General features: G+C 39.2%; 51 protein-coding genes (2 of these 51 running past the window's edge). 37 read left to right on the plus strand and 14 right to left on the minus strand.

Annotated elements, in window-relative coordinates; translation table 11 throughout:
- A protein-coding gene (locus RIC88_RS13630; protein WP_350218101.1) for a winged helix-turn-helix transcriptional regulator crosses the window boundary here: on the minus strand, window positions 1–897 show its 5' portion. The gene continues 84 nt to the left of window position 1, outside the view; only the first 897 of its 981 coding nucleotides appear in the window; the start codon lies at window positions 895–897; its stop codon lies beyond the left edge, outside the window.
- 70 nt (window positions 898–967) lie between these two features.
- Window positions 968–2,242, minus strand: a complete 1,275-nt coding sequence (locus RIC88_RS13635) for a hypothetical protein (RefSeq protein WP_350218102.1) — start codon at window positions 2,240–2,242, stop codon at window positions 968–970.
- Between the two features lie 152 nt (window positions 2,243–2,394).
- Here RIC88_RS13635 and RIC88_RS13640 point away from each other — a divergent pair, with 152 nt between their 5' ends.
- The 10 genes from RIC88_RS13640 to RIC88_RS13685 all read left to right on the plus strand — a co-directional run bounded on the left by RIC88_RS13640 (window position 2,395) and on the right by RIC88_RS13685 (window position 10,046).
- A complete protein-coding gene (locus RIC88_RS13640) occupies window positions 2,395–3,231 on the plus strand; it encodes a DUF3667 domain-containing protein (RefSeq protein ID WP_350218103.1) in 837 nt (278 codons plus the stop codon).
- Window positions 3,232–3,234: 3 nt separating this feature from the next.
- On the plus strand, window positions 3,235–3,588 hold the full coding sequence (locus RIC88_RS13645) for an arsenate reductase family protein (protein WP_350218104.1): 354 nt from the start codon (window positions 3,235–3,237) through the stop codon (window positions 3,586–3,588).
- A 31-nt stretch (window positions 3,589–3,619) separates the two neighbouring features.
- A complete protein-coding gene (locus RIC88_RS13650; RefSeq protein WP_350218105.1) occupies window positions 3,620–4,195 on the plus strand; it encodes a dioxygenase family protein in 576 nt (191 codons plus the stop codon).
- A gap of 167 nt (window positions 4,196–4,362) precedes the next feature.
- A complete protein-coding gene (locus RIC88_RS13655) occupies window positions 4,363–5,205 on the plus strand; it encodes a hypothetical protein (protein WP_350218106.1) in 843 nt (280 codons plus the stop codon).
- Between the two features lie 58 nt (window positions 5,206–5,263).
- Window positions 5,264–6,232: a helix-turn-helix transcriptional regulator gene (locus RIC88_RS13660; RefSeq protein WP_350218107.1), complete on the plus strand. Its 969-nt coding sequence runs from the start codon at window positions 5,264–5,266 to the stop codon at window positions 6,230–6,232.
- A gap of 4 nt (window positions 6,233–6,236) precedes the next feature.
- Window positions 6,237–6,725, plus strand: a complete 489-nt coding sequence (locus tag RIC88_RS13665) for a YybH family protein (protein ID WP_350218108.1) — start codon at window positions 6,237–6,239, stop codon at window positions 6,723–6,725.
- An 85-nt stretch (window positions 6,726–6,810) separates the two neighbouring features.
- On the plus strand, window positions 6,811–7,437 hold the full coding sequence (locus tag RIC88_RS13670; RefSeq protein WP_350218109.1) for a GyrI-like domain-containing protein: 627 nt from the start codon (window positions 6,811–6,813) through the stop codon (window positions 7,435–7,437).
- A 7-nt stretch (window positions 7,438–7,444) separates the two neighbouring features.
- Window positions 7,445–7,813 carry a VOC family protein gene (locus RIC88_RS13675; RefSeq protein ID WP_350218110.1) on the plus strand — a complete coding sequence of 123 codons (369 nt, stop codon included), beginning with the start codon at window positions 7,445–7,447 and terminating at the stop codon, window positions 7,811–7,813.
- Complete coding sequence (locus RIC88_RS13680; RefSeq protein ID WP_350218111.1) at window positions 7,810–8,169, plus strand: DUF1801 domain-containing protein; 360 nt, start codon at window positions 7,810–7,812, stop codon at window positions 8,167–8,169. Before RIC88_RS13675 ends, RIC88_RS13680 begins: the two co-directional genes overlap by 4 nt.
- Window positions 8,170–8,297: 128 nt before the next feature.
- Complete coding sequence (locus tag RIC88_RS13685; protein ID WP_350218112.1) at window positions 8,298–10,046, plus strand: tetratricopeptide repeat protein; 1,749 nt, start codon at window positions 8,298–8,300, stop codon at window positions 10,044–10,046.
- A gap of 3 nt (window positions 10,047–10,049) precedes the next feature.
- On the opposite strand, the gene lpdA is transcribed toward RIC88_RS13685, so the two are convergent.
- The 3 genes from lpdA to RIC88_RS13700 are packed head-to-tail and all read right to left on the minus strand — an operon-like array spanning window position 10,050 to window position 15,802.
- On the minus strand, window positions 10,050–11,444 hold the full coding sequence (lpdA, locus tag RIC88_RS13690) for a dihydrolipoyl dehydrogenase (RefSeq protein WP_350218113.1): 1,395 nt from the start codon (window positions 11,442–11,444) through the stop codon (window positions 10,050–10,052).
- 39 nt (window positions 11,445–11,483) lie between these two features.
- Entirely contained in the window at window positions 11,484–13,043 is a 1,560-nt protein-coding gene (odhB, locus tag RIC88_RS13695; RefSeq protein ID WP_350218114.1) for a 2-oxoglutarate dehydrogenase complex dihydrolipoyllysine-residue succinyltransferase, read from the minus strand.
- A gap of 44 nt (window positions 13,044–13,087) precedes the next feature.
- The gene (locus RIC88_RS13700; RefSeq protein WP_350218115.1) at window positions 13,088–15,802 is read right to left on the minus strand and encodes a 2-oxoglutarate dehydrogenase E1 component; all 2,715 of its coding nucleotides are present in this window, start codon (window positions 15,800–15,802) and stop codon (window positions 13,088–13,090) included.
- Window positions 15,803–16,102: 300 nt separating this feature from the next.
- On the opposite strand from RIC88_RS13700, the gene RIC88_RS13705 reads away from it, so the two are divergent.
- The 11 genes from RIC88_RS13705 to RIC88_RS13755 all read left to right on the plus strand — a co-directional run bounded on the left by RIC88_RS13705 (window position 16,103) and on the right by RIC88_RS13755 (window position 27,577).
- Window positions 16,103–16,810: a 30S ribosomal protein S16 gene (locus RIC88_RS13705; RefSeq protein ID WP_350218116.1), complete on the plus strand. Its 708-nt coding sequence runs from the start codon at window positions 16,103–16,105 to the stop codon at window positions 16,808–16,810.
- 6 nt (window positions 16,811–16,816) lie between these two features.
- Window positions 16,817–17,362, plus strand: a complete 546-nt coding sequence (gene rimM / locus RIC88_RS13710; protein WP_350218117.1) for a ribosome maturation factor RimM — start codon at window positions 16,817–16,819, stop codon at window positions 17,360–17,362.
- A 79-nt stretch (window positions 17,363–17,441) separates the two neighbouring features.
- Window positions 17,442–18,116 carry a tRNA (guanosine(37)-N1)-methyltransferase TrmD gene (gene trmD, locus RIC88_RS13715; RefSeq protein ID WP_350218118.1) on the plus strand — a complete coding sequence of 225 codons (675 nt, stop codon included), beginning with the start codon at window positions 17,442–17,444 and terminating at the stop codon, window positions 18,114–18,116.
- A gap of 241 nt (window positions 18,117–18,357) precedes the next feature.
- Window positions 18,358–18,654 (plus strand): hypothetical protein, encoded by a 297-nt coding sequence (locus RIC88_RS13720; protein WP_350218119.1) that lies wholly within the window; start codon window positions 18,358–18,360, stop codon window positions 18,652–18,654.
- A gap of 29 nt (window positions 18,655–18,683) precedes the next feature.
- Window positions 18,684–20,300 carry a tetratricopeptide repeat-containing sensor histidine kinase gene (locus RIC88_RS13725; protein WP_350218120.1) on the plus strand — a complete coding sequence of 539 codons (1,617 nt, stop codon included), beginning with the start codon at window positions 18,684–18,686 and terminating at the stop codon, window positions 20,298–20,300.
- A complete protein-coding gene (locus tag RIC88_RS13730; protein WP_350218121.1) occupies window positions 20,297–20,914 on the plus strand; it encodes a response regulator in 618 nt (205 codons plus the stop codon). The genes RIC88_RS13725 and RIC88_RS13730 overlap by 4 nt, the downstream gene beginning before the upstream one ends.
- A 75-nt stretch (window positions 20,915–20,989) precedes the next feature.
- Window positions 20,990–21,355, plus strand: coding sequence for a 50S ribosomal protein L19 (gene rplS / locus RIC88_RS13735; protein ID WP_350218122.1), 366 nt, complete (start codon window positions 20,990–20,992; stop codon window positions 21,353–21,355).
- A gap of 327 nt (window positions 21,356–21,682) precedes the next feature.
- Window positions 21,683–22,453: a diaminopimelate epimerase gene (gene dapF / locus RIC88_RS13740; RefSeq protein WP_350218123.1), complete on the plus strand. Its 771-nt coding sequence runs from the start codon at window positions 21,683–21,685 to the stop codon at window positions 22,451–22,453.
- Window positions 22,454–22,561: 108 nt separating this feature from the next.
- Window positions 22,562–25,915 carry a preprotein translocase subunit SecA gene (gene secA / locus RIC88_RS13745; RefSeq protein ID WP_350218124.1) on the plus strand — a complete coding sequence of 1,118 codons (3,354 nt, stop codon included), beginning with the start codon at window positions 22,562–22,564 and terminating at the stop codon, window positions 25,913–25,915.
- Entirely contained in the window at window positions 25,897–26,394 is a 498-nt protein-coding gene (locus RIC88_RS13750; protein ID WP_350218125.1) for an SPOR domain-containing protein, read from the plus strand. Before secA ends, RIC88_RS13750 begins: the two co-directional genes overlap by 19 nt.
- Complete coding sequence (locus tag RIC88_RS13755; protein ID WP_350218126.1) at window positions 26,387–27,577, plus strand: M20 metallopeptidase family protein; 1,191 nt, start codon at window positions 26,387–26,389, stop codon at window positions 27,575–27,577. The genes RIC88_RS13750 and RIC88_RS13755 overlap by 8 nt, the downstream gene beginning before the upstream one ends.
- Here the strand turns inward: RIC88_RS13755 and RIC88_RS13760 are convergent, their stop codons facing one another.
- Window positions 27,578–28,747: a porin gene (locus RIC88_RS13760; RefSeq protein ID WP_350218127.1), complete on the minus strand. Its 1,170-nt coding sequence runs from the start codon at window positions 28,745–28,747 to the stop codon at window positions 27,578–27,580.
- A 226-nt stretch (window positions 28,748–28,973) separates the two neighbouring features.
- Between RIC88_RS13760 and RIC88_RS13765 the strand changes: the two genes are divergently transcribed.
- The 4 genes from RIC88_RS13765 to RIC88_RS13780 are packed head-to-tail and all read left to right on the plus strand — an operon-like array spanning window position 28,974 to window position 32,590.
- On the plus strand, window positions 28,974–30,689 hold the full coding sequence (locus RIC88_RS13765) for a Na/Pi cotransporter family protein (RefSeq protein WP_350218128.1): 1,716 nt from the start codon (window positions 28,974–28,976) through the stop codon (window positions 30,687–30,689).
- A gap of 4 nt (window positions 30,690–30,693) precedes the next feature.
- Complete coding sequence (locus RIC88_RS13770; protein WP_350218129.1) at window positions 30,694–31,860, plus strand: Na/Pi symporter; 1,167 nt, start codon at window positions 30,694–30,696, stop codon at window positions 31,858–31,860.
- 21 nt (window positions 31,861–31,881) lie between these two features.
- Window positions 31,882–32,241 (plus strand): phage holin family protein, encoded by a 360-nt coding sequence (locus tag RIC88_RS13775; protein ID WP_350218130.1) that lies wholly within the window; start codon window positions 31,882–31,884, stop codon window positions 32,239–32,241.
- Entirely contained in the window at window positions 32,219–32,590 is a 372-nt protein-coding gene (locus tag RIC88_RS13780; RefSeq protein WP_350218131.1) for a hypothetical protein, read from the plus strand. The genes RIC88_RS13775 and RIC88_RS13780 overlap by 23 nt, the downstream gene beginning before the upstream one ends.
- Here RIC88_RS13780 and RIC88_RS13785 read toward each other — a convergent pair.
- Both RIC88_RS13785 and RIC88_RS13790 read right to left on the minus strand, forming a co-directional pair.
- Window positions 32,587–33,501: an AraC family transcriptional regulator gene (locus RIC88_RS13785; RefSeq protein WP_350218132.1), complete on the minus strand. Its 915-nt coding sequence runs from the start codon at window positions 33,499–33,501 to the stop codon at window positions 32,587–32,589. The genes RIC88_RS13780 and RIC88_RS13785 overlap by 4 nt on opposite strands.
- 114 nt (window positions 33,502–33,615) lie before the next feature.
- Window positions 33,616–34,755 carry an acyl-CoA dehydrogenase gene (locus tag RIC88_RS13790; RefSeq protein ID WP_350218133.1) on the minus strand — a complete coding sequence of 380 codons (1,140 nt, stop codon included), beginning with the start codon at window positions 34,753–34,755 and terminating at the stop codon, window positions 33,616–33,618.
- 188 nt (window positions 34,756–34,943) lie between these two features.
- Here RIC88_RS13790 and RIC88_RS13795 point away from each other — a divergent pair, with 188 nt between their 5' ends.
- Entirely contained in the window at window positions 34,944–35,864 is a 921-nt protein-coding gene (locus RIC88_RS13795) for a hypothetical protein (protein WP_350218134.1), read from the plus strand.
- Window positions 35,865–36,151: 287 nt separating this feature from the next.
- Here RIC88_RS13795 and RIC88_RS13800 read toward each other — a convergent pair whose 3' ends face one another.
- The 4 genes from RIC88_RS13800 to panC all read right to left on the minus strand — a co-directional run bounded on the left by RIC88_RS13800 (window position 36,152) and on the right by panC (window position 39,171).
- Window positions 36,152–36,844: a zinc metallopeptidase gene (locus tag RIC88_RS13800; protein WP_350218135.1), complete on the minus strand. Its 693-nt coding sequence runs from the start codon at window positions 36,842–36,844 to the stop codon at window positions 36,152–36,154.
- A gap of 126 nt (window positions 36,845–36,970) precedes the next feature.
- On the minus strand, window positions 36,971–37,957 hold the full coding sequence (locus RIC88_RS13805; RefSeq protein WP_350218136.1) for a lysylphosphatidylglycerol synthase transmembrane domain-containing protein: 987 nt from the start codon (window positions 37,955–37,957) through the stop codon (window positions 36,971–36,973).
- A 5-nt stretch (window positions 37,958–37,962) separates the two neighbouring features.
- Window positions 37,963–38,313, minus strand: a complete 351-nt coding sequence (panD, locus tag RIC88_RS13810) for an aspartate 1-decarboxylase (protein WP_350218137.1) — start codon at window positions 38,311–38,313, stop codon at window positions 37,963–37,965.
- 3 nt (window positions 38,314–38,316) lie between these two features.
- Window positions 38,317–39,171, minus strand: a complete 855-nt coding sequence (panC, locus tag RIC88_RS13815) for a pantoate--beta-alanine ligase (RefSeq protein WP_350218138.1) — start codon at window positions 39,169–39,171, stop codon at window positions 38,317–38,319.
- Window positions 39,172–39,284: 113 nt separating this feature from the next.
- Here panC and RIC88_RS13820 point away from each other — a divergent pair, with 113 nt between their 5' ends.
- From RIC88_RS13820 to RIC88_RS13865, 10 genes are all read left to right on the plus strand, one after another.
- Entirely contained in the window at window positions 39,285–40,094 is an 810-nt protein-coding gene (locus RIC88_RS13820; protein WP_350218139.1) for a glycogen/starch synthase, read from the plus strand.
- Window positions 40,087–41,463, plus strand: a complete 1,377-nt coding sequence (locus RIC88_RS13825) for a hypothetical protein (RefSeq protein ID WP_350218140.1) — start codon at window positions 40,087–40,089, stop codon at window positions 41,461–41,463. Before RIC88_RS13820 ends, RIC88_RS13825 begins: the two co-directional genes overlap by 8 nt.
- Window positions 41,464–41,482: 19 nt before the next feature.
- On the plus strand, window positions 41,483–43,321 hold the full coding sequence (glmS, locus tag RIC88_RS13830; RefSeq protein ID WP_350218141.1) for a glutamine--fructose-6-phosphate transaminase (isomerizing): 1,839 nt from the start codon (window positions 41,483–41,485) through the stop codon (window positions 43,319–43,321).
- A gap of 262 nt (window positions 43,322–43,583) precedes the next feature.
- The gene (locus RIC88_RS13835) at window positions 43,584–44,426 is read left to right on the plus strand and encodes a TnsA endonuclease N-terminal domain-containing protein (protein WP_350218142.1); all 843 of its coding nucleotides are present in this window, start codon (window positions 43,584–43,586) and stop codon (window positions 44,424–44,426) included.
- Complete coding sequence (locus RIC88_RS13840; protein WP_350218143.1) at window positions 44,389–46,485, plus strand: TnsB C-terminal domain-containing protein; 2,097 nt, start codon at window positions 44,389–44,391, stop codon at window positions 46,483–46,485. Before RIC88_RS13835 ends, RIC88_RS13840 begins: the two co-directional genes overlap by 38 nt.
- Window positions 46,475–48,007, plus strand: a complete 1,533-nt coding sequence (locus RIC88_RS13845) for an AAA family ATPase (RefSeq protein WP_350218144.1) — start codon at window positions 46,475–46,477, stop codon at window positions 48,005–48,007. The genes RIC88_RS13840 and RIC88_RS13845 overlap by 11 nt, the downstream gene beginning before the upstream one ends.
- A gap of 4 nt (window positions 48,008–48,011) precedes the next feature.
- Window positions 48,012–49,829: a TnsD family Tn7-like transposition protein gene (locus tag RIC88_RS13850; protein ID WP_350218145.1), complete on the plus strand. Its 1,818-nt coding sequence runs from the start codon at window positions 48,012–48,014 to the stop codon at window positions 49,827–49,829.
- Between the two features lie 7 nt (window positions 49,830–49,836).
- Complete coding sequence (locus RIC88_RS13855) at window positions 49,837–51,408, plus strand: Tn7-like element transposition protein TnsE (protein ID WP_350218146.1); 1,572 nt, start codon at window positions 49,837–49,839, stop codon at window positions 51,406–51,408.
- Between the two features lie 187 nt (window positions 51,409–51,595).
- Complete coding sequence (locus RIC88_RS13860) at window positions 51,596–51,745, plus strand: hypothetical protein (protein WP_350218147.1); 150 nt, start codon at window positions 51,596–51,598, stop codon at window positions 51,743–51,745.
- A 171-nt stretch (window positions 51,746–51,916) separates the two neighbouring features.
- On the plus strand, window positions 51,917–55,066 hold the full coding sequence (locus RIC88_RS13865; protein ID WP_350218148.1) for a metallophosphoesterase: 3,150 nt from the start codon (window positions 51,917–51,919) through the stop codon (window positions 55,064–55,066).
- 157 nt (window positions 55,067–55,223) lie between these two features.
- Here RIC88_RS13865 and RIC88_RS13870 read toward each other — a convergent pair whose 3' ends face one another.
- Complete coding sequence (locus RIC88_RS13870) at window positions 55,224–55,442, minus strand: hypothetical protein (protein WP_350218149.1); 219 nt, start codon at window positions 55,440–55,442, stop codon at window positions 55,224–55,226.
- Window positions 55,443–55,764: 322 nt separating this feature from the next.
- On the opposite strand from RIC88_RS13870, the gene RIC88_RS13875 reads away from it, so the two are divergent.
- Window positions 55,765–56,004 (plus strand): helix-turn-helix domain-containing protein, encoded by a 240-nt coding sequence (locus RIC88_RS13875; protein WP_350218150.1) that lies wholly within the window; start codon window positions 55,765–55,767, stop codon window positions 56,002–56,004.
- Between the two features lie 55 nt (window positions 56,005–56,059).
- On the opposite strand, the gene RIC88_RS13880 is transcribed toward RIC88_RS13875, so the two are convergent.
- Window positions 56,060–57,671 carry part of the coding region annotated (locus RIC88_RS13880; RefSeq protein WP_350218151.1) for an efflux RND transporter permease subunit on the minus strand (this coding region is incomplete at its 5' end). Its footprint extends 381 nt past the window's final position, so 1,612 of the 1,993 annotated nt are shown.

A 57,671-nucleotide genomic window follows, 5' to 3' on the forward strand; every position in this document is an offset into this window, starting at 1 on the left:
GATTTTCTTAGCTATTTGATTCATTGTTGCCCCAGATCCCATCGCGTCATCCAGCAGTAGCACATGATTAAATCTTCTTTGTTCAGTCACTGCAAACGTGTTTTCCGCATTTCTGATCCGCTCATTAATCTTTGATAACGATTTTTGTGGTACAGGTATCAACCCACTTGTTTTATGCAGGCTAATTATTGGTAAGGAGATTTGGAGTTGTTCCCGAAGAAATTTCATAATCTGCACTTCCCTTCGAATTGTAGGCGGAACGAATCCAACAGCATCAATTCCATAATTATTAATAAAAGAGTGGACTCGTTCCTTTATCTCATCAACAATAATTTTCATAAGGAATTTGTTCTGGCCCTGCTTAGCATAATGTAGCAGCACCCCTAATCGGGTTTTTCCAAATCGCTCAATAGCATAGAAATCTAAATAATAAACATTTTGCAGCCATATCTTTTCAAAACCCTCAGTATTTAAAAGCTTATCCGTTCCATCAATAACCTCTTTAGAACTAAAATATTTTAAGTATTTCTTCCGGGTGAAAATATACTCATCCATGGTTTTAAGAACCGGCAGATTTCGTTGACTGCACCAATATGAAAAGCCTTCCAGTCCCGCTTTCATCTCTCCAATCTCCGTAATCAACAGAAAATGATTCTTCAGGAATTTAGCATCTGCTTCTGATATGGTTACTTTATCAGGCTGTTTAAGATGTGTGGTTTTAAGCTTATATATCGTTTTAGGCGGTCGACCAAATTTCTCAACCTTACCTTCTTCGAGAAGCTGCTTAATCGCATGGTGGACCATCTGGCGAGAAGCATCTACCTTATTTGTGATTTCTTTGACACTTAGTTCACCATGCTGTTCAAATAGCTCAAGAATTTGATTTTTATAAATCATTTTACAGTTTACAGTAAATTGTCAAATATACAATATTTACATAAACACTGCTTTCATACCCTTGCAATAATTATTTAATGGTGCTGGCAGTATTAGGGTTACTCAATAGCTCTTTAAAAACTTCCCATCTCTTCTCTGGCTGATCCGCCGTACCGCCTTGCGATTCTATATAACTAGCCACCAGATGCTTGCCGAGGTTATAATTGATCACATAGCTGCGGTATTGGTCAAAGAATCGTGTGCGTTGTAGCGCTCGCTCGCGCTCACTTAATTGATATTTTACCATCCAGTCCGCTGCTTCTTCCCTACTGATCTCACCATTGAGATACATTCGGGCCGCTTCATTTCCGGCGTAGCTTAGTTTGCCAATGAGACCCTGCACCTCATAAAACTTATCGGCCATGGAAGCATCCAGTCCGGCAAGCGGAAACAGCACTTCTTTTTCATATTGCATGCGCTCCTCACCCGGAAATGCCACATCGATACCATAATTGGCACTACCTTCAGCAATGAGTGATTGTGGGGAGAAAAGCGGATACACTGAGTATTCCTTCCATCCTTTATTGTTTACCAGGTTTTGCTCCAACAACGCATTGAATACATGATGCCCGGGGTAGCCTTCGTGACAGGCCAGGTCAATCGCACGACTGATTTTGATGGGCAGATCAGTATTAATCTGAATAAGGCTTTGACTATTACCCTGATAGTAATTGTAGCCCGACCAGCTCTTATCTGTCACATATTCCAGTACAAAATTTTCATTTTCCGGTAGGTCATACCGTGCCATGGTTCTGGTTCTGGCTTCCGCTATGGCTGTTTGAAAAACCGTATCGAGTCTCTCTCTTGGAATGTTGAATTGATTTACAAACTCATTGTACCGATCGGCAAGTTCACCTTCTCCGGGAACAGCGTTTTCCAGATCCATCAATAAACTATCGAAGTAAGACTCAGAATAAGTTGGTGGCTTAGCATCATATAAGAGCCTGGCTTCTTCATCGAAGGAATACACCTTTCCATTCATCATTTCCACTTTGGTTCTGGCTGCAATCAATTGCTTCACCAGCATGAACTTGCGATCTTTATCACCTTCTACTGACTGGATTTGACTAATCAGATTGTTGGCTCGTGTGATAAAATCATCATCAGGTAAGGAATCCGGTTTTGCTTCAGGTCTCCACTCTTCAGGTCCGTAATAGGCATCTACAAAATCAGAATCGTGCTGCCCGATCTCCAACATGAGCCTGACATATTGCTCTGCAATTCCATCCATGGTTGGTGGTTCTTCTGGTGGAGTACACGCAATAAATATGACTAAAGAGAGAATCCAAATACTGGTTTTTTTCATGATTAATTCAAATTAGGTTGTCTCGTAATTTACTTAATTGGAAGATTATTAAATCATTCTTGAAAAGTTAAAGATTTCTCGCTCAGCTCGAAATGACACTAAAAAACAATTCATTCCTTGTCATCTCGACCGAAGGGAGAGATATTTACTTTATGCCCTCACCTGGATCAACTCGTAATTGCAAAACCTGCGGAAATAAATTTAATGGCAACTATTGCAATCATTGTGGCGAAAAGATCATAAATCAAAATGACCGAACGCTGAAACACTTTTTTGGTGAGCTAATAAACGCCTTCACATTTGCAGATAACAAACTTTGGCGAACACTCAAGGTAATTATCCAAAAACCGGGATTCCTTTCAAAAGAATTTGCTGATGGCCGGCGTAAGCCTTACATGAAACCAGTTTCCATTTTCTTTTTAGCTAACCTCATTTATTTTCTATTTCCGCTAATCAATACATTCACAACGCCACTTAGCATTCAAAGAAATTCATTTCACTACAGCCCACTGGTTGTAGAGTGGGTGGATGAAGTGATTGATCAAAGAAATGTTTCTTTTGAAGAATATAAAGCAGTCTACGACACAAAAACAACAGAACTCTCGAAGCTACTCTTGGTTGTTTTTGCATACATGCTAGCGATTCTTTTTTGGCCCATTCATCTCGGAAGCAAGCGTAAATATTTTGCGGATCATTTAACGATAAGTCTTGAAGCAATGACCTTCACTTTACTCATTGTTATTCAACTATTTGGCTTTTTTGCTGTTGTTTTGAGACAATTTGACATCATAAATCTGGGGACAAACTTTTACTCAACAAGCTTTGCCTGTTTAGCACTTACCTATTTTTTTTATTTCATGGAACGCAAATTCTATAGCTTCAAACCATGGAGGGCTTTAATAAATACGATCCTTTGCATATGTGCGGTCTTGGTTTGTTTAGTTAGCTATAGAGCGCTTCTGTTTTTCATCACTTTTTGGTCTATTTGAGATATGAAAAAAGTCTATTATCTATCTACCTGCACTACCTGCAAGCGCATCATGGGTGATCTAGGAGAGCTGATCTCTGATTTTGATATGCAAGACATCAAAACCGATCAAATGACCTTCGATCAGATCGATGAGATGAAAAAGAGAGCCGGTTCTTATGAGTCGCTTTTTTCCAGAAAAGCCATGAAGTATCGATCGATGGGATTGGGTGACAAGAATCTATCAGAGGCTGACTATCGTCAATTGATTCAGGAAGAATACACCTTCCTAAAACGACCGGTATTTATTGTTGCCGATCAGATTTTTGTTGGCAACAGTAAAAAAGTGATTGAATCTTTAAAAAACCATTTGAGTTAAACCTGATTATGAATGGGGCGTATAACCCTTCATGCCCAAATACCTCATTCTCCTTTTCTTGATTGCCTGTGGTCCAGATCGAAGTATAAACTCAATTTCATCTCTCGAAACCAAAATTTTAGAAAATTACAAAAATCTATCAACTGCTCATCGGTTGCAGATTGGCAGTCCGGACGAACCGGGAGAAAAATTAGCATTATGCCTGACATTTGTCGGAAAGGTGTCAGGCGCTCCACTCCCAAATCAAAAAGTGCATTTTTACCATACTGACAACAATGGGGAATATCGTCCATCAATTTCCAACAATGAATCCACTGCTAGATTGAATGGTTCTGCAATTACAGATGCTGAAGGCAGGATATTCGTCCAAACCATCCTACCCGGTGACTATGGAAGCTCTTCTGACAACCGACACATTCACACAACTGTTTTCGGAGCGAAACCGGAAGCATATGATATTCATTTTAAGCAATTCACGGGTTTCATGGGAACCAGATTTGCAGATAGGAGCGATCAGCATTTTCAAGCTGATTTGAAACGTAATAACGATGGATCACTGATCGCCTTTTTATCGATAGAAGTGAAACGCCCATATACTGAGAATTAGGATTCATCACTAAAACACCATTTATCCGACAAATTCATTAAAGTATTACTTTAAGTAAAAGCGTCTAGAAGACACTAGGAGTATTGCTTATATTGAAATGAGCGTAATTAAGGGGGTTTTCGTGCCTTTTTGACATCTAAGTTTGTATTGTACCAAATTGAATGGGTATGGCACTAATTACACTACTACTTATTTTAGGATTCCCACTTACTAATGAAGAGGGAGGGAACGAATCAAGAAAAAGTCGCGCAGAGAAGGGACTTGACATTATGGAATCAGCCTTCGATCGATTTCATATCAATTATGAAATGAGCCGGGTTCACAACTTTGGCTATTACAAAGAAACCGTTTCTAAACGTCAGAATGACATTTATGAGGCCGAAGGAATTGTAGACATCTACATTCCATGCAATCTTAATAAGCGATTAGAGGCAATGATTAGCCCTATTAAGACACGCAAGAAAATTTACAGAAAGGTTGATGAGGATAAGCTGATAGAAGGACATGCCGCAGAAATGGCCCGTTCATCCATCTGGCGAGGTAACTCTTTCCTGAATGAAAAAGAGCGCTCTCAATATCAATACATGCAAGTCGGAGACACCCTCTTCAATGACCGAGATAGCTACATCATCTCGTTTACCCCACTTAAAAAGTTCGGAAAAACGAAAGGAACCCTTTTTGTTGATAAAGAAAGCCTGGCGATTGTCCATATGGAATACAGCCCGATTTTCGATACCAATAAATCAATATGGAAATCCATCAAGTGGACTGAGGATTTTGAGTTTAAGGAAGGCGCATTTGTGCTTACTGAAGTCAAATTCAAAGGAATAACCTATGATGGCTATATCTACAACTCTCTTCTGAAAATGGATCGTTTGGAGGTGGTGAGCGAAATTCCTGAGCATGAGCTCTTTTTACCAATGGGAGCGTCTTTATTTGGAAATGCCCAGGAATTGGATGAAGAAACATTTTGGGATGGATTCACATTCCTCAAACCCAAAAGTGAATAAACACTAATCTTTATCAGTCATTCGAGTATAAAAAGGGGAAATTGGATAATTTTCTCCTATGAACCGAATTGACCGACTCAACGCACTCCTCATCCACTTGCAAGGAAAACCTCGAGTCACTTTGAACGAACTTGAGGATAGATTTGAAATAGGCAGACGGACTGTTTTTCGGGATATCCGCTCACTTATCGATGCTGGAGTGCCTATCGGTGGTGATGCCGGTGAAGGATATTTCATTGTCGAAGGTTATCATTTACCCCCTGTAGTTTTCAATAAGGAAGAAGCTGCTGCAATACTGATGGGTGCGAAGTTTGTAGAGGGAAACGCCGATGTTTATACTATTCAGGAATACGAAAAAGCCATGTATAAAATCAAGGCGGTGCTCAAGTATTCTGACAAAGAATTTCTGGAAAATCTGGATGAGCGGATAGCGATCCGGCCCAGCCCTACCCCTCGCCAGCCTGTCGATTCCCATATCGCTGAAATCCAGCAGGCGATAGCAACCAACAGGTTAATATCCATGACTTACTATTCCCAATACAATGACACTACAACTTCGCGGGAAGTAGAACCATTAGGAATGGTTTTTTACTCCCAAAGGTGGCATCTGATAGCTTTCTGCCGGTTGCGTCAAGATCTGAGAGACTTCCGTACCGATCGGATTAAGAAAGTCAATGTATTACCTGAAACCATAGACCCGGCACAACACCCCAACTACCTTGATTTTCTAAATGAAGCTTTAATTGGCACGGATGCGAAAGCGGCAACTATTAAGTGTACAGCGAAAGCGGCAAGGTTTATGGGTGAGCAAAAATATTATCAGGGGTTTGTAGAGGAAAGTAAATTAGAAGACGGCCATTATGAAATGAAATTCGTTACTCCATACTATGATTACTTTGCCCGATGGCTAATGATGTATGGTGATGAGATTGAAATCCTTTCTCCTTCCGAATTACAAGGAATAGCAGCCACTTTTGCTAAAGAGCTTTTAGAACATCATAGCGCACCTTTTCTAGCTAAAACATAAAATCATGAAAGCAATAAATACGATCCTCCTCTTTTTAATATGCATTTCAGTAGTTGCTCAAACAGCACAGCAGGAAATTGACGATCAAATATGGAAACCCTTTACCAAAGCATGGGAAACCAATGACGGTGAAGCTTTCAATGCCATCCACTCGGATGATGTATGGCGAATCAACCCCGGAAGGCTACTTGTTGGGGATGAATACAAATCCAGAAACACTGAAAACATGCAAGGGCAGAACAGAGAGCGTATCATCGAGTTTACGTTCGAAACACGTACAAGTAATGGAAACAATGCGTACGAGGTTGGATATTATCGCATCACCGATAATTCACAGGAAGAACCAAGGTATTTTCTTGGCCGATTCCACGTGGCAATGAAAAAAATCGATGGTGTGTGGAAGATCATTCAGGATTGGGATACCGGAGAGATCAATGGTGTTGAAATCACGGCAGAGAGTCTGAGAAATAGGGATTTTATTCATTTTGAATAATTTTCCAAAATATCCATTTTAGAGTGACATAGGGTTGTCACTATGGCTTATTTCTTTGTTTTCATAATCTTAAACTCACACAATTATGGAAGCAACAATCGAAAAATTAGACCTACAAAAAGCTGATCCAAACTATTACAAAGTAACTGCTAAACCAGAGATCAGAGATTTGGATCCATACTACTATCTCACGGTTGAAGGAAGAGGTCACCCTGAATCTGAGCCGGTATGGAATGCAGTAGGCCAGCTATATGCGGTAGCATATGGAGTTAAATTTACCTGTAAGGCAGAAGACATGGATTTCAAGGTACCTAAGATGGAAGGTTTTTGGTGGATTGACGGAGGACCTGGAGCACAGAAAAACTTCACTAAAACACCAAAAGAAGAGTGGAACTGGAAGTTTCTTATCCGTATGCCGGATTTCGTTGAGGGAGATCACTTTTATCGGGCTGTTCAAAAAGTTAAAGCGAAAACACCTGAGCTTCTTGATAATGATGAAGTTAAGTTTGAGCTTATAAATGAGGGTAAATGCGTTCAAATCCTTCATATTGGAAGCTATGATGCGGAGGAACCCACCATCATGAAAATGATTGATTTTATGCAGAAGAATGGATTGGAAATGAATGGGCATCACCATGAGATTTATCTTAGTGATCCAAGAAAAACGCCAACTGAAAAGTTAAGAACTATTATCAGGTACGCTGTAAAGTAAACGAACTATGAATATACTAGGATTACGAACTACAATCTATCATGTACCGGATCTGGATGAAGCAAAGGAATGGTACACAAAAGTTTTTGGGGTTTCTCCATACTTTGATGAAGAGTTCTATGTTGGATTTAATGTGGCTGGGTACGAGCTGGGGCTAGTTCCCGATGCTACTCCTTCCGACAAAAAATCGGATAACATTGAATCATTCTGGGGAGTGGAGAATGTAGAAAGTGAACATCAAAGATTTATAGAGTTGGGCGCTACAGAACATGTTGCTCCTACAAATGTTGGAGGAGAAATAGTCGTCTCTAACCTCAAAGATCCCTGGGGAAATGTCATTGGATTAATATATAACCCAGACTTTAAACTGCCTTGAGCTCAATAATAAATTTTATTTCAGGACTCGATGGTCAACAAAAGGCCATCGTTTCTTATTTACATCAACGATTAGCTGAGCATCATGGATTGGTTCAGCATATTAAATATGAAATTCCTATGTACTATCGGAAAAGCTGGGTTTGCTACTTAAATCCGATTAAAAATGAAGGAATAGAGCTTGCCTTCCTGAATGGGCATAAGCTTTCAAATGATCAGGGAATTTTAGATAGAAAAAAACGTAAGATGGTTGCTGGAATCGACCTTTATCATGTTTCCAAAATTCCGGAACGTCAAATAGATGAAATCGTACAAGAAGCTATCATATTAGATGATTTGGCTAAATCAAAACGATAAGCAAATTACTTATCAATTTTATAGGTGAATCCACCTAATTCTTACGGTTCTTAAGAGAAGATTAGGCTTATAGTTCCGATTTTTGTTAACCCTCATTTATCTTTCAAGATAGACTATTAATAAACCTGTTGGAAATCTCACCTACTGTTTCTGTTACCAGCATTCAGGCCCTATTAGATGATGCTTATAAAAAGCGAGTGAATGACCTCAAAACGAGCATCAAACTTGCAGAAGAAGCATTACAGTTGAGCAAAGAGCTTGACGATAAAGCATGCATTGGAAAATCGCTATCTCAGCTTTCACTTTTCCACATGATTATCGGTGATTTCGATTTGTCTATCAATATGGCCAATGAAGCGATTGAAAATCTGGAAGCCGTTAACGATGAAAAAGGAATAGCTGACGCTAAATACACCATCGCAGGCGCTTTATATAAAACAGATGATTACAATCTAGGCCTTACATATCTTCTTGGCTGTCTAGCTACCTATAAGAAGCTAGAAGATTACCATAACAAGGCACGCGTTGAAAAATCCATGGGCACCATTTACGAGTTTTTCGGAGATGTGGATAGTGCTGTCAAAATTTATCAAGCTTCGATAGAGTCAGGGGAAAAAGCAAAAGATCTCAACCTGCAATCTAATGCCTTCAACCCCCTGTCAGGAATCTACCTAAACCAGGGAAAGGTCAAGCAAGCCATGGAGCTAATTGAGAAATCGATTGCCTTTAAGAAGAAAACGGATGATGTCAGAGGGCTCGCTTTCGCACTTTATGGACGGGGTAAGGTCTATACCCATACGAAAGAATTTGATAAAGCTGAAGCTGATTTCATGGAGTCTGAGCGAATCCATCAAGAGATGGGTGAAAAGCTGGGCCTGGCCATGTGCTATCACAAAAGAGGAGCACTTTACATAAAGATGGGACGGCTTGATGAAGCAGAAGAAATTCTGGTGAAAGCACTGGAGTACAGCAATAAAAACAGAATCATTTTAATCAAATTCCGGGCTAATCTTTTGCTGCATGACATTGCCAAAAAGAGAGGAGATCATGAGCTGGCACTAAAATACCTTCAGCAGTATATTGATGAAAAAGAAAGTGTCATTAACGACCGGACTGCCAAGGTGATCGAAAGCTATGACGTCATCAACAAAATGCATTTGCTGGAACAGGATGCCCGTGTTCAGAAAGAAAAAGCGGACATCATCGAGCAGAAAAAGATTGAGCTTGATTCATTTTTTTATCGCATCTCCCATGATTTAAAAGGCCCTATTACCTCACTCATGAGTTTGAACTATGTAGCAAAGCTCGAAGTGGAAGATGAAACAGCACTAAAGTTTATTGATGACTATGAAAAACAGGCCAATCGACTGAACACCATTTTGGATGGTTTGATCAACTTAACCAAAATGTCTTTTAATGAGGATGCGAAGCAGGAAATTGATTTTGAGAAAATTATCTACGACTGCATTGCTTCCTACAAGTTTCTCTCCAACTATGAGCGGGTAGAATTCAAAATTGATGTTGAACCGACCATTAAATATGAAGCAGAGTGGGCACTTGTCAACACCATCATTCAAAACCTCATCGAGAACGGCATCAAGTATGCCCGGGTTGAAGAAAACAAGCCATACATAGCGATCAAAGTAGCAGAAAAGGATGGCAACATTGTAGTTGAAGCTTCAGACAATGGTATCGGAATGGATGAAGAAACAGTCTCTAAAATATTCAGCATGTTCTTCCGTGTGAACCGTAAAATTGAGGGAACAGGCCTGGGCCTTCATATTTTGAAACGAGCTGCTGAAAGACTCGACGGTGAAGTAACTGTGGAAAGTAAGTTAGGGGAAGGCTCAACTTTCAAAATCACCCTCCCCAAATAATTTTTACATATGAATAGGTCTGTTCTCAGTAGCTGCAAGTGCCGCTTCTTTGAATGCCTCCATGTAGGTTGGATGTGCATGAGACATCCGGGCGATATCCTCCGCTGAGGCACGGTATTCCATTGCAGTCACACCAGCTGCAATCATATCCGCTGCACGTGCTCCAATGATGTGAACTCCTAACACTTCGTCAGTTTCCTTGTCTGCTAAGATTTTCACCAGACCTTCAGTATCCATACTTGCACGGGCTCGTCCTAATGCTTTGTACGGGAACTTTCCGGTCTTATATTTTCTCCCCTGCTCTTTCAATTGCTCCTCAGTATACCCTACTGATGCAACCTCCGGCCAGGTGTAAACTACCCCGGGAATTAGATTATAATTAATGTGTGGCTTTTGACCAGCAATCGACTCAGCAACAAAAACCCCCTCTTCCTCCGCTTTGTGAGCAAGCATTGCACCTTTTACTACATCTCCAATCGCATAGATATTGTCTACATTGGTTCGCAGGTGATCATCTACTTCAACTCGTCCCTTATCATCCATCTTCACTCCGGCTTTATCTAACCCAAGCTTATCTGTATAAGGTCGTCTACCAATTGAAACCAGGCAATAATCCCCTTGTATTTCAACGCTCTCACCTTTTTTGGTCTCCGCTTTCACTGTTACATTTTTCCCTTTTTTCTCCACGCCGGTCACTTTATGGCCCAGATAAAAATCAAATCCAAGGCCTTTCAACGATTTCTGAAGCTCTTTGCCCATCGTAGAGTCCATTGTCGGAATTAAGCTATCCAGATATTCAACGACCGATACTTTCGCCCCAAGTCGCGCATATACAGAACCTAGCTCAACACCTATCACTCCTCCCCCAATTACAATCATGTGCTTGGGCACTTCTTTCAGTTCCAATGCCTCAGTACTCGTGATCACACGTTCTTTATCCAGCTCAATGAATGGTAAGTTGGCCGGTTTGGAACCGGTCGCAATAATGACTTTTTCAGCAGTGATTTTTTGCTTTTTCTTCCCGTCTATCTGGATGGTATTCTTATCAACGAAGCTTCCCATTCCGTGAAAAACATCGATTTTATTCTTGCTCATCAGGTAATCAATGCCTTCCACATTCTGCTTCACCACATCTGCTTTGCGACCAATCATTTGTTTCAGATTCACCTTAGGCTTATTGATATCAATGCCATGCTCTTTGAAAGTATGTTCTGCCGCATGAAAATGCTCCGACGAATCCAGTAATGCTTTAGATGGTATACATCCCACATTCAAACATGTACCTCCTAACGTGTCATACTTTTCGATGATAGCCGTCTTCATTCCAAGTTGGGCACAACGAATGGCCGCTACATACCCACCGGGACCTGAACCTATTACTACTATTTGATAATCCATTCTTATTGATTTTAGATTGGGAGATTTTAGAATTTAGAATTAGACACCTAACATTAATCTGGTTGGATCTTCCAACAATTGCTTCACTCTCACAAGGAAACTCACAGATTCGCGTCCATCGATGATTCTATGATCATAAGAAAGAGCCACATACATCATTGGTCTTACGACAACCTCTCCATTTTCAACAACTGCGCGCTCCACAATGTTATGCATACCCAAAATCGCAGACTGAGGAGCGTTGATGATAGGCGTTGACATCATGGAACCGAACACACCACCATTGGTAATCGTAAATGTTCCACCTTCCATTTCTTCAATGCTCAACTTATTATCTCTTGCCTTGGTGGCTAGTCTGATAACTTCTTTTTCTATCTGCACAAAGTTCATAGACTCAGCATTTCTAATCACCGGCACAACCAATCCTTTAGGTGCAGAAACAGCAATAGAAATATCACAGTACTCACTGAAGACTAGTTCATTACCATCAATTTGGCCATTTACTGCTGGCCATTCCTGAAGTGCCACACAAACTGCCTTGGTGAAGAAGGACATGAACCCTAAACCAACCTCGTGCTTTTCCTTGAACTCTTCTTTATACTTCTTTCTTAAATCCATGATTGGCTTCATGTTCACCTCATTGAAAGTGGTGAGCATGGCCGTTTCATTTTTAACAGAAACGAGTCTTCTGGAAACCGTTTTTCTCAGAGAAGACATTTTTTCTCTGCGCTGCTCCCTGCTCACACCTCCACCAAATGTTGGAGCTTCAAATTGTGGCTTGGATGGCTTATCATCAGATTTACTCGCCTCTTTGGGTGCGGATTTTTGAGCACTCATGGCGTCCTCTTTCGTGATGCGCCCATCTTTTCCGGTTCCTTTTACATCTCCAGCTGAGATTCCTTTCTCGTCCAGAATTTTTGCTGCTGCCGGAGAAGCATGACCTGTTGCATATGTTTCTTTATCTGAAGAAGAGGCTGTACTAGCAGATGGTGTACTCCCATCCTTGCTCGCCGAAGATGAAGCTGAAGGCGAGCCTTCCATCACTTCAATCTTGCAGATTAAAGCACCAATTTCCAATGTATCACCTTCTTGCGCTACAATCTGTAGTTTTCCTTGTGCCTCGGCAGTAAGTTCAAAAGTGGCCTTATCGGATTCAATCTCAGCGATAACCTCATCCAACTCCACAAATTCACCATCACCTTTCGCCCAGGTAGAAATAGTCACCTCCGTAATAGACTCACCCACAGCAGGTACTTTCATTTCCAGCACCTCACCTGTCGCTTTGGCCTCAGAGGATGAATCATCAGATGACCCTTTGGATTCAGGTTTACTTTCTGAGGATGACGATCCTCCGCCACCTTCCGCACTCTCGTCAATTTCACATAAAACAGCACCTATCTCCAGGGTGTCGCCTTCCTGAGCTTTGATGCTCAGCTTTCCGGCCGCTTCAGCGGTTACTTCGAAGGTAGCTTTATCGGACTCAAGCTCGCAAATCACTTCGTCCATCTCTACCATGTCCCCGTCACTTTTTGTCCATGATGCTACGGTCACTTCTGTGATTGACTCACCTACCGTAGGAACTTTCATTTCAAGACTCATTTTCTTCTTGTTTAATTTTTTATACTCTTTTCAGATAATGTCTACTAAATATCAAAAGCTTGTTTGACCAATTTGGCCTGCTCTTCTTTATGAATTTTTGAATACCCGGTGGCCGGTGAAGCACTGATCTTTCGAGCAACTACTTCAAAATCCATCTCTATGCGAGTTTTAATAAAACTCCAGGCACCCATATTTCTTGGTTCTTCCTGAACCCAAACAAGCTTTGGTTTATTGTATTTCTTAAGGATCGCATCAATCTGCTTTTGTGGCCAGGGATAAATTTGTTCCACACGAACAACCGCGACATCCTTGGACTTTTTCTTCTTCTGCTCTTCTAGTAAATCAAAGTAGACTTTTCCGGAGCAGAACAATACTTTCTTCACACTCTTATTCGTCACATAGTCATCTCCAATAATCTCCTGGAAACTTCCCGAAGTGAAATCTTTCATTGGAGAAACAGTACCCTGATGCCTTAATAATGACTTAGGTGAAAAAACCACTGCAGGCTTCCTAAACTCCCATGTTACCTGACGCCTCATCAAGTGGAAAATATTGGCTGAAGTGGTCAAATTGGCAATTATAATATTCTCATTAGCGCACATTTGCAGGAATCGCTCCATTCGTGCACTAGAGTGCTCCGGGCCCTGCCCTTCATATCCATGAGGGAGCAGCATCACCAAACCATTCATCCTCTGCCATTTGCTTTCAGCACTGGCGATGAATTGATCAATCATAATCTGAGCACCGTTCGCAAAATCACCAAACTGAGCTTCCCAAATCACCAAAGCATTCGGAGTAGCCATGGCATAACCATATTCGAAACCAAGCACCCCATATTCAGATAAAAGTGAATTGTAAATCCTCAATGGTTGCTGATCCTTTTGGATATTATTTAATCCGCAGTATGGTTCATTTGTGTTTGAATCAAAAAAGTAGGCATGTCTGTGAGAGAAGGTACCTCTTTTCACATCCTGACCAGTCATTCGAACAATTGTTCCTTCAGCCAGCAACGATCCGTAGGCCAATAATTCCGCATCTGCCCAACCCAGTTCTTTCTTTTCAAAGAAGTTGGCCTTCCGGTCTTTTATCAATTTCTCAATCTGCCGGAGAGGCTTAAATCCTTTGGGTACCTGAGAAATGGCCTTACCCACCTTGTCCACCATTTCCTGAGAAACTTTGGTAACAGGAGATTTATCAAAATCAGCCTCCTTAGACCTTCTTAAGTGATCCCATTCCTCCTCAATCTTTTGAGGTTTATAAGGAAGCGGGTGCTCTTTTATTTCGTTAAGCCTGTCCTGCAGCTTATCCTTAAATTCTTTTTCTAATTTATTAACCTCACTATCGCTTAAGTCGCCCTGTTCAGTCAGCTTCTTCACATAGACTTCCCGTGGATTTGGATGTTTGCCAATGGCATTATACAGCTTAGGCTGTGTGAATTTAGGTTCATCGCTTTCATTGTGTCCATGTCTTCGGTAGCACAACATATCAATGAAAATGTCCTTGTTAAACTTCTGACGATACTCTATCGCAAGGTTTGCGCAGAATTGAACAGCTTCTGCATCGTCACCATTTACGTGTAGAATAGGAGCATCCACAATTTTAGCCAGATCAGTACAGTAAATACTTGATCGTGCATCCGCAAAATCGGTTGTAAAACCAACCTGATTATTGATCACAAAGTGGATGGTTCCTCCAGTCTTGTATCCTTCCAGCAAGGACATCTGGATACATTCATACACAATTCCTTGACCTGCCACCGCTGCGTCACCGTGAATCAAAATGGGAATTGCCTTACCCAAATCCCCTTTGTACTCATCGTCAATCTGAGCCCTACAGTAACCCAACACGACAGGGTCTACTGCTTCCAGGTGAGAAGGGTTTGGGGCCAGTTTGACATACATTTTCTTTCCTGATGTGGTTTCTAAATGGGATGAGTAGCCCAAGTGGTACTTCACATCACCATCTCCCATGGTTAGGTCTACTTCCTGATTTCCTTCAAATTCGCTAAATATCTCTTCGTAGGTTTTACCCATGATATTAGCCAGCACGTTTAGTCTACCTCTGTGGGCCATCCCGATAACAACCTCTTCTGCATCCAACTCCCTCCCCTTATTGATGATTTTATCCAAAGCAGGGATCATGTTTTCACCTCCTTCCAGTGAGAACCTCTTTTGTCCTAAAAATTTGGTGTGAAGGAAATTCTCAAAACCACTGGCTTCATTCAGCTTAGAAAGGATGCGGTGCTTTTCTTCTTTGGATGGGCTTATGTTTGCTCCTTCCGTTTCAATTTTTGATTTCAACCACTCGCTCACATTTGAGTCCCTGATGTGATTGTATTCAAAACCAATAGAACCGGCGTATACTTTCTTGAGCTTCTCCAGAATTTTTCGCAGAGACGCTTTTCCTAGCCCTACTTCTGCGCCAACTTCAAATTCCGTTTCCAGGTCTTTTTCAGACAAGTCAAAATCCGACAATTCCAGCTTAGCTGTATGCGGTCTTCTCTCCCGTACAGGATTTGTTTTAGACACTAGGTGTGCCCAAGCCCTATAGCTATATATAAGGTTTCTAACCGCCGTTTCTTTTGGGGTTGCTACAGCCTTGGGCTCATCCGGCTCCCCATACTTTTCCTGAGCAAATTCAAACCCCTCAAAAAACTTCTTCCAGGATTCATCAATGCTTTCCGGGTTATCTTTGTATGCTTTGAATAGCTCATCCAGGTAATTGCCGTGAGCATTCGCGATGTAGGAATATTTATCCATATTCATATTGTGTTCTGAAACAAAGGTATAACCTAGAAGGTTTCAATAAAAATTGTAAAATCGTTTAAGCAAATACACATAGGTATTATTACTGAACGTGAAGCAGTTACATTTTTGAAAAACCTTATTCCCTTTACCAGAAAGGGATAAAAAAAATAAGCAGTTCTTAGAAAATTTATAACTCAAAAAAGGAGATGTTTTATTCTTTCACCTTAACCTTCTCAGAACGAGAAAAATAAACTACATTTGCGCTCCATTTTTAAAACTTTTGATGGACGAGTTCCATAAACAAAAAGAATTATGTCAGTAAAAATTAGACTAGCGCGTCGAGGACGCAAAAAACAAGCCATGTACGATGTAGTAGTGGCAGACGCTAGAGCACCACGAGATGGTCGCTTTATCGAAAAACTTGGTACTTACAATCCAAACACAGATCCAGCAACCATTAATTTGGACAATGACAAGGCGTTTGATTGGGTGATGAAGGGTGCACAGGCAACTGATACTGTTAGAGCAATGCTTTCTTACAGAGGTATCATGATGAAAAAACACCTTCAAATTGGTGTGAACAAAGGAGCTATCACGCAGGAAGAAGCAGATAAGAAGCTGGAAGCCTGGATGAAAGACAAAGAATCTAAGATTCAAGGTAAAGTAGAAAGACTTGCAAAATCAAAAGCTGACAAGAAGAAAGCTGCTTTAGAGGCTGAGAAGAAGGTGAGCGATGCAAGAGCTGAAGGATTGAAGAAGAAAGCTCAGGAAGCAGAGGCTGCATTGGTTGAAGAAATCAAAGAAGGTGGTGCTGAAGGTAACGAGGATGTAGAAGAAGATGTAGCCGAGGTAGAGGAAGCGCAAGCAACTGAAACCAAGGAAGAAACTCCTGCTGAAGAGCCTAAGGCTGAAGCTAAAGAAGAAGCACCAGCTGTTGAGGCGAAAGAAGAGCCAAAAGCTGAAGCTAAAGAGGAAGCTCCTGCTGAAGAAGCAAAAGAAGAAGACAAAAAAGAGGGTTAATCTGCTATGCGGCAGGATGATTGCTACCAACTAGGGGAAGTGATCAAGACCCACGGTCTTAATGGAGAAGTCAGTATTTCATTAGAAGTAGACTTCCCGAACGAATATCAAAATTTGGAATCAGTATTTCTGGAGCAATCCGGAAAACTGGTTCCTTTTTTTATTGATACCATTCAGGTTAATAACAATAAGGCCCTGGTCAAATTCGAGGATATTGATTCGCTCGATCAGGCCAAAGCGTTAGTGAAAGCAAAACTCTATTTACCTCTCTCCCTTTTGCCGGATTTAGAAGACGGCCAATATTATTTCCATGATTTGGCCGGATGTGAGGTGTTCGAAGAAAATCAACTCATTGGTGTTGCTAAAGAAGTGATCGACCTTAATGGCAATCAGCTTCTGTCTGTTGATGTGAACGGCAAAGAAGTATTAATCCCGTTAAAAGATGAAATTCTGCTCTCAGCAGATATTAAAGCACGAAAAATTATAGTCAATCTTCCGGAAGGACTACTCGACGTGTATCTGAAAGAGGATTCTGACCTTCTTGAAAATTAACCATTAAGAGCTCTGTGCTCTCCGTGATTAACTTTGTGCTCTACGTGGATAAACTTAGCGCCCTCTGTGGTTAAATAAAATGCGAATTGACATCATCACTTGTCTACCTGACCTTTTTGAAGGCCCTCTGACCCAGAGCATCGTAAAACGCTCGATGGACAAAGGACTGGTAGAGCTTGAAATTCACAACCTTCGCGATTACTCAACCAATAAGCATCTAAATGTAGATGATTACGCTTTTGGTGGTGGTGCCGGCATGGTGCTGATGATCGAACCTATTGATAAATGTATCTCCGGGCTAAAAGAAAAAAGAGATTACGATGAAGTGATCTATTTAACTCCCGATGGAGAAACGTACAATCAGTCTATGGCCAACCAGCTTTCCCTTAAGCAAAACTTCATTTTCCTGTGTGGCCATTATAAAGGAGTAGATCAGCGGGTGCGGGATCATTTGGTGACCAAAGAGATCAGCATTGGGGATTACGTGCTTTCTGGTGGGGAATTGGCAGCCATGGTTTTGGCTGATTCGTTAATCAGGCTTGTTCCCGGAGTACTGAATGATGAAACCTCCGCCCTCTCCGATTCCTTTCAGGATAATCTATTGGCCCCTCCTGTATACACCCGTCCGGCAGAATACAAAGGATGGAAAATTCCTGAAGTACTTACCTCCGGTCATGAGGCGAAAATAGAAGCCTGGCGAAACGAACAAGCTCTGAAAAGAACACAGGAAAGAAGGCCGGATTTGCTGGAATAAACCTCACATTAATTACCAAATACCTCCACCGGGGTATTTTTTTTGTCCTAAACTAAGAGGAATTTTAACTCAATAAAGAATCCGACTGCAACACATCGGAAGACGATCAGCTATTCGGTATATTTAGAGAAACCTATTTCTAACCTAAAATTTATATAATAAGATGAATGACAATGATCACTTTTTCAGAATGGTCTTGGGGCACCAAGGAAGCAGACACACCATTTCAATCGAGGTTTTAATGAACAAAAAAAATCTTCCTTTAAAATGGAAACATACCAAAATCAACGGAAAGGATAATGAATACAACGTTGAGCTTGATTTTATTGGTGACAATCCATCTTGGAGTAACCCAAGTAGAAGGGAGCCTACGGGAGGCAATATATTTGGAGGTCGAAAGGAAATTTGTATATGTACTTTCGATGTTGAAGAAGCTGTAAGTAATGGTGTTAAAATTTTTGATGTTCACATCAGCGGACTTGGTGAAACTGATAAGAGCCATGATGGAACTGTACACCTTCCAGGAACTGGTGGTTGAAAAAAATAGCTTTCATATTGCTAGTTAGCGTGCTGCCAATAAATTTGATAGGACAGGATTCTTTATCTCACATAAAATTTCTTGATAGCACGCTTAACATTTCTGATAAAGGTTTGGCAATTGAACTTCTAAAAGAAAAAGTATTTAAACTAGGTAATACCCATTCCTATATTAAAGGACTTTACTATTTAAGAATTGGAAGGATATATGGGAATCAACATCAACTTAAACTTGGTGAAGATTATTACAGAAAAGGACTACAAATTGGGCTAAAACTCAACAACGATAGGCTATTAAGTCAAGGGTATTTAGGAGTTGGGGGTATTCAACTGATTGATCAATTACATGATCCAAAAAATGCTACTTATGATTCAATCTTTCTTTATTTCGAGAAAGCTTTGCCTCATTTGATTATAGAAAATGATAAAAAAAACATTGAAGGGCTTAACTCAAACATTGAACTAATTTTAATCAATTTAGGAGAAATTGACAGTGCCAAATCATTAATAAAAAACACATTAAAAAAACGTGAAGAAAACGATGATAAAATTGGGGTTCTTGGCAGTTTAAATAATATCGCATTGCTTTATCGTAAGAGTAAAAATTATAATGAGGCTGAGAAATATTATATAGAAACCTTCAATTTAGCTAAATCAGACTCCTTATTGAATCAAATGACAAGCGCCAAACTTGGTTTAGCTAGGCTTTTCATGGAAAAAGGAGAATTTCATAAATCACTTTCAAATTTTCTCGAGTATGATTCTTTAAATAAGCTTTCTCTGAATGCAGAATTTCAAAAACAAATAGCCAATTCGGAAACTAAGTTCAAAACCGCAGAAATTGAGCGAGACAATGCATTGAAGCAAGCCGAGATAGAAGAGAATCGTAGGCAATTACTTCTCCTTTATGCATTTTCTTTCTTACTCATTCTTGCTTCCGTATCCACATACCTTTTCTTCAATCAAAGAAGGAAAAGGCAAAAAATAGCTTCAGAAAAAGCAATCCAGGACCTCCTCCAAAGCCAGGAAATGAAGACCACTTATGCGCTCCTTGAGGGGCAGGATAAGGAACGAAAAAGGATCGCCGCTGAACTGCATGATAACTTGGGGAGTATTCTCGTAACTCTAAACATGTATGCAGATACACTTCAAAACAAAAAACCAAAAGATATTCCTGCGCTTGCACAAAAAATTGCCGATGTGGCTCAGCTCGCCAATACAGAAACACGAAAAATTTCCCATAGCCTGGACTCAGGGATGCTACGACATTTCGGGCTTGAAGCTGCTATCAAGCAATTAACCGAGGCGGTTTCATCTGCCAGAAAAATCAAATTCAATCTTTCCATTCAGACGGGTGAGATTTCATCGGAAGCCAGCATCGAGATTTATCGCATCATTCAGGAGCTGGTCAACAATACCCTCAAGCATGCACAATGTACCAAAGTGCACCTCGAGCTCACCCATGTAGATCATTCGTTTAGTATTATCTATGAAGACAATGGGATTGGGTTTAATCCAAAAGAAGCAAGCGGTGGTATGGGGCTTAAAAACATTCAGAATCGTGCCGAAAGATTGGATGGAGAACTCACTATTGACTCCACCCCCGGAAAAGGCAGTTCATTCATCATTGAAATTCCACACCTATGAGCCAGATAAAAATACTCATCGTTGATGATCACCAGATTGTACTGGACGGCCTGAAACTGGTTTTAAGCTCAAGGGAAGGTTTTGAGGTTTTAGGTGAAGCATCCAATGGCTTGGAGGTGCTGGACTTTTTGGAAAAACACAAGGTAGATGTGGTTGTATTGGACATCAACATGCCGGAAATGGATGGGATCAAGTGTGCCAAAAAAATCAAATCGCTTTATCCTAAAATAAAGGTCATCATCTTAACCATGTATGCCCAGAAATCCTTCGTGGAGGAAATCATCAAGATAGGCATAGATGGCTGTCTGTTAAAAAACAACACAGGCAAGGAATTGACAGATGCCATAGCCAGAGTGCACAGCGGGAAATCCTACTACGATCAAATCCAAAACTTCAGCAAGGATGATGCAGATCACAAGGAATATTCGCTGAGTGAAAGGGAAGTAGAAATCATCCGGAAGCTTGGTGATGGCCTAACAAGTGCACAAATCTCAGAAGCCCTTTTTATATCCGAACATACGGTTAAAACTCACCGAAAGAACATTTTGAAGAAGTTAGACATCCATAGCAGTTCAGAGCTGATTCAATACGCTTTAAACAATGGAATTATTTAATTCAATATCTTTTTTTCCAATACTTATTTCTATATTTGCACTCCTTTTTCAAAACACTCAGTAAAGAGTACAGAAATGAGCACAGAATTATTGAAAGTAGTAGCGGAAGAATATAAAGACGTAAAGGCCAAGCATCCTTCATTTGCTCCTGGTGATACGATCAACGTACACTATAAAATTAAAGAAGGTAACAAAGAGCGTGTGCAGCAGTTCCAGGGTACTGTGATGTCCATCAACAACAAAAACACGAACGGTGAGACCTTCACTGTAAGAAAAGTTTCCGGTGATATCGCTGTTGAAAGAATCTTCCCAATCCTTACACCAAACATTGAAAAAATTGAAGTGTTGAGAAAAGGAAGTGTAAGACGAGCAAAACTTTACTACCTCAGAGGTCGAAAAGGAAAAGCGGCTCGTATCAAAGAAAAGCTTACCAAAAAATAAAATTTCAATCCCCTGCTAACCGGCTGGGGATTTTTTTTGTGATAACTCAGAAAGAGCTGAGAAGGCACAGTGATAACTGAGACTTATTGAGGTCGAATGCTACTCTTCTCTCGATTCTTTATAATTTTTGCACACCGCATTGGTAAGCCTCTGTGTCCGCTGTGGTAAAACTTACTTTCTCTGCAGTTAAATACCCCACTCTCTGTGGTTAAAATCAGTCTTTCGTGTTCTCTCTCGCTCCTTCGTGCACTCTGTGGTTAAACCTCCCTTCCTCTGCGGTTAAAAAACTCTGTTTTCTCTGCGGTTAAATCAAACTAAATTCGCTCCATGGAGCTCAACTTCACCAAATATCAAGGTACCGGTAATGACTTCATTCTGGTTAATGACAGGAATGGCCATTTTCCTCAGGATATTGATCTGATTCAAAAAATGTGCGATCGCCGGTTTGGAATTGGAGCGGATGGCCTGATTCTCATTCAGGAACATCCTGATCTTGACTATCGTATGGTCTATTTTAATTCAGATGGCTCTCAAAGTTTGTGTGGAAATGGCTCCAGATGCGCTTTTACATTTGCTCAATCCCTCGGATTAGTGGCAAGCTCTGCAACTTTTGAAACTACCGATGGTATCCATCAAATAAAAAGCGAAAATAATCTTGTTCATTTCCAGCTATTTGATGTAAACGAGATCAATGAAATCAATGAAAAAGAGTGGTACATCCATACCGGATCTCCTCACCACATTGTCATTGTCGATGATGTAAACAAGTCAGATATTGTACCTGAGGGAAGAAAAATTCGAAACCTCCCTACCTATTCCAGCCAAAATGGCACGAATGTCAACTTTGCACAGCTTTTGCAGGATAGGGTCAAAATCAGGACTTATGAAAGAGGTGTAGAAGATGAAACACTGAGCTGTGGTACCGGAGCAACTGCCGTTGGAATAATGGCCGGAAAGCTAGGGTACGAAAGCCCGGTTCAAATAGAAACGGTGGGAGGCAAACTCCAGATATCCTTCAAAAAAGAGGACAATAAATTCACCGATATTTGGCTGGCCGGACCGGCAGAAAAAGTGTTTGAAGGAAGTGTAACAATCTGATCTCTCTTACATTAATCCATTATAACTTTAAGGCCTTATAAAAAGGTTAAATTTTAAAACTTGACGGCAAAACTCACCATGGGTATAGCCTCTAAATAGAATTTTTCAATGCTAGACTCGATAACGAAGGGATTTGCCAAAATCTTTGGCACAAAAACAGAAAAGGACCTCAAGGAACTCAATCCTTATGTGGGCCTCATCAATGCAGAGCACGAAAAACTCCTCAACATCACTGATGATGAGCTGAGGGGAAAAACAGCAGAACTTAAAGGCATAATAAAAAATCATTTAAAAGATGTTGATGACCAGATAGATGCATTGCACAAGCAAGTTGATGAAGATAAATCTCTTGATGTTCATCAAAAGGAAGACATTTTTGCTCAAATAGATAAACTGGAGAGTGATCGGGATGAAGAGCTGGAAAAAGTACTTTTAGATATCCTGCCGCTAGGCTTTGCAGTTGTTAAAGAAACAGCACGAAGATTCGCCGAGAACGAAAAAATTGTAGTTCAGGCTACTCAACACGACAAAGAAATTGCTGCTAAGAAAGATAACGTTGAGATAAACGGAGAGACTGCCATCTGGAAGAATAAGTGGAACGCCGCTGGTAATGAAGTAGTGTGGAACATGGTGCATTACGATGTTCAGCTGATTGGTGGCGTGGTGTTGCATCAGGGTAAAATTGCCGAGATGCAAACAGGTGAAGGAAAAACGCTAGTAGCTACCCTCCCGGCCTACCTAAACGCATTGGCGGAAAGAGGCGTACACATTGTGACAGTAAACGACTACCTCGCAAGACGTGATGCCGAGTGGAATGCGCCAATTTTTGAGTTCCATGGCTTAAAAATTGACTGTATTGACAATCATCAACCAAACTCACCTGAGAGAAGAAAAGCATATTTAGCAGATATTACTTACGGTACGAATAACGAATTTGGCTTTGATTACCTCAGGGACAATATGTCCAGAAGTCCGGAAGAGCTGGTTCAAAAGAAACATCACTACGCAATGGTTGATGAGGTCGATTCGGTATTAATTGATGACGCTCGTACCCCATTGATCATTTCAGGCCCAATTCCAAAGGGAGATGAACATGAATTTTATGATCTAAAACCAAGGATTCAGCTACTGGTAGATGCACAAAGAAAAATTGTAAGTGATTATTTGAATGAAGCCAAAAAGCTTATAAGAGATGGGAAAGAAGGGGAAGCCGGACTTTCACTTTTCAGGGCTTTCAGAGGATTACCTAAAAGTAAGCCACTCATTAAGTTCATGAGTGAAACAGGCATCAAACAGATCCTTCAGAAAACTGAAAATATCTACCTGGCAGACAATCAAAAAAGAATGCCGGAAGCTGATGAGCCGCTTTACTTCACCATCGATGAGAAAATCAACAGCATTGATTTAACAGAGAAAGGCATTGACCTGATCACAGGTGAAGGAGAGGATACAAACTTCTTCATCCTGCCAGATATTGGCGATGAAATTGCAAAATTGGAAAAAGATGAAGGGATATCTGAAAATGATAAGCTTCAGAAAAAAGAGTCCATCATTCGTGATTACAATGTAAAAGGTCAGCGAATACACTCTGTTAACCAGCTACTCAAAGCATACTGTATGTATGAAAAAGATACAGAGTATGTGGTAATGGATGGAAAAGTGAAGATTGTGGACGAGCAAACAGGCCGGATCATGGAGGGTCGTCGATATTCCGACGGACTACACCAGGCGATAGAGGCAAAGGAAAATGTAAAGGTGGAAGATGCCACTCAAACCTATGCCACCATCACACTTCAGAACTATTTCCGGATGTATCATAAGCTTGCCGGGATGACCGGCACAGCGGAAACAGAAGCTGGAGAGTTTTGGGATATCTATAAACTGGATGTGGTGGTTATCCCAACCAACCGTCCAATTTCAAGAAAAGATGAAAACGATAAGGTTTACAAAACCATTCGTGAGAAATTCAATGCCGTTGCTGAAGAGGTCGTAGAATTAACACAAGCCGGAAGACCGGTGCTGGTTGGTACCACTTCTGTGGAAATTTCTGAGCTTTTGAGCCGAATGCTTAAAATGCGAAACATCAAACATCAGGTTCTAAATGCAAAACAGCATGCTAGAGAGGCTGATGTAGTAGCTGAAGCCGGTAAACCGGGTGCGGTGACCATTGCAACGAATATGGCTGGGCGTGGTACTGATATCAAGCTTACTCCGGAAGTAAAAGAGGCAGGTGGATTAGCCATTATCGGTACGGAAAGACACGAATCACGTCGAGTGGACAGACAGCTGAGAGGTCGTTCCGGTCGTCAGGGAGATCCTGGTTCTTCTCAATTCTACGTTTCATTAGAGGACAACCTGATGAGACTATTTATGTCTGACAGGGTGGCGAAAATCATGGATCGTTTGGGACTTCAGGAAGGTGAAGTGATTCAGCATTCGATGATTACAAAATCCATCGAAAGAGCGCAGCGAAAAGTAGAGGAAAACAACTTCGCCATTCGTAAAAACCTCCTCGAGTACGATGATGTGATGAACAGTCAGCGTGAGGTAATTTATAAGCGAAGAAGAAATGCACTGTACGGGGAACGCCTGGAGCTCGATATACTAAACATGCTTCTGGAAACCTGTGAAGACATCATATTCAACGCGAAAGGTACCAATGACTTAGATAGTCTGAAACTTAACGCCATTTCCATCTTAGGTCTTGACTTTAGCATCACTCAGGAAGAGCTGGAAAAAGGTGATGAGAACACGTTGGTAGAAAAGCTGTACAATGAAGCATTGAAGAACTACAAACAAAAGAATCAACTCATCAAAGACAAGGCGTTACCCATTCTGAAGCAACTAAACCTTACACGAGGAGCCACTTTAGAAAATGTACTTGTACCATTCACAGATGGTAAGAAACAAATTGGAACGTCTGTTAACCTGAAGAAAGCGGTTGAAACCGAGGGTGATGAAGTGATTCTGGAAATGGAAAAAATGATTGCCCTGGCAACCATTGACCTGCTTTGGAAAGAACATTTACGAGACATGGATGATCTTCGTCAGAGTGTGAGAAATGCGCAATATGAGCAAAAAGATCCGTTGTTGATTTACAAGTTTGAAGGGTTTGAAATGTTCAAACGCTTTGTTGGCAAGGTGAATGAGGAGACTGTTTCATTCCTGATGAGAGCAGAAATTCCTGTCGAGCAAGCGGATGATGTACAGGCTGCTCAAAAACAAAAAACTGCCAGAAACTACAAGGAGCAGAAAGAAGAAAGCAGGTCCGCACTCGCTGGGCCGGAAGGAGGCAACAGGCCGCCGGTACAGCAACAGACAAAACCTGTTCAGTCACAAAAAATCGCAAGTAGAAACCAGCGAGTAAATGTGCAATATGCGGATGGTTCTGTAAAAAAAGATGTTAAATTCAAAACTGTAGAAGACGACATTAAGAATAATAAATGCGTACTTATCGACTAGCTATATTACTCCTGCTTGGGGCTTGTAAGGCAGCTACACCAAGCTCCACAAGTATCTATTCCGAAGACCTAAGCGTTCATCGGCCTGTGATGATAGATAAAGCAGACACCACGGACACTAGTACAGGTCAGGAGGAAATAACTGAGACCTATTCTCCCCTAAGCGGACATATTAAGAATGAGTTGGATAGCATCTCGAAAATTGCATACGCTCAAAATAAAGCCGGAACCTATGTAGATGGATACGTTTTACAGGTTTATTCAGGAAGTAGCCGGGAAGAGGCCAATCAGGCAAGGTCAAAAATGTATAGTACATTTCCGGAACTGGAACCAAAAGTTTCCTATCATCAACCCAACTTTCGAGTAAAGGCAGGGCGCTTTACCAATCGATTAGAAGCGCACCGGGTATATACCGACGTAAAAGAGATATTCCCAAGAGCTTTATTGATCCCGGAAAGATTCCTGCAAAAATATGAGTGATCTGATACAAAAAATAAAATCACTCTCCGAAACTAATTTTGACGAAATCCTTTCGATCAGGAGACAAATCCATGCTCATCCGGAGCTCTCCTTCGAAGAGCACAACACTGCCGCTTTTATAGAATCCAAATTGAAAGAGTTTGGAATTACTAATGTGACTAGAATTGCAGAGACGGGCGTGACTTTTTGTCTGAATGGTAAAGGGGAAGGGAAAACAATCGCGCTTCGTGCGGATATAGATGCACTTCCGATAACAGAGGCAAACGAAGTACCTTATAAATCCAAAAACGAAGGTGTGATGCATGCTTGCGGGCACGATGTTCACACTTCTAACCTACTGGGTGTAGCCAAAATATTATCTGAACTGACAGACCACTTTAGTGGAACAGTAAAGTTCATTTTTCAACCTGCTGAAGAAAAATCACCTGGCGGGGCATCTATTCTCATTAAAGAAGGCATCCTTCAGAATCCTACTCCGGAAAAAATTCTCGGTCAGCATGTTATGCCCCTGATCCCCGAAGGAAAGGTGGGGTTCCGGAAAGGAAAATACATGGCAAGTGCAGACGAAGTATACCTAACAGTCAAAGGAAAAGGTGGGCATGCAGCCATGCCCGAGACTTTTGTAGACCCTATTGCAATTGCCAGTCAGATCATTGTGTCACTGCAGCAGATTGTCAGTCGTATGGCAAATCCTAAGATACCTTCCGTGCTTTCCTTTGGAAAAATTGCAGGAGGGAATGTGAATAATGTAATTCCTGACGAGGTTAAAATCGATGGTACTTTCCGAACCTTTGATGAAGAATGGAGAAAGGTTGCTTTGCAAAAAGTCAGAGACATTTCAACATCAATAGCCACATCACTGGGTGGATCTTGTGATGTGCATATAGCCTCGGGCTATCCATTTCTGGTTAATGATGAGGACTATACTCAAAAGAATATTGATGCCGCAAAGGCTTATATGGGGGATGATAATGTGGTAGAACTCGACCTCTGGATGGCAGCTGAGGATTTTGCCTTTTACACACATGAAGTTCCCGGATGTTTTTATCGATTAGGAACCCGAAACGAAGAAAAGAGGATAACATCAGGAGTCCACACCCCTACCTTCAACATCGATGAAAATGCATTGAAGACAGGGATGGGGCTTATGGCCTACCTGGCCATCAATGAATTAAATTCCTAATTAAAGAGCAATTTCAGTTTGGAACCTGAAAATTAAAAACTCAGTATCTGATCCTGCAAAAGTTTGATAGCTGATGTCACTCTGAAACTTTAAATCATGTCCTGAGATATATCTTGAAACACCCAGTGTGTATTCTTTTTGATCGGGGAAAACAGCATGACTATCATCAGCATCAATGGTAGTAAATCGACTTGCCAACTCCCAGTTTGAAGGGAACAGGTAGCCTGCCTGAAATACAAATCCTGTTCCTGTGCCATATCTGCTTTCATTATTTCCCGCGGATCGTTTTATAAATTCTGACATAGCAGAAATTCCATTAAACTTAAACATCATGTCGGCTATAAATGAGGTAAGATCAGATGGTAGATACGCATTGCTTGCATCTGTAACAAAACCGCCCAGGTTACCTCTGGATCGCACGGCATTGGTATTTAAATCCCCCGTTATACCAATAGATAGCTTAGGAGTTGACTCCCTTTTTAGGTCAGAACCAAAATAATCCCCCTTCCCGGTAAAACTTCCCATTGGGAGAAATTCCATTCGACCTGTAATTTGATAGCCCTCAGAGGGGTTTCGTGAAGTGACATTTCGCCCCTGACCCATTGAAATAGCCAGGATTTGACGAAACTTATCGTTTGAGCTTTTATGCCTCAACTGAACTCCAACATCTCGATCGAGATTGAATCTGGCGTTAACTAAGCTTCGATCAACGAATTGAAGATTTTGAGAGGAAATAACCCGCTCTCTGTTTCCGGGCAACTTGGTTTGTCCCCACCATACATGCCAGTTATCGGCAAAATTCCATTTTACCACCGCATCCAGCACGATGTTAGCTGTATTACCGGACTCTGCATTATGACCACTGCTTTGATCCCTATTTGAAACTGCTAGCTCAAGCTTATAAACAATCTTAGGGTCGATGGCCCAGCCATCAAATTTCAATCGACTTCTTCTAATCATCATTGCATCTTCATACACGTCTGTATTAAGATTATACCTGCCATCGTATAATGTTTGAAATCTGAACCCGAATTTGAAAGCAAAGGTGGAATCCTGTGCAACAAATTGTAATCGCTTTCCCCATGTACTTGATACCGTATCCTGTGCAATTGCGGATTGAAATGATGCGATCAAAAGCAATGCAAAGCATACGTTTTTAAAAAATTTCATAAATTTTTATTGATTTCTTTAAAGAAAGCGCAATGTTAGGCTTTACGTATTACCTGAATATTTACTCAATGTTAAGTTCTTAACTTTAGCTTAACATTGAATAAAAGCCGAAAAAAGTATAAAGTCATATCTAGTGTGTTTAATAAATTGGTTTTAGAATACACAATTTCTTAACATATACGAAACATTGTAAGAATACCTTTGCAAACTCATACAATTAGAAATCATGAAATACGGACTGTTCGAATTCCTCAACCTGCTAGGCGCACTTGGATTTTTCATTTATGGAATGAAAGTAATGAGTGAGGGTATCCAAAAGGTAGCGGGTGCCAAAATGCGAAACATTCTAAGCTCAATGACCTCAAACAGGGCAAAGGGTGTGTTTACCGGATTTACAATTACCAGTTTGGTACAATCCTCCTCAGCCACCACGGTTTTGGTAGTCAGCTTCGTGAATGCCGGACTGCTTTCGTTAACAGAATCCATTGGGGTAATTATGGGTGCCAATATTGGGACAACCATTACTGCCTGGTTGATTTCTATCGTAGGTTTCAAAGTGAAAATAGCCAGCTACGCCCTTCCTATTATTGCGATAGGCTTTCCCCTAATGTTCTTTAATAAAGAGCGCCTTAAGTTTTGGGGAGAAGTTCTAGTTGGATTTGCATTACTATTTATGGGGCTTGCCCTTTTAAAAGATTCGGTACCTGATCTTAAAGCGAATCCTGAAATTTTAGAATTCTTGAGCCGATACACAGATCTTGGCTTTCTTTCCATATTGCTATTTGTGCTAATAGGAACGGGTATTACGGTTGTAGTGCAATCATCTAGTGCTGCTATGGCATTAACATTGGTTATGGCCAACAATGGCTGGATTCCTTTTGAGCTAGCTGCCGCAATGGTGCTTGGAGAAAATATTGGAACCACTATCACAGCCAACATAGCTGCACTTGTTGGAAACGTACATGCAAAAAGAGCGGCTTTATCACATTTAATTTTTAACATTTTTGGTGTTGTTTGGATTCTCATTCTAATAAGGCCTGCGTTAAGCCTGGTAGATTGGTACCTGGTTTCCAGCGGATCTGCATCCCCCTTTGTCACTGCAACAAGCATCCCGGTGGCATTATCCATTTTCCATTCGGCCTTTAACATTTTAAATACCCTCTTACTGGTTTGGTTTGTAAACTTTATTGCTAAAACTGTCACCAGGCTAATCAAGTCCACTGGTGAAGATGAGTTCTCACTCGAATATATCAGCACTGGCATGATGAATACCGCTGAGCTATCGATAGAGGAAGCCAGAAAAGAAACGGTGAGGTTAGGTGAGATGACACAAAAAATGTCCAAGCAATTTCAAAATCTCATTGAAGAAAACAAGCCTAAGAAGCAGAAAAAATTGCTTAAGAAAATCAGGGATTTTGAAATAATGACTGATCGAATGGAGCAGGAGATTACCGAATACCTCATGAAGGTAACCTCATCCGGTACTTTGAGCGATACAAGTTCTATTAAAGTAACTAGTCTTTTGAGTGCTGTGAATGATCTAGAGCGAATCGGTGATATCTTTTTCCAAATGTCACGTGATGTAGAGCGCATTCTAAAAAGTGAGAAAAAATTCAAAGGGAAGCAGGTTGCCAACCTGCAGGAAATGATGGGGTTAATTGATCAGGCACTTGCCATAATGGTAGAAAACCTAGACTCCACAAGTCGCACAAACTCGCTTGAACCTGCAATGGTAGTTGAGAATAAAATTGATAAGTTGAGAAACGCTTTGAGAAAAGACCTGACCAAGGATATTAAAAAGGACAAATTTGATCCACAAAGAGATGGCTGGTACAAGGACCTTTTCCACTTGTGCGAAAAAGTTGGAGATCATGCAATCAATGTTTCTGAAGCCATGACTGGCGAAAAAGAGCGTGAATTAAAAGAGGAGTTAGAGGAATAAAAATATGATAGGCGAAATATTCCTGTCTTCAGACGTGGAAAAAAATAACTATCAATCCATACTTTCCAGAACACTGGTAATAGGAGTTTCTATCCTATTGTTCTTGCTTTCCATTGAGCTCATGGGCTTATCCATTGCTAAGATGGCGGAAGGCTGGACCAATAGTATATCCAGGGTTACTGAGAATCCGTTTGTTGGACTATTCATAGGGCTTCTGTCTACCGCTTTATTGCAAAGCAGCTCCACAACAACTTCAATCGCTGTTGCGGCAGTCGCCTCCAGCGCTATAAGCTTGGAAAACGCCATTCCTATCGTCATTGGGGCTAATATTGGAACAACAATAACCAGTACTATCATCTCCATGAGCTATATTTCTAAGCAAAAGGAGTTTAGAAAAGCAGTTGCGGCCGGTACCTCACATGATTTCTTCAATATCCTTACGGTACTGATTCTTTTCCCGCTGGAAGTAAACTATCGTTTCTTAGAAAGAATCAGCGCGTACATCTCTTCATCGCTTCATGTCGGAGGTAGTATTCAAAATGAAATAGTGGCAAGCTCATCTTTTATTGAAACATCTACTGAGTGGTTTGTAAGTGCTGCTGGTCCTATTATCTCGCTCCTGGCTGGTATCTTGTTGCTTTTTGGATGTATCAAGTTTATTTCAAAGTGGCTTTATAAAATACTTATAGGTAAAACGAAGGATCGTTTCGAAAATGTAGTCTTCAAAAACAAGTATCGGGCTTTTGGATGGGGGCTGGTTATCACCTCCATTGCACAGTCCAGCTCATTAACCACATCAATAATTGTTCCCCTGGTAGCAACAGGAAAGGTAAAAATCAAAAAGGCATTTCAATTTATAATGGGAGCCAATATCGGAACAACTATAACCGCACTTCTTGCTGCTATATTTCAATCTGAGGCCGCCATCAGCCTCGCGATTGTTCACTTCCTTTTTAATCTGACAGGCGTAATGATTTTCTTTTTGATTCCGTTCATGTCCGAAATTCCGGTGTATCTGGCAAAAAAAATGGGAAAATTAACCATGAGGGTTCGCTTGGTGGGCTTTGCATATATCCTTATCGCCTTCTTTTTGCTACCATTCACTTTAATTTATTTCTCAGAATCAGCTGAAAAATCGCCAGATACTGTAGAAATACTTTCAGAGGATTAGCTTTGTGGTAAACAGGTATCTATGGCATCTTCAGCAAGCAAGGTGATTAACAACATTGTAGAGTTTATTGAAATAAAAACGGAACAAATAAAACTCCGCATTATCGCCCGAGTGGCTAAGATGCTCTCAGGGGTAATAGCTGTTTCGATGCTCTCATTGTTATTACTTTTTTTCTTGTTCTTTCTCACATTTGCATTTGCGGAAATGATTAACGCTGGTCTTGAAAGTCCTTATTGGGGCTATTTGATTATGGCTGGGGCTTATTTTTTGTTAATTATTATCGTCGTTCTTTTGGTTAAAAAAAGGAAACTACAGCGCTGGATTGAAACTGCTATTGTTAAATTAGAAGAAGCTAAGTATGAGCAAGAAAAGAACAATTGAAGATCAGGCAAAAGCTCTCTCTCAGAGAGAAGAGAAATTAAAGCTGCAACTAACCAGTGATTCGGATGAGCTGAAAGACAAAGCAATCCGTGTTGGAAAAATCGCTTTGGTGGCTGGCTTAGTAGGGCTACTCGTTTACTGGATATTCAATATGTTCAGCGATGATGAGGAAGAAGAAAAACCAAAGAAAAAGAAGAAAAAGCGAAGATCTACCTCGGGTGGAATTTCTTCCCGCCTAACAGCTTTGGCACTGCCATATTTAGAAAAAGCCATTGGAAGCATCATGCAGGAAGTGGTTGAGGAAGAGCCTATTCGAAAGAAAGAGAAACAGACCAGGGAAGAAAGCTAGACATTCATCAAAGACTCTCTCCTTCGCATTTTGCCGGCAGGTATTCCAAACATCATTTTAAATCTTCTGCAGAAATAAGCTGTGTCTTTGTAGCCTACCTCTTTGCCAATATCACGAATACTTTTCTTGCTGGTCCTTAGCAAGTTTACCGCAGCTTCCATCCGTTGATATTCGATATAGTCCTGAGGGTTTATTCCTGTGAGCATCTTAAAATACTGCCCTACATAGTCTTCCGACACATTCGCTACATTGGCCAACACTTTATTGGAGAGATCATCCGAAAGATGTTCCTTGATGAAAGTGAAGATGTCTATCAGTCGAGGGTCTTTGAAATAGGTGCTATTGGTCGCAAGCTTCTCAACAAATAAGCTGTTGTTCAAAATATACCGGATCAACTCGATGGTCATATTCTCTGTGAGAACTTTCACAATCCGATCTCTACCCGGCATGGCAGCCTTTACTTCATCATTGATTTGCTGTATCAGTCCCGCTAGCTTATAATTTTCTTCAATCTTAAAAGGAGGTATATCCAGTGAAGAAAAAAAGTTTACAGAATCAAAGGCCTTAGCATCAAACGCAACGTAGCTGTAGTGCTCGTCGCTTACCGAATGCTCATTGTAAGATTTCAGAAATTGATCCTTATTTGTTAAAAAATCGTCTTTTGAAAGCACTGTAGGGGTTCCGGTTCCATAGCTCATGGAAATTGGCCTGCCTCCCGGAACAAAAATGACATCTCCCTCAGCGGCGGCTTCTTTTTCCTTCCCGAACTTAATTTCACCACCCGTCACCAGCATCAGGTAGTTCTCTACCTCGTAGTTATTATCGATTGTTACTGGCTTCAAAATATTAATATTTCTAGCCTTGACGAATCGAATTTCTAGCGACTCTATAATTTTGTTATAGTCCTCCATTTATGAATAAAGCTGGTTAATCTATCAATAAATCATAAAATAATAGGACGAATCTAATAATATTCGCCCTTAAAACCTAATAAACGGAGGGTGATTGAAAATTGAGCTATTGAACTATTTCAATAAACTACGGGAAATAACGATTCGCTGTATCTCGGAAGTACCTTCGTAGATTTGGGTGATTTTTGCATCACGCATCAATCGCTCCACATGATATTCCTTTACATAGCCGTACCCCCCATGAATCTGAATAGCCTCCACAGTTTGTGTCATCGCCACTTCAGAAGCAAAAAGCTTTGCCATTGCACCTTCTTTGGAGAAGTCCTCTCCGGCATCTTTTTTCTGAGCTGCCTGCAAACATAAAAGTCGGGCTGCTTCAATCTGAGTAGCCATATCAGCCAGTTTGAACTGGATAGCCTGGTGTTTAGAGATTTCAACGCCAAACGCCTTTCTCTCCTGAGAGTATTTTAAAGCTAATTCAAATGCACCCGATGCAATACCTAGCGCCTGAGAAGCAATGCCAATTCTTCCTCCATTCAACACATTCATGGCGAAAGTGAATCCAAATCCATCATCACCAATTCTGTTTTCTTTTGGCACTTTCACATCCTGGAACATGAGTGAGTGTGTATCACTACCCCTGATCCCGAGCTTGTCTTCCTTTTTACCAACCACAAACCCTTCCATGTCCTTCTCAACAATAACCGCATTGATTCCCTTGTGCTTTTTCTCTACATCTGTCTGCGCCATCACGATATAAATGGAGGCCGAATTCCCGTTGGTAATCCAGTTCTTCGTGCCATTCAATAAATAGTGGTCCCCCTTGTCCTCTGCTGTAGTTCTTTGAGAAGTAGCATCTGATCCGGCCTCAGGTTCAGAAAGGCAGAATGCTCCAATCTTTTGCCCGCTTGCTAGGGGCTTTAAATATTTTTCTTTTTGTTCTTCAGTGCCATATTTTTCCAATCCCCAACAAACCAAAGAGTTATTTACAGACATACACACCGAGGTAGAGGCATCTATTTTTGAAATCTCCTCCATGGCCAGCACGTAGGAAACCGTATCCATTCCACTCCCGCCATATTTAGGGTCAACCATCATACCCATAAAACCAAGTTCACCTAGTTGTTTGATCTGCTCAACAGGAAATTGTTGTTTCTCATCTCGCTCAATTACACCGGGTAAAAGCTCTTTTTGCGCAAAATCCCTTGCTGCATCTCTTACAGCCAGTTGCTCCTCTGTAAAATTGAAATTCATCTATGTTTTGGATTAAGATTTAAAGATTTGGCCGCAAATATATTCAATTCACTTGCAAGCCATTGTCTTTAAACATTGTAGCACGAGTTTTGTTGGTCATTCAACGAAACGACATGCAAGTGTGTCGTATAAGTCGTTAACTTTGAATGTTCACTCTTAAAAATTATAAATCTATGAAAAAAATGAAAATGAAATTATTTACTATCGCATGTCTACTTGCTACAGTCATCATCACAAGTTGTGGTAAGGATGATGAGCCAACAGCTGCTTTACCAAGTGTAAGCGTTTCTGCTACCGTGGATGGAGAAGCATTAGCCAATGGTGGCGATGTATCGGTAGGGTCTTCTGTTGTATTAAATATTACAGTGAATGCTCCTGGTGGTGTGAATGGACTGGATGTTAATGGTGACTCATACAATAGATCCGAATTAGGTGCTGAAGCGGGTGATACGTCCGGAAGCTTGACACTAAATATTTCTGCACCTACCGAAGGCGATATTGGAGCTACAGCTTCTTTCGAAATCGAAGCGGTTGATGATTTAGGTCAGACATCAACAGTGGTTACTTTCACTTATACCATTATTGCCGCACCATCACCGGATGTTAATCATTTCGAACAAGTGCTGATTGGCGGTTTCTTAAATAGCACCTTAGGAAGTTTTTATGATGCTGTAGAAGATGTGGTATATAATTCTGATGATGCACAGATGAACGATGAAAAGATTGATCTTCTTTTCTATTATGCTGAGACCCCAATGTACACGATTGCCGCATTAGATAATCCAGAGGCTGATGTAACAATTGGACAGCAAACAGGTGGTGATTTGGATAATTTTGATCCACAAAATCCAACAAGATTTAAAACTTTCTTAACTGCCCCTGACTTTGATGCAATTCAGACTGTTGCAGACCTAGAAAGTGCATATGCAGGAGATGCGGCTACAAGTGGTGAAAGTCGAGTTACTCAGCTTGCTGCAGGTGCTGTTTTTGGCTTTGAGCTTGCTGAAAGTAGAGGAAGTAAGAAAGGTTTAATTAAAGTGACTGAAACTAGCGGAACATCCGGAAGTGATAGAGCTATAACTATTGAGGTCAAAATCGTTCCTGAATAAAGTTTTTCATTTTTTAACTAAAAGGGACTCCAAAAATTGGAGTCCCTTTTTTATTCCTAAATAAATCTTAATCCCTACTTCCTGGAAAGATCATCACTTAATAAAGCAATGGGATTGATAAAATGAAATCACTTCCTAATATTCAATTCAATAGCGGATATTTTATTCGTCTGGCGACTAAAAATATCCTGTCTCAACGATTTGTCTAACTCAAAAAAGGAAAGGTCGGACAACTAAAAAAGCCGATCCAGTTTTGGATCGGCTTTCATTATTTTCCTTTCGAAATCCTAATCCCTGCTTCCTAAAAATATCATCACATAATAAAGCAATGTAGCCAAGGCACCCAGAGCGGCTACCAGATAAGTAGAGGCTGCAGCATTTAAAGCATCTTTTGCCATTTTATGCTCCCGATCATCTACAATATTACGATCCTGAATCCAGGCCAGCGCCCGATTACTCGCATCGTATTCCACTGGTAATGTCACGAAAGCAAACAATGTAAACACACTGTAACACCCGATGATCACTAACAATGCCAGTTGTGGGTTGATGATTCCCGGCAAAGCAAAAGCTCCAAAAAACATCGCAATAAAAACGATGTTAATCACTCTGGCGCTCACGTTCTGCACCGGCACCATGGCCGACCTGAATTCTAACCACTGATAGGCTTTCGCATGCTGAACCGCGTGACCACATTCGTGAGCTGCAACTGCAGCTGCAGCCGCAGACCTGCCATTGTAAACGTCAGGGCTAAGGTTTACTGTTTTGTTGGCAGGATTATAATGATCTGTCAGTTTACCTTGTACTGATGTGACCGTCACATCATGTATTCCATTATCCCGAAGCATCAACTCGGCTATTTCCCTTCCGGATAATCCAGAGCCCAGTTGAACCTGTGAATATTTTTTGAATTTATTTTTCAATCGCCTGCTAACTGCCCAGCTGGCAATCATGAACACAACTATTATTACAATTAACATACTTGTACTTATTTATTTTTAATCTAAAGTGATTCTGTTTTAAAAGCGAATAAACGCTATTTTATCTGCAATACGATAAAAAATCTATAGAAGTTGTAGCGATTTTCAAGCCAGATTATAAACCTGTCATTTTGTCGTTTTTATGGCCGATTTGCGTCTTATAATAAAAGAAATGATCAAGGCAACACTGCCAAACAAAGCTATTGCTATCAATTGAGACGTATGAAGTAAAGTAGCTAGAAATATTCCTGTTGTTTCGTCTATTGAGTAAAGTAATAACATACCTGCTATCATTCCATGGTAGGTCCCAAAACCGCTTTGAACGGGGATGGACAAAGCGATACCTCCGGTGATTAGCAACATGAATCCAGCACCAAGTCCAAGGTGAGAAGTTTCCGGGAGGGAAAATACAATGATGTATGACATCAAATAATAAACACTCCAAAGAATCACAGTAGAAATAACAAAACCTACTGGTTGCTTAATGTCTTTTAGTGATAAAAATCCTGCAACAAAGCTTTTGATCAAACCGGCAAATTTCCCCGTCAAACGGTTTTGACGTCTCAAAAAAAGGACAAGTCCAACCACTCCCAAAATTGAAACAGCTATAATAGCAATCACAACATACGTAGGGATGTTCAAATCTTGGTAAGCTGTTTCCAAAAAAGTGAATAGCCGATCCGATTCAATAATTAGGCTTAGTAGAATTAACAAAAAAAGCGTCAAAACATCAATGATTCTCTCCGTGACCACACTCCCCAGGGCACTCGGTATTGCTACGTTATCATTTCTTTTCAGTACGCCACATCTTGTAATCTCTCCTAGTCTAGGAAGTGCCAGGTTGGCCAGGTAGCCAATCAGGACGGCCAGAGTAGTCCTGGATGTTTTAAGGTCATACCCAAGAGGTTTGAGTAAAATATTCCACCTGTATGCCCTTGCTACATAAGCGACTATCGATAGGATGATTGATGCAATTACCCAACTGTAATCAACTGTTTTTGCCCGCTCCCAAAACTCTTTCCACTCTACATTCCTAAAAACGAAATACAGAAGTACACCGGCAAGGCCTACACTTATGCTTATTTTTAAACCTGCAATTATATTTTTTTGCATGGAGGTTAAGAGCCTAGCCTGTTCTTCTCGTCAGGAAAAATGACCACAGGGTTATGCGACTTGACCTCAGACTGGTCTATCGAACAGTATGATATGATGATAATCACATCTCCTACTTGAGCCTTGCGGGCTGCAGGTCCATTCAAGCAAATCTGACCCGATCCTCTAACTCCTTTTATCACATAAGTCTCTAGTCGTTCGCCATTATTAATATTAACAATTTGAACCTTCTCATTCTCCATTAGATTGGCTGCATCCATCAAATCTTCATCGATTGTAATGGAACCAACATAATGAAGCTCAGCTTCTGTGATCTTTACCCTGTGTATCTTTGATTTTAATACCTCTATGAACATGCCCTACTCTTTGAGGCGCAAATATAAATTATCAATCAGTCTTACGCCCTCTACATAACCAGCAACACAGATGGCAAGTTCGGTCAATGAAAAATATTCTTCGACCGAATCCAGCGTTGTTGGATCTATTGCTTCTAAATACTCAAGTTCAAAGTCATTTTTTCCTTGATATAGGGCTCTGGCTTTTTTCATTGATTTGCTCAAGGGCTCTCTTTTCTCCACGCCTTCTTTTATAGCCAAAAGTCCTCTGTGAATAATAGCAGCAGTGTTTAAACCTTCTTTTGAGAGTCTCCTGTTTCGTGAGGATAATGCCAAACCCGATTCTTCCCTGATCGTTTCTACCCCAACAACCTCGCAATTAAAGCTTAAATCTTCGCACATCTTTCTTATCAAAATAAATTGTTGCAGGTCTTTCAGGCCGAAATAGGCTCTGTTAGGATCGACCAGGTGAAAAAATTTGCTCACAACCACTCCTACACCTTCGAAATGCCCTTTTCTGAATTTACCTTCTAGTTTGGTGGAGAGCGGTCCAAAATCAATCGAAACAATCGGATTTGATGGATACAGGTCTTTTTCACTTGGTGTGAATACCAAATCAACATTATGCTTTTTAAGCAACATCAAGTCCTCATTTAATACTCTTGGATAAGCGTCCAGGTCGTTAGTATTGTTGAACTGAAGTGGATTAACAAAAATGCTGACTACCGAAAAATCATTTTGAGCTTTTGATTTCCTGATTAAGGACAGGTGTCCTTCATGCAAGGCGCCCATTGTTGGCACAAACCCAATAGTTTTTCCATTTTTTTTAAGTCCTGAAATAGTGTCTTTTAGCTCGCCCAGGGAGCTTATATGGCGCATATATTATGTTGATTTTGGTGGCTAACTTATTGAAAGCGTTGATAATAAATCAAAAAAATGGTAAATTTGTGGTCATTTTTAAAGTCCCATCAAGAAATTAATCAAAAGCACTTATGGAAAACATTAGAATCCTCTATGTGGCCAGTGAGATCAATCCATTTCTCAAAACCACAGAAGTAGCGGAGTTTGTAAGAAGGCTGCCTCAAGCGATGCAGGAAAGGGGAATGGAGATCAGGATTTTAGTTCCACGATTTGGACTTATCAACGAAAGAAAAAATCGTTTACATGAAGTCGTGAGACTTTCAGGTATCAACATTGCGGTAGGTGATGAAGAAAAGCCTTTGGTAATCAAAGTTGCTTCCATTCCGAATGCCAAACTTCAGGTATACTTCATCGATAATGAAGATTACTTCTACAGAAAATCTGTCTTCTTTGACAAAGAGGATAACTTTTTCGAAGACAATGACGAAAGGGCGATTTTCTTTTGTAAAGGTGTTTTAGAAACGGTTAAGAAATTAGGATGGTCACCAGACATCATTCACTGTAATGACTGGATGACAAGCTTAATCCCTCTTTACACGAAGACAACTTACAAGAATGATCCTATTTACAAGGATTCCAAGACTGTTTTCACAATTTATAACAATCGTTTCACCCATAAATTTGGAGATGATTTGTTGGAGAAAGTAAAAATGATCGATATTGACGATCAAATGCTGGATCCATTAAAAACGGCAGATTATGACGGGTTTGTGAAGCTTGGCATGCAATATGCGGATGCAGTTATCAATGCAAATGAGGAGAACACCGAAAGCTTTGAGAAGCTGATTGCAGATTTAGGAGATAAGAAAACGGATACGATTGAAAAGAATGAAAATTTTGAAGAGTCTTACTACAATTTATATAATGAACTTATTGGCTAGGACACTTTCTTTTAAAAATATATTAAAGCCGGGATTAATCATGTTGATCCCGGTTTTTTTCGGCTGTGAAACTCAGGGGGATTTTGGTATTAAGTATCCACTTGAAATAGATGCAAATGTTAAGTATGTTGAGTTTACGCTTCCTGCAACTAACATATACCTGGACAGTTTGAGAACAGATGGGGAAAATAGAATTCTAGTTGGAAACTATAGCGACCTCTTAACAGGTAGTGTTTCTGCAGAGGGGTATTTTAATTTCACTTATGAAAAAGGCCCCCTCCCAAGTGCAAAATCCTCGGACAGCAGTCCAAATCCTCCGGATACATTACAAATTGATTCGGTTGTTTTGATTTTGGAGACAGGCGCAATTATTCCTCAAAGAGGTAATTCCTTTCAGGAATTTGCGGTGCATGAACTTCAAGATTCCTTGCAAAATGAGGCTGTATATCTGTCTAATTTGAAACAAACTGTGGGTGTTCAAATTGGAGCCTATTCAAAATCCATAAATGTTGCACATGATACGTTATATAGATTAAAACTTAGTGATGCATTCAAATTAAACCTCTTTCAAAAAATAAGCGAAGTATCAAAAGATACGGATCAATCTATTACATCAGCAGTATTTAAATCTATAGGGTTAGTTCCCGGAACTTCATCGGAAAGTATTGCCTCGTTTAATCTTGCCAGTGATACCTCACGGTTGATTGTTTATACATCCCCTTCGAACCCAAGCTCAAAGGACACTACTTATTTAACCTATTTCAGAATAAGTGGAAAGAATTACACCTATTTAGATAGAAATCGATCAGGCTCCAGTTTTGCAGGAATAGAGGAAAATGAAGATTTTGATTTACCTAATAATCAAACATTAATAGACCCTCTTAGTGGTATTTCAACAGCCTTCTCCCTTCATCAATTAGAAGACTTTTTTCGCGATAATAGACGAATTCTTATCAATAATACATTTGTTTCATTTGAATTCGAAGCGGAAAACAACAGAGATACATTGGTTAGCTTCATGAACTTTTTTCGCAAAAAAGACAAAAGTATTTTTGGAGCTGCCACAGTTCGCAACTCTTTTGATAATTTAGTAATGTCTGATAATGCCTATTTTACTTTTCAATCCGATCCTGCAAGAGGTGTTTTAAATTACAGCAAAGAGGAAATATCTATCTCATCAACACTCTTTTACCAACAACTACATCGTCAATCTCAAGACAGCCTATCTTACCTTGTTCCAACAACAGGGGTTGTTAAACCTATAAATGAACTTGTCTTAATTAGCATTGGCGATGTAACCCTTCAACGAACTATTTTTAAAGAAAATGGAATTAAGTTAGGGATATATTACACTGAAGTAGATCAATAATTATAATTTTTTTGTAGCGATGTGTGGAATAGTCGGATATTTGGGCAAGAATAAAGCCTACCCAATTCTTGTTAACGGACTTAAAAGACTTGAATATAGAGGCTATGATAGTGCCGGCATTGCACTGATTGAAAATGGGAACATTGAAATTTTTAAGAAACAAGGCAAGGTTCAGGATTTAGAGAAAATTACATCTTTAAAAGAGCATTCAAGTAAAATCGGGATCGGCCACACCCGTTGGGCTACTCATGGTGAGCCAAATGATGTAAATGCACATCCACACGTTTCAAACAGTGGTGATCTTGCCATTATTCATAATGGAATTATTGAAAACTATGGCACCCTCAAAAAAGACTTAGCCCAAAAGGGTTATACATTTAAAAGTGAAACCGACACAGAAGTCTTTGTCAACTTCATTGAAGATATTAAACAAAGCGAGAACTTATCCTTGGAAGATGCTTTGAGGATAGCATTATCAAAAGTTGTTGGTGCTTATGCAATTGCGATTATCTCACAAGAATCACCTAATAAATTAGTAGCAGCACGTAAAGGAAGTCCATTGGTTCTGGGGTTAGGGAAAGATGAATTTTTCTTAGCCTCTGATGCAACTCCGATTATTGAGCATACCAATGAGGTGATTTATATAAAAGACGAAGAGATTGTTGTTTTGGAGGATGGAAAATACTCCATCAAAGATGCAAAAGATGTACCTCAAACACCATATATCCAAACACTTGAATTAGAGCTAGAGGCAATTGAGAAAGGCGGCCATGAGCATTTCATGCACAAGGAAATTTTCGGCCAACCAACCTCCATTGCTGATTGCATGAGGGGCAGGCTGAATGCTGAAAAAGGAGAATTGACACTCGGCGGAATTCATAACTATGCCAAGGCTCTGGAAAAAGCCGACCGAATTGTAATTATTGCCTGTGGTACTTCCTGGCATGCCGGATTGGTAGCTGAATACGTATTTGAAGATTTATGCAGAATTCCTGTAGAGGTAGAATATGCATCGGAATTCAGATATAGAAACCCAGTTATCAAAGAAGGTGATATTGTCATTGCCATTTCGCAATCTGGAGAAACAGCCGATACGCTCGCTGCAATTGAGCTGGCAAAAAGTAAGGGAGCAATTGTACTTGGAGTTGTTAACACCGTAGGTTCTTCAATATCCAGAGCTTCACATGAAGGAGCTTATCTACATGCAGGACCAGAAATAGGTGTTGCTTCCACAAAAGCATTTACAGCCCAGCTTACTGTGCTTTATATGATAGCATTAAGAGCAGCCCACAATAAAGGCACCATCACAGAAAGTAAATATCAGGAGCTAATTCGAGAGCTAAGCCTGATACCAAGCAAAGTAGAGAAGGCACTGCTTTCAAATGACAAGATTGAACATATATCCGATATGTTTAAAGATGCCCATAACTTCCTTTACCTGGGAAGAGGATACAATTTTCCGGTGGCACTCGAAGGCGCACTTAAGCTGAAGGAAATCTCCTATATACATGCGGAGGGTTATCCAGCGGCTGAGATGAAACATGGACCAATTGCCCTAATTGACGAAAACATGCCTGTGGTGGTCATCGCAACGCGCGATAGCAGCTATGATAAAATCGTTTCTAACATTCAGGAAGTAAAGGCCAGGAAAGGGGTTGTTATCGCTATTGTAACCGAAGGCGATGCTTTGATTCCTGAAATGGCTGACTTCACCATTGAAGTCCCGGCTACACACGAATCATTGATGCCTTTGGTTTCTGTTATTCCATTACAACTAATGAGCTATCATATCGCCGTAATGCGAGGTGCCAACGTTGATCAGCCAAGAAATTTGGCAAAATCCGTGACTGTGGAATAATATTCTGCCATGAAATGAGCACATGGCATCAATCAAAAAAGTTTGAACGTGACCAAAAAAGTTTGAACAAAAACAAAAAAGTTTGAACAATTCATCAGCAATCCAAAAAAGGTCAATTAACTCACATAATTGACCTTTTTTGGCTCTTCATTATTTTTTTCACACTCAGTATTGATCTTTTTCTAGCATCTGTTATCCTTATGAAATTTGAACATATGTGGATTAGGCTTTAAATTGAGGCTTTACCTACTAGAATATACAATTGGCCAACTTTATCTCCTATGATTCCAAAATCAAACAAAAGAGAGGGAAAGGTGTCGGCAAAAACTACAAACCATGGTACAAGGTTGGTGAAACCAATCAATCAATCCCTGGACAAAAGAGTAGAGGAAATGGTCATAGAGTAAAAGGGCTGAAGTCCAAAAGAGTTCATCACTTATTATCAGCCTCAGAATTTATGGTCTTCATGGTATTGGATTTAAATCCTAATGTTTCTGACATAAGAGAACAGTTCCCACTCCTAGATCTCGAATTAGCGAAAAAAATTTCAACTGAGCTAGGAATAAAATATCCCAATCATACTGATAATCATATTCTAACAAGTGACTTCTTCATTGAATTTAAAAACGGAGAGAAGAAAGTCATTACTGTTAAGCCGATATCCAACATTAACAAGAGGCAACTTGAACTGTTTCAAATTGAAAGAGCGTACTGGGGAAAATTAGGAATTAATTGGGAGCTGATGACCGATAAAGATATTGCTAACAACAAGTTTCTCTTGATGAATTATAGAGATATCTATTATTCGGTAAGCTCCTTTAACAACAAAGAATTTGAACTTTCTGACATACAAAATTTCTATACCAACCTAATGACTACCTATGAAGATCATATAGAATTAGGGATTGTAGATTATTGTCTTAAAACAGATAGTGATATGAATTTTGAACCGGGATTAAGCCTTAGAATATTGAAAGTCCTAATTGGCAGAAAAATCATACAGGCTGATTTAAACGAAAGCTTATTCTCTAATCAATCGAAATTGAACTCAATCAAAATATTAAGCAATGTCAAACATATTGATAAATCAGATTTGGCAGCATAAAAAAGCTGTTTATAGAATTCTATATGTTGATAGAGACATTGATCTATTGGTATGGGTCAATCTGGATGACGCTCAAAAAACCTTTCCAGAAGAAATAACTCTTGCTGATTTTGATAAGAGGTTAGAAGATAATTCAATTAAAGAATTAAATATTCAGGATCAATTTGCAAATCTTGATTTATTGGATGAAAAATCAATAAATAAATATGAAAGGTCCTGGGATATAATAAAGTCTGTTGTAAGAGATGAGCCTCTAATCTTTGACAAAAAATATTTCAACGCAAAATGTAATGAATTAGCAGAGCTTCACAGTGTATCCAGACAAACTGTTCAAAGACTATTGTTTAGATATTGGCATAATGGTAAGTCCAAACTAGGAATAGTGCCAAAGTATTATAACTCAGGAGGTAAAGGAAAAGAGAAAAATTTGACCCTGACAATAAATGGGCGTCAAAGAACAGACAGACAATCAACAATCATTCTAGATGAGCAGTTAAAATATAAAATAAGGAAAGGTTATAAAAGATGGTATTTGCGTGTTAAACAAGCATCGAAGAGAGTAGCTTATTCCAATTTTATAAGAACAAGTTTCAAGTCTGAATGGAAATCAAAGGAATTCGCAAAAGTGCCTTCCTTAAGGCAATTTGTTTACTGGGGAGAAAAAGAAATACCCACTGAACGAAAACTAAGATCGAAGAAAGGAGATATAATCTTTGATAAGGATTTAAGAATTACAGAAGGATCTTCGGCAAATTCTGTTAATGGACCCGGATTTTCCCAAATCGACTCGACTCCTTCAGATATGGAACTAGTATCTGAAATAGACAGAAAAACTCCAATTGGATGCCCTACACTTTACATTATAAGCGACGTTTACAGCGCTATGATTGTAGGTCTATTAGTAACTCTTGAAAATCCATCATACACGCAGGCTTCTGAAGCTCTGTACAACAGCTTTACGAACAAAGGAGACTTCTTTAAAAGATCTCTGCTTTACCAAATTGATGAATTTGAATTCACCGAGGATGATTGGCCATGTGAGTATATCCCATACAGCATTGTTGCCGATCGTGGTATAGAGTTAATTGGAAAAAATTCTGAAAGCCTTATAGAAGATCTTGGAATCCATATTGAAAATAAAGAATCCTACCGCCCGGAGTTAAAAGGGATGATTGAAAATCACTTTCAATTGCTTCATAAGGATTTGAAGGGACTAGATGAGAATACTGGGCTGAAAGATATTGATGATGGTAGGCGTGGCGCAAGAAAGGCAAGAAAAACTGCTCGTTTCACAATGAGAGAATACCTGGCAATAATAATTAAGATAGCCATCAAATATAATAAGCACGCGAAGCTTTCAAACTATCCAATAGACAAGGAAATGCCACTCGATGATTTGTATACTCCAACTCCGGTAGAAGTATTCAAATGGGGACTAATGCATAAGTCAGGGAAGCTTAGGTCAAACAAAATTGAAAATCTTCGTGAAAGAATGCTTCCAAGGGGCACAGGGAAGTTAACTAAGAAAGGAATTGAGTTTCTCAAAGGTTGGTACTTAGTTCCGCTTCATCATAAACTCAGAGATCTTCAATTAAAAACGCAGCGAAAAATTACTAGAGTTGAAGTGTCTTACGACCCCTATAACCTAAACTATCTAAATGTTTTTTATGAAGGTGAGATCATTAGATGTGAACTGAATACTAACAGAAGTCCTATTTATAAAGACAAGACATTGTGGGATATTAAGCATCTAAGAAACGCTCAATCAAAGTCTCTGAATACAAATAATGAAGAAGGAATCTACGCAGATATTGACACTTTACAGTTCGCCTCAAACATATTGGCTAAAAGAAAAGACCAAAAACCAAATAGTAAGACTGGTTCTAAATCAGTAAGGAAAAACAGAGAGAACGATAAGAAAATTGAAAGAAAGAACAGAAAAAATCACAAGAGTGATTCCGGTAAAAAGAAACAAGGCAAAATTGTTTCTATGAACCATACAAATCTTGAGGAACCCAATGATCTTGATTTTATCAACAGACTTTTAGATGGAGAATAAAATTTACCCAGCTGATTTACGAAAACCTGCCAATCCATCTCATCTTGGCAACCCGCTCATAGAATCCCTTTTCGACCAATTAACCGCCAAAGAATTTTACGAAATACTTGTTAAAAGAGGCCCATTAAGTAGGGACGAAGTGCTAAAAATGGAACGCTCTATAAGGGCACAGTTTCTTGATAGTATACGAGCGAACTTCTTAATTCCTAACAGAAGGCTTTTTAACGTCTATGAACTAATCCACTCCTCTATCAACAATAGCTATGCATTAAGAAATCCTCTCAAAAACTCAATTAAATCCAACATTCAAAGAGATTATAGAGATTTTGCGAGCCAGTTAACAGACAACTTTGAACCAACTTTTTCCAATAGCTCGATGATCGTGGGAATATCTGGAATTGGCAAAACAACATCTATCAATATCGTTTCAGCTTTATTCCCTCCGGCATTACAACATACCGATATTGATGGTGAATCATTTATTCAAATCCCGATTGTTAAAATTGAATGCCCTAAAGATGGATCAATTAAAGATTTATGCAGGTATTTCTTCATTGAGCTAGATAGGATTCTAGGCCGTAAAAAATACGAAACAGAATATTGTAGGAATAGAGATAATGCCAGTGATAGAGTGGTAGCTATGTCCAAACTTGTGGCTGCTCATTGCGTCGGTGTTCTAATTGTTGATGAGATTCAGCACCTTAGCAAAGCTAAAAGCGGCGGTCATGAAGCTATGCTCAATTTCTTTTTGAACTTAGATAACACTCTTCATATTCCAATTATCGTTGTGGGAACCCCGGAAACGGTCGACTTATTTTCAGAAAAACAAAGACTAAGAAGAAGATTCACCGCTGGAGCTGCATTAAGATGGGATCGCCTCCCAAATGATCATGAATGGAATACAATAATTAAACAACTCTTTAAGTACCAATACACTGAAGAGCAGGCTGATCCAAATGTGGATTGGGCATCTTTATTTTATAGTCATGCTTTAGGAGTAATAGATAGAGCTATAAAAATCTTTATTGCCTCTCAGAAATTAGCTTTTAAAATTCAAGCAAAGTCTATCACTATTGATATAGTCAACAAAGCGGTGAATAATACATTGTGGATTGATGAAGATATATTTAAGAGTATACGTGAGGGTAACCTGAATCAATCTAGAGCAATGGACCTATTCCTTCCAGATGAGAAAACAGATAGAAAGGAGAATTATCGCTTAATAAATATTCAAAATGAGCTTCTGGATTTTAAAATCCCAGAAAACTTCTACTTCCCGCTTATAGAAGATTTTATCAATAAAAATCCAACGGATACAGATACTGAAATTGCTTTTAAAATCATAAAAGCGTTCCGTCAAGAGAACGAGAAAAGTAATTCCAAGTCAACCAAGCAAATAAAGCTTCAACCCAACTATATAGAAGGAGATTTAAGAAAGTGTAACACGGATGATCCATCCGCTCTTCATCAAGATTTGGTCGATTTAAATGTTATTGCTAAACTTCAAGATTATATGATTTAACTGAATGTTGAATTACTGGACCAATCCATATCCTGATGAAATCTTATATAGCATTGTTGCCAGACATATCAGCTACTTTGGAAGTAAAGGTCCAAAGCAACTTCTACCACATCTTTTTGGCAAATCAACTGTAAGTTCAACCATTGATCTACCAAGTGGTCTTGCAAGCCTGGCCAAAAAGACATCCCAACATAAATTAGGCTCTATGGATTTGATCCATAATCATACCTTGTTTCCGTACTACAGCAAGTTTATGTCAGATGAGAAAAAAGGAAAGGTAATTTCTTCAATGCTGAATTCATCTGGAGACATTCATACAAGATGCGGAATAAATGCTGGACAATTTCCCTCTGTTAGAATGCCCAGATACTGTCCTGAATGCCTCAATGAAGACTATAGGGTTTTTTCCGAGACATACTTTAGAAGAGCTCATCAAATACCATCATTAAAGATTTGCACTACTCATAATATTTTTCTCAAAGAGGTTGAGCCCAATGCAGAATCAATAAATAAACACTTTTTTGTCAAGCCCCAATTCATATCAGAAGACTGGAGCTTCTCCAGATCAAATAGTAATAGATCCATTCTGGATGTTGGAAATAAAATCGTGAGCACCTTGAGTAAAAAAAAGGACTATTATTATGATGGAAATCCATACTATTATAATCAATTGATAAAGCAACTTGGGTTTAGAAAAGGAGGTAGCTCTCTTCAGATAGCTAATATCTATGAGTGTTTTCAGAAATTCTATGACGATGAAACGCTATCGCATTATGAAAGTTCGGTTGATGTTGAGAATGAAAATTGTTGGCTAAAAGCCATCTTAAGAAAACACCGGAAGGGATTTGATCCTGTGAGACACATCCTGATACAGGACTTTATTAATGGGTTAAAATTGAAAAGAAGTGCCAAACATTTCTTTGAAAGAACTAAACGATATGATTGCAGAAATCCAATTTGCAAAGAATATAAAACGGATAAGAACACCAGTTTTAAAGTACGGATAGATCCAAAATCAAAACGGGAAATCATTTACATTAAATGTGATTGTGGATATTCCTATACAAAGAGCTTCATCAAAGCTAAAAATAGCTGGTTTATTCGAGTAGAGGATTTTGGGCCATTGTGGGAAAGAGAGCTCATGAAACTAATCAAATCCGGCAAAAGCATAAGGTCAATTGCCGCAAGTCTACAGGCAGATTCTAAAACTATAAAGCAAAAACTAAATAGGGTTACAAAGCAAAACTCACCTTCCACCATTATCAACAAAAAGAAAGAATGGGCTCAATTGATGAAGAAATTTCCATTTCATTCCGTAACTGATTTAAGAAGAGTCAATCCAGCTCTATATTCACTATTGTATAGGAATACTAAGAACTGGTTATTAGATCAGAATTACGCTTCTAAGATTAGAATTCCAATCAAAAGGATTAATTGGGGAGAAAGGGACTCTCAATTATTGAATGAAGTAAGGGTTGCATTCGACCAACTCAAAACGGAGTATCCTAAAAGAAGACGATCTACTACCACACTTCTCAATCTTATGGGCAAGGATTCGATGTTTAGAAAGAACAAAGCCAAACTTCCAAAGCTCACAAAATTTCTACATGCAAAATCAGAGAGCCTTCATCAATTCAGATTACGCAGACTTGCAATGGTAGCAATAGAAATGAGGGAGAGGAAAGAGCCTATGACCTATTGGAAATTGTTAAGGGCTGCCAATATCAGAAAAGAGTATGTAAATGAATCCATTCATAATATTGTACTCAAAATATTAAATGGTAATATTTATGATCCGCTGGAGATCAGTCAAATCGCATAAATAAGCTATGTCAATCGAGATATTTTCAATCCCATATGCGCAACTAAAAAAAGATGGGTGGTACTTACAAAGTTTAGAAATAGACTTAAATATTAAACCATATACTACAAAGTACAATGAGTACCCAATTTCTCAGTCAGCTCTACTTCCTATTGGTGTCAAGATTGATAAAGGAATTCATATTGATAAAGCAAGTAGGCCCATTAAAGATTATAAATTTATAGATTTCAGTAAAGGTACTATTGAGCCTTTGGGCAGTCTGAGTCATAAAGTCTATCCCATAGATGTACCAAATGAAATATATACCGAAACGATGGTTTATTCCATCATGTACGAGGGTCGTTTGACTGTCTTTTTTACATTCGAATTATTTCGCCAATTCCTTGCATATGACAATCGTATTTGTCGATACCTATTGGAGCCAAGCATGCTTGAGATGTGTATCGACAATGAAGATGAAGCAGAAATTGATGGGCAAACCACTTTAAAGCTTGATCTCAGTTCTACAATGCAAGGAGGACTAGCAAAAAGTAATGATTTTATCAACCACTTTGTCTTTCTGCTATACAATAAGGAACTAAACAAGTATTGGAAAGAAATATTAAATACCACCGATGATGGTAGTAACCATTTCGAATTCAAAAAGCCTCCTTTTAAAAAGCTTTCATGTTCAGCTCAAATCAAAGAATACGCGGATTTTGACTTGGTCTTAAATATCACAGGTATGGATGTAGACTTTGACTTTCCATTTGATGAATTAGAAATAACGCATCCATCAATTGTCGAAACTGCTAAGAATTCGGAGGGAAAGCCAAAGCATGGTAGAATGGAAACAGATGTCCCGGAAAAATTTGATTTCGAGGATCAAGAACAAACACCAAACACCAAGAAAACTTCTCAAGTAAGTATAGAAAGGCCAGGCTTAAAATTCAAGAAAAAGCCCAAAGTCAAAAGAGTTAAAACCAAAACAAAATCTGATAAGCCGAGAAGTAAGAAAACTATATCTGAAGAGTTCAAACTAAAGGACATAAAACTCTCCTTTCAGGAACCTGGAAGTAAAGGAGATGTTTCGGTTCCAATTCTTACTGACTTCAAGGACGAACCAGCTTTTGACTTTACCAGCATTCCAGGTGGTTTGCAGCTTTTTTGTAATGCGATTAGTCTTCTTGCGAAGATTATGGAGCTACATTATAAGTACGAGTTAATTGAATTTGGTCCTGAGATTAAATCATCTTTCGCCTTTATAAATGGCGCTAGAAGAAATGCTGTCTTGATCACCTTCCCTAGTCAACCTGCCATTCATTTATTGGAGATAGATAGCTCAGATGAAAGGTTTATTTCAACATTGATATTTAAGGATCTTACTATTGACAAGTCTAAATTTTTAAAGGAGCTTTTGTCCAGACTTGCTACAAGTGGTGGATCCTGGGATATGGAATATTTAAAATCAAAGTGCGTTGCAGACAAAATCAGGCATCCAAAGAAATTGGGTGATTATGAAAGGATGACCAAAGAAAAGGTGGATGATTCATTGACAAAGCGAATCGCTTTTAATCTCTTGAATATTTTAGGTGGTTAGATTATAAAGAGCATTAAATGAATCTACCTTATCTTCTGCGTTTCATCGTATGAGGAATTTACTCTTTTAATAAGTTGAAAATCTGCCTGAGTAAAATCTGCTAACTTAATTTTATACCACTAGAAGGTTTATTTCTCATAACGTTACGCTATATTTAATGTATTGTTCACCAATAAATTGCATAGATATGGCCGTAAAGCATACACCTACAAATGAAGTTCATAAAGGATATAAGGGAGGAACTACAGGATGTGGCTTTGACACAACTGAACATCCAGATCATTGGGTAAGTACAACGGAGGGAGTAACCTGTGATAAAAACGGATGTAGAAACTAAGCTTCTTTGTTTCTGATATAGTTTTTTCTAAAGATGCTGTTCTTTGAAATTCAGCCTTTTTAGCTTATTAAGTTAATTGAGGATTATCACCATATCAATGGGTGATAGTTGGACAATGTGAGCATCCAACAACTAATTAATTTTAACTCAGATCATAATAAGACCATATATATGACCAAAAAACTAAGAATCTTACATCTATCTGATTTCCACTTAAATCAAGACACATTAAAAGATTGGAATCTTTACCTAAAAGACGCACTTATAGATAAAGTTAAAGCTTCACCAAATGGACACAATATTGATTTAGTTGCATTTACTGGAGATATATTGGATAGAGGCGGAACAGCTTTTCAAAATGAAAAAGAGGCTTTTTCATTAGCTAACAAAAATGTTTTCCAACCACTATTAGATTCATTAAGCCTTGGTAGAGATCGGTTTTTCATCGTTCCTGGGAATCACGATATTCAGCGTGAAAAAGACCTGGAACGTGATGAGCTAGGATTGAGATCATATTTTGAAAAAGATCAGAAAAACATTCGAAAATTTATTAATGAGTCAGAAGATGCATTTGATGGCATCAAAAGAATTCAAGCTTATAAAGAATTCGAAAATGATTTTTATTCAAATGTTAATCTCAGCTTGATTGGTAAGTTCAGCTCATCGTTTATAGTCGAATTAGGAAAAAAGACAGTAGGTGTTGTATGCATAAACTCAGCATGGAGATGTTATGATAATTCTGATCATGGACGAATTATAGTAGGAATGGATGTTTTAGCCAAACATTCTAAACGACTTGAAAATTGTGATCTCAAAATTGCCTTGATGCATCATCCACTAGATAGCATTTCGCACATGGAAAGAGATGTAATTTCCAGTCACCTAAGTAGCCAATTTGATTTAATGTTATTTGGGCACTCCCATAGAACATTTACTTCAATTACATCAGGATTTACAGGAACCATATTTTTAAACATGGCTCCATCTGGACTTAATAACATATACACAAAAGATCGAGATTATTCAAATGGCTTTACAATTATTGAAATAGATGAAGATCGAATTTGTGCTGAATACTGGAGGTTCAATCTAGAAAAGAGGGAATTTGTACTCAATACTGATGCTGGTCAAAAAAGTACGGGGAGATTATGTCAAGATAGACCTGGCAAAAATGTTGCATCTAAAATCGGAACTTTCAGAAGTCTTGTTGAAGATATTAAGGAGAATCATTTTCAGGAAATGGATGATCACCTTATTGGGACCAGAGCTGAGCTTAAGGGTGCATCAGGTATTAAAGAATCATTTATTATGCCCCCAATCAGTTCATGTAAAAGCTCGGAAGATGATAAAGAGGAATTGCTAACATTAAATCAATTAATCTCATCACCTTGGAATACATTTTTTTTCGGAGGTACTGAATCCGGGAAAACAGTCTTGTTATATAGATTACTTCGTGAATATGTAGAGAAGTTTGACTATGTTGGAAAAGTACCCGTATTTATTGATTTTGATCTAATAGGTAACCAGAGTATAAAAACGTGTATTAGAGAATACCTTAGTTGTTCTACTTCCACTGTCAATGATCTAATAGACAAAGACAATCTAATTCTACTTATTGATAACCTCGACTACAGAACATTTGACCTAAATAGTGATCAATTCAAAAGATTTCATAGTTTCATTCGAGACAACCCAAAAGTGCAGGTAGTGGCAACAGCAGAAGGCGGATACTCAAATGCTCTACCTATAGAATATATTGAAAATTGCAAGGTTCCATTTGCTGAATACTCAATTAAGTTCTTAAGGGTTAAGGAAATCAAAAGTTTAATGATCCAATGGGCTCCTGAGGTGGATCAACTTAAGGTTAGCAATAAGCTCGATAAGCTAATCAATGATTTCAATTCCTATGCATTACCTAGTACAGCTATGTCAGTTTCATTGTTTTTGTGGAGTACTGAAAACTCAGACAGAAAGCCGATAAACAAGGCTGTTTTATTGGAAATTTATATTGAAATAATTCTCGAAAAACTTCATCCAATCAATGTTTACAGAGAAACATTTGACTTTAAAAATAAATTACAACTTCTGGCCAAAATAGCTAATGAAATGCTTGTTGCAAGAAAAGAAAATTACTCATTGACATACAGCCAATATTTAGAAGTTGTGGAAGTATATCTTGACGATGAAGTAGGGTTTGATTTTGACGCAAAAGTAATTGCTGACTATTTTATAGAAAGAAGAATATTTAATCGATTCAAAACCAATCGTATCAAATTCTCATACTCATGCTTTTTCCATTTTTTTCTAGGACAAAGGATGGTGCATAATTTGGAGTTTAGAGAACATGTACTAGCAGAGAGTGAATATTACAAATATTTGCCTGAAATCAATTACTATACTGGTTTAACAAGAAGTGATAAAAAAACTCTAGAACTTATTCTTGACAGGTTTAAGAATGTTTTTTCTGAAGTGGATGAAGTTTTCGTTGATCTTGATAAATCTTGGGATAAGCATTTTATTGTGACTTCTAAGGAAGAAGAAAACTTTAAACCATTAGTTGAAAACATCGATATAAACGCTATAAAAAAGAATAGGCCGTCAGAGGAATCAATAGATAAGCTAAGAGATAAAAAACTGGCTAGCACACAGAAATCAGGAGAAATATATCAAAAGCATGAGGAACTTAGTTTTGAAGTTTTATTAATCCTTTTAGCAAATACCCTTCGCAATTCAGAAGGTGTGGAAAATAAGGAATTGAAGCTGGATGCTTATTCCACGTTAATCAAATACTCTATGGTATGGATGATCCTTTATAGAGATGAACTTATTCGTTTTATAATTCGCCATAGAAGTTTACCGAATCATATTCCAATTGGAACTGATATTAAGAAATTATTAAGCAACATTCCATATCATACACAACTCGGCATGAGTCGTCATGTAGGAACATCAAAGTTATCTCCAATAGTCTTAACAAAGATCTTAGAAGATTTAAAAGGGAATAGTGAGACAAATAGTGATTTAGAGGCGTTTTTGTCTATTTCACTATATTCCGATATCCAAGGAAAAGAGTATCCAAAATATCTTAAGAAGCTGATAAATAAAGTAAAGAATAATCCGGTTAGAGACTATTTATTATATAAGTTGTTAGAGTATTATTATAGAAGAACAAAAGAGGGATCATCCAATGAAGAAATGTACCTTGACATGATTGCCGATTTAAAAATTAAGACCAAGCAAATCACTGTTAGAATGAAGCATAAATTCATAAAATCAATGAAAGAGGCTAAGAAAAAAATGCTTTCAATGTCAAACGGATAACTCTAAGACTCTTGTGAAGCGCACCCACGCAACTTCTTTAGCCAATACTTTCACAGATAGAAATCCAAAGTTGATATTGAAATTTCACACAAAAAATATCACTGATTATCGAATGACTTTTGAGTTGCAAAATAGAGAATCTGGTTATCGGAATAAACTACGATTGTTGAGCAGACGTTGCTGATTTCACCTTCCTATCAGCAAATCGAACAAAATAAGGATCAAAAAATCTCAACCTCCCATCTTCTAACTCTATCAGTGCCTGGGTTACACTGCAATAGTTGGAGCTGGAGTAAACAAATCTGTGGAAATAGCCTTTAATTTTCTTGCCATTCTGCTGCACCTCAACCGGCCTCAAAGCATTCTTATTAGACATTCTGTTCCTACTTTTTGAGGTTCTTTATCATATCCTCTCGTATTTGATTCTGAAATTCCGCCTTCCAATTAGATAAGATATTGTGAATGAGATCTGATAATGGGATTTTATAATGATTGGAAGTTTGCTTCAGAAAATAATGAAGGTCTTGATCCACATTTATCGTTCTATATTTTCTCTTTTCATCTCCCAGGCGAGTAGTTAAGAATTGATCTAGGCTCATCAAATAATCCGATTTAAAAGCGCTCAATATATAAAAACTAAATTACATCTTGCCCTTTAGGCTATGGTGAAAGCCTGCTAATAAAAACAATTTGCTCATGTGAATGATGAGCAAATTAAAAGAGCGTTCGGCAAGGTTTTGAAAGAACTGAGAGAATCGAAGAATATCTCTCAAGAAGCCTTAGCACATGCTATCGAATCACATGCCACTCATATTTCACGGCTTGAGAATGGTCATAAACAACCTACACTTACTACACTCTTTAAAATAGCTGAGAAACTCGAAATCGAACCTGAAGAATTCATAATAAAGACAAAATCTAAGTCACTTAAATCTTAATTTTAGATATATAGAAAATGGCCAAGCCCTAAAACAAGGACTTGGCCATCATCATTCATTTCTCTTTTACCAACTCATACACGCATGGTATCACAATCAAATTCAGCAAGGTAGCTGACAGTAATCCGCCAAGAATCACCACCGCCATAGGGCTTTGTATTTCATTCCCCGGCTCCCCACCTTTCAAAGCAAGCGGTATCAATGCAAGTCCAGTGGTAAAAGCTGTCATGAGTATTGGATTTAACCTGTCTAAAGCCCCGGTTTTAAGTAATTCAAAACCTTTCAAACCCTCGCTTCTCAAATCCTCATAGCGAGAGACCAGCAAAATCCCATTTCGGGTAGCGATACCAAACAAGCTGATAAAGCCAATGGTCGCCGCAATGCTGATGATGCCAGAAGTGAAGTACACAATCAAAATCCCACCAATCAAAGCCAAAGGCAAATTGATCAAGACAATGAATGAAAGTTTCACATCCTGAAACTCATAGTAGAGCAATAGAAAGATGATCAAAATGGCAACAACAGCCGTGATTAGTAATAATTGTGAAGCCTTTGCTTCACTCTCAAACTGACCGCCATACTCTACACGATAGCCCTCAGGCATGTCAATATTCGTATCTACGATCTGTTGAATCTCATTGACCACTCCACGCAAATCACGTCCCTGCACATTAGCAGCTACTACGATCTTACGCTTTACATTCTCTCTGGAAATGGTATTCGGAGAACTTACAGATTTTACATCTGCCAATTGATCCAATGTGATTTGTCCTCCGTTTGGTAAGGTGACCAAAGCCGCTTGTATGGATTCCATACTGCTCCTTGACTTCTTTTGGAAACGGACGATAAGGTCAAAATACTTCTGCCCTTCATAGATTTCTCCGGCCTTTTCTCCGGCAAAAGCCACATCCACTTGCTCCATCAAATCACCAACCGTCATACCATAAGCAGACAGCATTTGTCGCTTGGGTGTAATGCGAATTTGTGGCACTTCGATCTGCTGATCTACTGCCACATCGGCAATTCCATCAATGGAATTGATATTGGTTTCTACGCTTTTACCCAACTCAAACAAACGCTGCAAGTCATCGCCAAAAATCTTGATGGCAATGTTTGCTCGAGTACCAGAAAGCATGTGATCAATTCGGTGAGCGATAGGTTGTCCCAAAGTGATATTAACACCCGGAACCACACTTAGCTTGGTTCGAACCTCTTCAAAGAATTGCTCCTTTGATTTTCCGTCCAGCGTAAAAGGCACATCTATTTCAGCCGCATTCACGCCCTGAGCATGTTCGTCCAGCTCAGCTCGTCCGGTTCTTCTGGTTACCACATCCACTTCAGGCATTTCCAACAGCAATTGTTCAATCAGCTTTCCGTTCTTGTTACTTTCTTCTAGCGACATACCGGGTATACCCACTGCGCTGATCACCAAGGATCCTTCATTGAACTCTGGTAGGAAACTACGACCCAGTTGCGTTAGCAATATCAAACTGATTATGAATGCACCCACTGTTAAGCCAATGACTGTTTTTGGAAACTTCAGTGTCCGTTCTAATACACCAACATAGCGAGCGCGAAGGAAGCGTTCCACTTTTGTCCCTTCAGCCTGCCTGGTAAGTACCTTTTCACTTTTCAATAAATACGAACACAACACCGGAGTAACCGTA

The organism is Ekhidna sp. (assembly GCF_040220215.1).
Classification (GTDB): Bacteria; Bacteroidota; Bacteroidia; order Cytophagales; family Cyclobacteriaceae; genus Ekhidna.

Bases quoted from the DNA above. Each gene is read 5' to 3' on its own strand.
- RIC88_RS13650 (WP_350218105.1), top strand. From the start codon at position 3,620: ATGCCCAAATACCTCATTCTCCTTTTCTTGATTGCCTGTGGTCCAGAT.
- odhB (WP_350218114.1), bottom strand. From the start codon at position 13,043: ATGAGTCTTGAAATGAAAGTTCCTACGGTAGGTGAGTCAATCACAGAA.
- RIC88_RS13635 (WP_350218102.1), bottom strand. From the start codon at position 2,242: ATGAAAAAAACCAGTATTTGGATTCTCTCTTTAGTCATATTTATTGCG.
- RIC88_RS13860 (WP_350218147.1), top strand. From the start codon at position 51,596: ATGGCCGTAAAGCATACACCTACAAATGAAGTTCATAAAGGATATAAG.
- RIC88_RS13780 (WP_350218131.1), top strand. From the start codon at position 32,219: ATGAGCAAGAAAAGAACAATTGAAGATCAGGCAAAAGCTCTCTCTCAG.
- secA (WP_350218124.1), top strand. From the start codon at position 22,562: ATGCTAGACTCGATAACGAAGGGATTTGCCAAAATCTTTGGCACAAAA.
- RIC88_RS13850 (WP_350218145.1), top strand. From the start codon at position 48,012: ATGTTGAATTACTGGACCAATCCATATCCTGATGAAATCTTATATAGC.
- RIC88_RS13675 (WP_350218110.1), top strand. From the start codon at position 7,445: ATGAATATACTAGGATTACGAACTACAATCTATCATGTACCGGATCTG.
- RIC88_RS13645 (WP_350218104.1), top strand. From the start codon at position 3,235: ATGAAAAAAGTCTATTATCTATCTACCTGCACTACCTGCAAGCGCATC.
- RIC88_RS13720 (WP_350218119.1), top strand. From the start codon at position 18,358: ATGAACAAAAAAAATCTTCCTTTAAAATGGAAACATACCAAAATCAAC.
- RIC88_RS13755 (WP_350218126.1), top strand. From the start codon at position 26,387: ATGAGTGATCTGATACAAAAAATAAAATCACTCTCCGAAACTAATTTT.
- RIC88_RS13760 (WP_350218127.1), bottom strand. From the start codon at position 28,747: ATGAAATTTTTTAAAAACGTATGCTTTGCATTGCTTTTGATCGCATCA.
- dapF (WP_350218123.1), top strand. From the start codon at position 21,683: ATGGAGCTCAACTTCACCAAATATCAAGGTACCGGTAATGACTTCATT.
- RIC88_RS13805 (WP_350218136.1), bottom strand. From the start codon at position 37,957: ATGCAAAAAAATATAATTGCAGGTTTAAAAATAAGCATAAGTGTAGGC.
- panC (WP_350218138.1), bottom strand. From the start codon at position 39,171: ATGCGCCATATAAGCTCCCTGGGCGAGCTAAAAGACACTATTTCAGGA.
- RIC88_RS13790 (WP_350218133.1), bottom strand. From the start codon at position 34,755: ATGAATTTCAATTTTACAGAGGAGCAACTGGCTGTAAGAGATGCAGCA.
- RIC88_RS13865 (WP_350218148.1), top strand. From the start codon at position 51,917: ATGACCAAAAAACTAAGAATCTTACATCTATCTGATTTCCACTTAAAT.
- RIC88_RS13730 (WP_350218121.1), top strand. From the start codon at position 20,297: ATGAGCCAGATAAAAATACTCATCGTTGATGATCACCAGATTGTACTG.
- RIC88_RS13705 (WP_350218116.1), top strand. From the start codon at position 16,103: ATGTCAGTAAAAATTAGACTAGCGCGTCGAGGACGCAAAAAACAAGCC.
- RIC88_RS13660 (WP_350218107.1), top strand. From the start codon at position 5,264: ATGAACCGAATTGACCGACTCAACGCACTCCTCATCCACTTGCAAGGA.
- RIC88_RS13655 (WP_350218106.1), top strand. From the start codon at position 4,363: ATGGCACTAATTACACTACTACTTATTTTAGGATTCCCACTTACTAAT.
- RIC88_RS13800 (WP_350218135.1), bottom strand. From the start codon at position 36,844: ATGTTAATTGTAATAATAGTTGTGTTCATGATTGCCAGCTGGGCAGTT.
- RIC88_RS13670 (WP_350218109.1), top strand. From the start codon at position 6,811: ATGGAAGCAACAATCGAAAAATTAGACCTACAAAAAGCTGATCCAAAC.
- glmS (WP_350218141.1), top strand. From the start codon at position 41,483: ATGTGTGGAATAGTCGGATATTTGGGCAAGAATAAAGCCTACCCAATT.
- RIC88_RS13775 (WP_350218130.1), top strand. From the start codon at position 31,882: ATGGCATCTTCAGCAAGCAAGGTGATTAACAACATTGTAGAGTTTATT.
- RIC88_RS13640 (WP_350218103.1), top strand. From the start codon at position 2,395: ATGCCCTCACCTGGATCAACTCGTAATTGCAAAACCTGCGGAAATAAA.
- RIC88_RS13770 (WP_350218129.1), top strand. From the start codon at position 30,694: ATGATAGGCGAAATATTCCTGTCTTCAGACGTGGAAAAAAATAACTAT.
- lpdA (WP_350218113.1), bottom strand. From the start codon at position 11,444: ATGGATTATCAAATAGTAGTAATAGGTTCAGGTCCCGGTGGGTATGTA.
- RIC88_RS13785 (WP_350218132.1), bottom strand. From the start codon at position 33,501: ATGGAGGACTATAACAAAATTATAGAGTCGCTAGAAATTCGATTCGTC.
- RIC88_RS13795 (WP_350218134.1), top strand. From the start codon at position 34,944: ATGAAATTATTTACTATCGCATGTCTACTTGCTACAGTCATCATCACA.
- RIC88_RS13700 (WP_350218115.1), bottom strand. From the start codon at position 15,802: ATGGATAAATATTCCTACATCGCGAATGCTCACGGCAATTACCTGGAT.
- trmD (WP_350218118.1), top strand. From the start codon at position 17,442: ATGCGAATTGACATCATCACTTGTCTACCTGACCTTTTTGAAGGCCCT.
- RIC88_RS13765 (WP_350218128.1), top strand. From the start codon at position 28,974: ATGAAATACGGACTGTTCGAATTCCTCAACCTGCTAGGCGCACTTGGA.
- RIC88_RS13665 (WP_350218108.1), top strand. From the start codon at position 6,237: ATGAAAGCAATAAATACGATCCTCCTCTTTTTAATATGCATTTCAGTA.
- rplS (WP_350218122.1), top strand. From the start codon at position 20,990: ATGAGCACAGAATTATTGAAAGTAGTAGCGGAAGAATATAAAGACGTA.
- RIC88_RS13840 (WP_350218143.1), top strand. From the start codon at position 44,389: ATGTCAAACATATTGATAAATCAGATTTGGCAGCATAAAAAAGCTGTT.
- rimM (WP_350218117.1), top strand. From the start codon at position 16,817: ATGCGGCAGGATGATTGCTACCAACTAGGGGAAGTGATCAAGACCCAC.
- RIC88_RS13845 (WP_350218144.1), top strand. From the start codon at position 46,475: ATGGAGAATAAAATTTACCCAGCTGATTTACGAAAACCTGCCAATCCA.
- RIC88_RS13820 (WP_350218139.1), top strand. From the start codon at position 39,285: ATGGAAAACATTAGAATCCTCTATGTGGCCAGTGAGATCAATCCATTT.
- panD (WP_350218137.1), bottom strand. From the start codon at position 38,313: ATGTTCATAGAGGTATTAAAATCAAAGATACACAGGGTAAAGATCACA.
- RIC88_RS13750 (WP_350218125.1), top strand. From the start codon at position 25,897: ATGCGTACTTATCGACTAGCTATATTACTCCTGCTTGGGGCTTGTAAG.
- RIC88_RS13870 (WP_350218149.1), bottom strand. From the start codon at position 55,442: ATGTCTAATAAGAATGCTTTGAGGCCGGTTGAGGTGCAGCAGAATGGC.
- RIC88_RS13855 (WP_350218146.1), top strand. From the start codon at position 49,837: ATGTCAATCGAGATATTTTCAATCCCATATGCGCAACTAAAAAAAGAT.